This window comes from Deltaproteobacteria bacterium (assembly GCA_018668695.1).
Taxonomy (GTDB): Bacteria; Myxococcota; XYA12-FULL-58-9; order XYA12-FULL-58-9; family JABJBS01; genus JABJBS01.
This window is the reverse complement of record JABJBS010000302.1, coordinates 1-45926: the sequence shown is the minus strand read 5'-3', so window position 1 is coordinate 45926 and position 45926 is coordinate 1. Positions and strand designations below refer to the sequence as shown.

Sequence of the window (45926 nt, the reverse complement as noted above, 5' to 3'; positions counted from 1 at the left end):
TCGGCTTGCCATCCGTACAATCCAGTGAGGAAGCATGCCGCCTGGATCAGCATCAATCTCATAGGTCACAAAGGTCACCTTTTCGGAAACGGCTTGCAGGGTGAATTTACCGATGAGTCGCGGCATACGCACAAGGCCGCTAACTTTTGGCATATCCGGATGCTCGATTGACTTCATATCGATGGTTACGGTTTTGGTTGCTTTATCAAAGCTGGCTTCACTTTCAACAACGACGTCTCGGTCGCTGACCGGCCAAGGGGCATTCGTCACATTGTAGACGATGAATTTTCGGTCGCCGATGGCCTTGATGAGTTTAGAGTCTTTACACGAGTGCATCCACTCTTTGCCTTTGTTGATGTCTCGAAGCACACCTAATATCTCGTAGAGGTTTTCGTTAACGTTGCCCTCACCTTTAAAGACAGGAAGGGAGCGACCTTTGACCTCCTTCATCATGACCTTGATACCGTCTTCTTCAGTAATGACTTCCCATTGGGCGCCCATGAGAAAGAAGGCGATGGAGATGAGTGCCAGAGGTAGGTAGGTAGTTTTACGAATGTTCACGCTTGCTCCGTTGGTATTGCCAAACCATGTGAAAGGCCTCGGCCAATGGCTCTTAAGTAGCCAAGAGTTATCCTAGAGAGGCTGGTTTGCCAATACCAGAACGGGCGCTTTAATAATCGTAAAGACTTCTAAACGAATCGTGCCATACTTAGAACTTAGCCTTGTTTCTAGTTTCTGGGGCTTCTCTATCTTGCTGTAATTGTAAGCTTTAAGTCTCGTTGGATAGCTGGAGCGGATGGCCGCCTACAGGGTGATTCAACCGTGAGGACAAACAATCTTATGCCGACTTTGGTTGGGTCAAAAGGCATCAGCTTCTTCCTTTGTTTCGGTAGCAGGTTGTGATTTCCTAAACTTGAGTTTCAATCTCTCACTGTAATTCTGAATCGAAATCCAAGTGAGGGGTCAGTGCTTAGTAGCGTGATAGTTACGGGAGAGATACCAACGTGGTGGATACATTGTTTCGTTGTCTGAACCGATATTCCAAAATCTGGTTTATTTTTATTATGATTTTATCAGCGGTTGGTTGCTCTGGAAACGCGGCAGAGACCGATCGCGACGACGATGGTATTCCCGATGCCATCGATAGCTGCCCAGATTACCCCAATCCGGCTCAGGACGATTCGGATGGCGATGGCCTAGGCGACCGCTGCGATACATGCCCATTCGAAGCCGATGCAGATTCGGATTTTGACGGTGTGTGCTTATCGGCAGATAATTGCCCCGACTACGCAAACCCCGGCCAGGAAGACCGTGACGGCGATGGAGTTGGTGACGCCTGCGACGACTGTGCACTTGATCCCAACAACGACATAGATGGTGACGGTTATTGCTCTGGCGATGACAATTGTAGTGAAATCTCAAATTCGGACCAAAGTGACATTGATGGCGATGGGCAGGGCGATCTCTGTGACCTTGATAGGGACTGGGATGACGTGGTCGATTTCTTATGTGGCGAGTCATGCGACTGGTCCGATGACGGTGTTTGTGATGATGGTGGCCCGGGCTCTGAAGGCTCTCCGTGTGATTTTGGAACCGACTGCCTAGACTGTGGGGGAAGGCTGCAAGATAACTGCCTCGATACCCCAAACCCGTTTCAAGAAGATGAGGATAATGACGATATAGGTGATGCTTGCGACGATTGTCTCGGTGATCCACTTAATGACTCTGACTCGGATGGGATTTGTTCAACTGAGGATAATTGCCCTGAAACAAATAATCCTGAGCAAGTTGATACAGTGGGCGACGGAATCGGTGATGCGTGCCGAAATATTGTGGATACCGACGGTGATGGATTTGTGAACACAGAGGATTCATGCCCTTACGAGGTGAATTCCGGCTATCAAGTTGTTCCGCTCATCTACGAGACCGTGAACTCTGAGCTCTCCGACCTGCCGATTTCTGGCGAGGATGAAACCTCGGATGCAATTCCACTTGGCTTTGAGTTCCGTTTTTTTGGTGCAACCTACGATGAGGTTTACGTCAACGCGAATGGATTGCTTTTTTTCGGAGAATCTCCGGGCAATGGTCACAATCGAGCTCAACTTATTCCGACTGCCGGCAGTATCGACAATTTCATTGCTGGTTACTGGACCGATCTGAACCCGGGAGACGAGAGTACCTTAAGATCAGGAACTCAAGGTGAAGCCGGAGAGCAAACCTTCACCGTCCAATTCAGTCAGCAAGAGCATTATCACGGAGTGGGAGACTACGGGAAAGTATCGTTCTCAGTGGTGTTACATGAAGCTACGGGGGCCATTGATGTTTTATGTGAGCGATGTGTTGTGCATGAGGACGATGACAAAGTGTCGCAAGGCATCGAAGGCCCGGGTGGTCTAGCGGGTGTAGTTGGGGCGGACCGGAATATGACGAGCTTGGTGTTGCTAGAAGATGCCGTCCGTTTTTTGCCGGGCCCTCAAGCTGACTTAGATAATGATGGGGTCGGGGATGTTTGTGACGACGACATCGATGGTGATGATAATTTAAATCTGGCCGATAACTGCCCTCAGGTCATGAACTCGGACCAAGTTGATACCGATGGCGATGGTGTGGGGGATGCATGTAACGATGCATTTGACCGAGATGGCGACCAATGGAGCGATGATGAAGACAACTGTCCGAGTACTCCCAATCCAGCACAGCTTGACGAGGATGGTGATGGCTTTGGTGATCTGTGTGTGAAGCTTAATATAAGAGGAACTGTCTCCTATGAGGATATGCCATACGGACCGGGCGGCTTTACTGGTGAAGTTGAGATTGTTGCGGCATCGCACCTCGCGATTGAGCTGGTCCGAACCACGGACGATACGGTCATCGCTTCGGGGGTTGTGGATTCTTTAGGATTCTACTCAATAGATTTAGAGAGACCAGCAGGAGCACATTATTTAAGAGCCCTTGCGGTTAGTCCAGCGGCCAGCCGAGCAGTGGTTGTTCGTGATAGAAGCGCCGAGAGGGTCGTGTACAGCGTTAGAGGCGAAGATTTTATACCCGATAGCATGTCGACTATTAACGTTGACTTGATTGCTAGCTCAGGCACCGCAGCCGGTGGTGCATTTAATATTCTCCACTCAGCCATGCGAGCCTTTGACCTCATTCGTCGCCACACCGACGAACTGGCTCCTCAGCTCGTTTATCGGTGGCAGCCTCTTAGGCAATTTGATTGCGGTTCTTGTTATTCCGGGAACGTTATCTCGCTTGGCGGGCAGGCATCTGACCCGGACGAGTATGACGATGACATTATTCTTCATGAATTCGGGCACTACTTTAGCGATAGATTTAGCAGGGATTCGTCGCCGGGCGGTAGTCACAATGGTGATAAAACCGAACCGACTTTAGCCTACGGTGAGGGTTTCGCCACATTTTTTAGCTCCATGGTGAAGCAAGAGCCTACTTACATCGACAACTACGATGACAGTCATAAATACAAGAACATCGAAACAGCAAATGAGGACGTTGAGGAGTACTACGGGACCGAGGCGCAGGCGCTGGATGGTGACGTTAGCGAATACTTAGTCGCGGCGCTTCTCTGGGATAGCTTCGACAGTGAGAGCCTGGAGGAGCCACATGACACTCTCGAGATTGGAGAATCTGGCGTGATGGCCCTATTGGGCGATTGGATGCGGGACCCAAATGTCGCCGACATTGGATACGAAGGTGTTGACCTCGCTGATTGGATGAATGCGCTCGCATGCTTTGCGCCTGAGTCAAATGATGCGTTAATGAGTCTCGCTCAAGAACGCGTCTACCCTTGGTCAACTGAGGAAACCGATTGCACGCAGAAGGCTCTTGGCTATCAACAAATATCGATTACAAGAATTGGGAACGTGCTTCGGCTTTTGCCCGGTTCAAAGCATGGCCTTCCGAACAAGGTAGAGGTCAAGCTTGTTGTTGGGGGTAATCGTTACCGCTGGGTAGAGCGCTGCGGCAAGGAGTACTGTGATGTTCGTATTCCCAAAGGGCCTGGTGGGTCGTTGGATGACGCGACGCTATCTATAAGCGATGTGCATGGTCTGGCGCGAGGCTCTTGGGCCGGCGAGGGTGCTCTTAGAGCTGCGCTGGGCGGCATGGCCGGTCTACGGTCGCGTTACGGGAATGTTCGAGAGTATCGTTCTGGGAAGTAGCTGCCCCGAACGAATGAAACGCTAGGCTAAAACCCATTCACCATCAACACAGATATAGGTTTCGTCACCTCGGTCAACGGTATCACCTTCTTCGCAGCGGTTCTCAGTTCCCGAAGGCGCTGTTTCACTATCGGCCTCGGCGCATCTTGCCCGGCAGTCTTCCTCACTTCCGCTGGCCTCGACACAACCTGTAAAACAGTCACGCTCGCCTCGCTCGGCACAGGCTTCTCGGCAGGTCACATCATCTCCGCCTCTCGCTATACAACCGTCGTAGCAGGAATCCGCTGAGTCTCCGCTGCATACTTCACGGCAGTCTGTTTCGTCTCCGCCTCGTTCGATGCAGCCCTCATAACAGGAATCACCGCCGATGCGCGCGCAGGCCTCGGCACACGTGGCCTCGTCTCCACCTCGTTCTATACATGCAGTAAAGCATGCATCAGTGGCTTCGACGGCTGAGCTGGTTGAGTCATTGCCTGTTGTACTGGTGCCGACGTCTTCCTTATCGGCGCATGAAATCAGTGTGAGTGTAAAGCATGCGGCTAAAGCAAGGGAGGCATGTAGCCCTTGGTGTCGAAACTGAGAACGTGTCATCGTGAGATCCTTATGTGCGCGGGGAACATTTAATTAAAATGCTAACGGTGTCGTTATGCGCTGTCTAGCTCTTACGTGACGTGAGAAAGGTTTTCGGCCACAATCCGATAGCTTAACGATGTCAGGTCCGCTTATGCCCAGTCTTCCGCCGCGCAATGCACCAAAGGAACAAGCACAGGAACGGCCATGAGGGTGGTGATGCGGCGCAGCCCCCTTGAGCCGACAGGGGTGAGTCACAGATCATCATTTCGGGGCGAGGCGAGTGATTGCGTTGCTCATGGAAGTCCTGGAGTCTTCGGCCAAGTCCGGTAACTCTCGCAATGTCGTCGGGGGTGAAGTCTTCCACTGTGCCAACAGCAACCCAAAGCTTGCCTGTTAAGCCTTCTGGGTGCCACGCTACGACGTAGCCTTCGCCCTCGGCAGGTAGCTCTAGCAAATTGTCGTTGAGGATCCACGAACGGGTGCTCGTAAATGGTTCAAGGAATTCCTCTGGTTCCTGGACCCAGCTCGTTTCGAGAATTTTTGCTCCCATACCTTCTGGAACTTCGAATGGGACGTCTTCCATTTCTAGCCCTGGAGCCACCACTGCAAGGACGGGTCGATAATCGGACATGCGTTCGAGATAAGGGACGCCTACTTGATGGTAGAGGAGGTCGCCGGCCTTATTATCAAAACGTAGCCAGACGGCTTGCGAGTCGCATGTGACTTCGTGGTAGAGAACGATAGACACATCAATATCTTCGATTTGGTAAGCGCTTTCTGGACCACTGAATTGGCCGTCACTGAAAAAAGGTTTGTGGGCGTTTGAAGTTGCGCTTAGCCCAAAAGCGAAGATGAATAAAAACAGTCGAATAACCATGATAACCCCATCTCTACGAAGGGTACCCGGTGCGCCAGAAGCAACCCCATAAATTGCCTTAAGAGGAACATTATATTTACCAGGATGAGGCGCCGCCGCAGGTATCAGGAGTTATGTGAGGCGCTACCACCGGGCTTCGTGGTCCTCAACAACTCCGGGCATCTTGTGAATCGTGTAGGCTTTACCGTTTGCGTCTTTAACTGTGCCGGAGAAGTGTCCAAATGGTTGCTGGAAGGTGGATAATAAAAGGCCCAGGTCTATTTCCTTCGCTCGTTTGCCGAGTGGAGTGAAAACAAGATCAACGTGACCCTTATCGGTTTTTATCGTCCATGGTTTCATCGGGTCGTTTTTGTCGAATACGAAACGGGCATTGCCAAGCTGAATAAGTTCTCCGTTAATCCATAAACCGTTCTCGTTGATGGTATTGTCATGGATGGGATCTACGAGGTTGAGACCTACCATTGTACCGTCGGAGGCTTTGCCAGCCATAGAGGCCCAGTTCCAAATCGTGTGGTACGCGGGGAATCCAAACGTATAGTCGACTGCCGCAAAGTCAGTTGATGGATTGAAGGTAAACTTTCGGTCGCCCACCTGAGCCATGCCCGACACAGGGAGGCCGGCCGCTTTATGGGTGAAACTGAAGGTTTCGGAGGGAGTGGGTCGTACAACCTGGAGTGGTACGACCTCTTCAAAGTCGTCTTGAATACGCACCGACAACTTAAAGGGTTTTCCGTCTTTCTCAAGCTCGAGATAGACATGACGATACCCCGCGTAGATGTCATTTACGATTCTTAATTGCTGGTCGCCGCTCTCAAACGTGGAGTAGCCAAGGTCGACGTTCCGGTCTACGCGAATCCCGGCCGCCAGTGGCGGTTCTACTTCTGTTTGCCAAAGTTCCTGCGTGTCACAGTCGTATACGTATGCGAACATCGTTCCTATATATCCAACATCAACAATCGCGAGACCGATAATAGTTTTCTCGGTATAGATACCAATGTATTGCCAGCTCTTCTCACGAATGCCCTGAATCGCGTTGAGAAATATACCTTGGTCATAATCGCGTGGGTCGGTTGCACCTATTTGACCCGTCCAAACACCAAAGTTCGGAGATTCATCGGCAAGCACAAGCGGCACAGAGCCGGGAGGAGGGGTTAGTCCACCAACACGCCCACACGAACAAAGGACCATACCAATAAGAAGGGCGGAAAGCCGAAGCATTGTGGGCGTCATCTTGATTCCTCATCAAAGTGTAATCTAAGAATAGTGTGTTTGCGTCTCGCCACTCAAGCATCCTAATTTTCGTATGTCACTTTCTTCAACGTTTGTTTTCGTTCTGTCCACCTTTGTATACATACCTGTGGCTGCATGTTCGCTTTGAGCCGCATAAAAGTGTTTGATTTCATAGGCATGAACTGCTTCGCGATTGGCATACAGTTTGCTTTTCTTGATTCATAGCCCAAACGGAAATAGGCGGAGGTAAAGTGTGAATTGTCCATTGTTTAGGAATGCTGTGGTGCTTTTATGTGTCTTGGGGACGGCAGGTTCATGGTTCGGGTGTGCGGCTGAAACCAACTCGCAAGATTCAGGAACTGAAAATGCCCAAGGGTCAAGCTCTGAGGAGAGTGACGCATCGGCGATAGCAGTATCAAGCAACCTTGTCGTCGATGACTCCCATCGAATGTGTGCTGAGGCGGCGGATTGCCGTGCGGTCTATATTGACTGTACTAACTGCGAGGGCGGTTGCGAAGGAGTGAATAGTCAATTTGAGACAGCCTATGAAGAGGCTCTAAATTGTGATGGGTTCAGTGGACCTCAATGCGATTATGATTGCCATCCTTCGTTTGGTTTGACGCAAATTCTTTGCGAAGAAGGTCTGTGCGTTGTCCGGGAACTTTGAGGAACCGTTATTTAAATAAAGGCTAATCTTGGCCCGGTGTATAGGTAACCCGGATTTCTGCGTAATCACTAACAAGGTAACTTTCCTTTGACTCTTTGCCAGACGTGGGCCGGACCATAAAGTTAAGGGTGGTGTTGGTCTCTGCCGAAAGTCGCCGTACATCGTTGGCGTCATTAGATGACCATTGCACATAGCCCGGGATCGTGGAGGGTTCTGAGTTCGTGGCCACGAGTCGCCAACCAAGCGTGGTATCCCAGGCGAACAAACTTGCGCCGTTTGTCGTTTCTGAAGCTGGCAACCAGCCGGTAGAGGTAGCGCCTGCGCGCCATATAGCCTTAATGCCCTGAATGGCTGTGTCGTCGGGTAAGAGAATCTGCTCCGTGGAAACGGCTAAAGTATGTGTGGCTTCTCCGGGAACCAGGACCCAGTGATCGTCAAATGATGCTTCGAACTGTGCGCCGCCAAAGACATTCATCGTATTGTTGTGTGAATCCCATGCCATAGCACCGTTGCCACGTGGGCCTCCCGATTTAAGGGGCTTAACCCGCTCCCAATCGTTTCCAATAGGGTCATATTCCCAAGTTTGATTGATGACTTCGTTTTCTTCAATGTTTCCACCATACATTAAGACACGTCCTCTTTTGGGATTATAGGCCATGTATTGAGCAAACACCGCAGTGGGGCTGTTGGCCGGCGTCAGCTGGGTCCATGTTTGCGTTTGAAGGTCAAAAGTCCAGGTCTCAGCATTGACTGAGTAGCTCGCTGATTCTCCCTCACCATCTCCACCCCCGCCAGGAGGTCCGTCGCCACCGGAAGGATCGACATATACACCGCCGACGAGGAGGAATTTATCAAGGTCAGGCATATAAACCATTTTGGCAAACGACCTTGCGCTTGGAGGTGCACCGACACTGCCGGTTATGTCGGTCCATTGCGCTTCAGCTACATCGTAAAACCATGTGTCGTTGGGGTAATCGTCAGCTAGGTAACGGTCGCCGATTTGGCCACCATAGAGGACCACCTTGTTTTGTGCGGTTGAATAGGCCATAGCATGACCTATTCTAGCCGTTGGGCCTTGACCATCCTCCAGTACTTCTTTCCATCTTTCGGACGCGATTTCAGCTGGGTTATAAGCCCAGGTGCTTCCCTGGTAGCCTTGACCAAAAGGCCCGCCATTTTCTGAGCCTGCCTCTGGAGGTACAGTGGTACGTCCACCGAAAAGGATAACGCGATTGTCGAGAGGGTCGGCCCTTTGTGTGTAGACCATTTGATGATCTGCAATTGGGCCGGGGCCTCCCGAAGGCAAATCAACCTCTGTCCATCGCAGGTTTTCCCCAGCGAATGTCCATGTTTCATTAAGCATGACAAGTTCAGGTGAATCCGGATCTGGCACGCCGTCTACAAGAGGAATATCCCAAGTGTAGCCGCCGAAGAGAAACAAATCATTGGTGTTGGTTATTTCAACCATCGCGTTTCCACGTCTATCGGATGGTGGAACATTGGCGGTCGTGGCCCGTTGGACCCAGCGATTCGTGGCTGCTTTATAGTCGGTGGTTTCACCAAGTACCGTAGCTAGAGACTGACCACCATAAGTGATAATTTCTTTGGAGGAGGGAACGTAGACCATCCCGAATGAACATTTACCAGTGGGACTGCCCTCGGCTGCGACCTGTTGCCAAGTATTAGACGCTGGATTGAACTCCCATTGCTGATCCCTCACAATCGAGCTTGGGCCCGTGGCGGTCATCGATCCAAAACCTGTGCGACCACCAAATAGAACCAACCGTTCGCGCTCAGAGTTATAAACCATACCGAAACTGCCGACCGCCCCGGGAGTATTTGTTTGAGAAACTTCTTCCCGGTTTGTGGTTTGGGGGTCAAAAATCCACAAGTCATCTTGGAAGGTGATAGTTGTAGTACCGTCGCCGGCCTTTGTCTCACCTCCAAAAAGAAACATTTTTTTCGTACTAGGATTGATGCGCATGGTACCCGCATGGCGAGGCGAAGGAGCGGTGTCGGTCGTTAGCTGTGTCCAGTCTTGCGTCGATGTGTCGTATGCCCAGGTGTCATTGAGCGAGATGTTGTCGCTCTGGTCCTCTTTTGTCGTAACGCCGCCAAAGAGAATGACTCTGCCCGAGGACTCATCAAATTCTGCGAAGCTCAATGCCCGTGCGGAGGGTGCCGTTGTAGGTATAATCTTGGTCCAGGTCGACTTAGAGAGGGTGTACTCCCAAGTGTCCGCGTAGAAGGCTTCTACGTCATTCACATTCGAGTTTGTAGTTCCTCCAAAAAAGACCAAGACTTCTCGAATACTATCGTAAACAAGCATGGCACCGGATCGCCCAGTGGGAGCTAGAGGGCTCTGCTGACTGGACCACCTCTTCGTATCGACGTCGTATTCCCAGAACTGATTATCCTGGAGATTTGAGTTTTCACCTGAAAACAAAATCACCTTGTGACGCCCTTGGTCGTAAACCAGGCCCGGTGCCATGAGGTTACTCGGGAGCTCGGTCCCGGGTCTAAGCGTTAGGTCTTGCCACGTTTGATACCCCGCGGTTTGAAGGGTGTCATCACCTACTGTGCCAAGGCCGTGGCTTTCGTCGATGTCGTCTGCGTAGCCCTGTGCCCGAGATGCTAAGCCTGCTGACACCTGCTGGCCCGTTGCTGGGTGTACTGAGCCATTAAGGCTCGTGCGCCCACTAAGCGAAACGACCCACTCGGTCGTTAGGGCTTGACGGCTCGAGATATTCCCCGCGGTATCAACAGCTTCAACCCAAACCTCCGGACTGTCTGTCGACAGATTCACTGAAGATACTGATCCGCTGTCGTCGTAGGCCAGGAAGTCGATACTGCCTAGGAGTGTGCCTTGATTGGCACCAGTACCCGTTGAGTCCTGGTTATAAAATCGCAAGAGTCGTGCGGTGATGCATAGGCCGCTTTGATAGTTACACATCGACGTTCCGCCGCAGTCATCATTCTCGGAACATGAAGCTGTGCCATCAGCCGGGCCGGTGCCATTGCCTTCCCCCATATCAAAGTAGGCAATGGGTAGCGTGCTCGCAGGAGCGGCGGAAAGGTCATCTAAGCTACTATCCACGATGTATTGCGAACTCACATAGCCATCACCATCTCTCAGACTCGCCTGCAATGCGCCATTCGGCATGCGTAGGTGCTTAAGGTTTGAGGTGCTAATAATCGTACTAAGTGTTGGGGCGGTATTGTCTATGAGAATCTCTTCCGACAACGATTCACCAGTATTCCCAATTTGAGTGAGGGTATATGCAGCCGCATCGGCGGGGAGACTCATCATGTAGTCCGGGCCGTCGCCGTTCGCTGGTGGTTTAATCCACATGAGGTCGCTGAGTGATGCTTGGGCTTGGCAGACTCCATCTGCAGGGCTTGGAGCTAAATGATTGAAGGCGACCTCATACTGAAACGAGTTACCGTCTTCTGTACTCTCTCCCAATGAGTAGGTGTTGGCACCACAAGTTAGCTGGATGTTCGAGAGCCTCGTCAACTGGTCCGTGCTAAACGTAAGGTTGGCCTTTGAGCCATTCGATAAGGCCGTGACTCGGCTAACGGGAGCATTGGTTGGCGGCTCGTATGATATGATGGGAGCGATGAAAGTGGGACTGTCGAAGTCGAAAAGGAAATCTCCGAGGGATCTGTAGGTTGTATTGCCGGCATCGTCTACCGCCTTAACAACGATTTCTTTGTGACCGGAAGTTTCGTTTCCACTCATCTGGTAAAGGCAACGGTAGACTACAGTGCTCGGGTTGGGGACGATTTCGCAGTTACTGCCGAATGGGCGTGAGCCTATGGTGACGGTTGGATTAGAACCAAGCGATTCGGTGACCCCGAAGACAACGGCAATCGAAGCTCCAGTTTGCTTATCGTTCAAATTTACAAAGTAACGTGTGATCGCGTCGTCTTCCCATGTGCCAACTTGGTACTTGGGTGAGCATGTGTCGGTATGTGCGCAGAGGTCGGGCGCAACTTGATCAATGGTGAAGATGTCATTAATGGTTTGGCTAAATTCGTTTCCGCTTAAGTCATGGCCTGTGGCCTGTGCTTGGTGTCGCCGATTCGCCAGGGTGCCGCCGCCTACGATGATTCTATATCGAGCCATCAAGCCGTCATCTGTTGGGGTTAGGTTGGTCGTGATGGACGCTTCAGTGGACGCTGCCCACTCCTCTCCGGTTTTGATCTGGAGTTCGTAGGCTAGGTCTTGTATCGGTTCCGAGAATATCGCCGTCAGCATCCCGGTACCGTTTCCTGGGATAAGCTCGGGTGACACACTGCTGTAAGATATTGTTGGTGGTGTGAAGTCAAAGAGTACACAGCTTTCCGGGTTGTCTATATCGCCGGTGATTGTGGTGATGTTACCTGCCGGATCTGTGGCGTTGACTTTGAGGCGCTGATAACCGTCTTCTTCTAGCCCGGTGAGCGTATATGTACAGGTGATGATGGTTCCACCGTCTGGTGAAGTTTCTGTGTTACCGCAGTCGGCTTGGCTTAGCTCGTAGTCCCCGATAAACGCTGAGAGCGTATTAAGCGGCTCTGTAGAGTTAATCTTAAACGTGACTTCGGATGCTACACCAGAAACCGCGTCACGGTCTCCTCGATTGACTGTTTTGAATCTTTCGAACTCGTTTGTATGGCTTGTCATTCTGCCGGTACTGAGTTCACTTATTTCAAGCTGAGCAGCGGTTTGGTCAAAGCGAAGCGCCACGTCAACCTCAGTTGTAGAGAAAGTTCGTGCGTTACCCGCGAAATCCTCAGCATAGACTTCGAGCGCGTAGCTGGAGGCGTAAAGGCTGTCAGGGGTACCGTCAACGAATGGGGTGGTAATGGTACAAACAAAGGAACTTCCTAGAACTAAATCGGCTAGGTTGGTCGCACCCAGCGCAGTTGCCGATGTAGAAGAATTTATTTCGCATGACTCGGTCGAGCCGTTCAGCAAATCTGTTGTTCCGTCGTCGCTTTGATAGAATAGATTGATGTTTTCTCGGACCAACTCATCAAAGTTAAGAATGACGGTGGCCGTCCCTCCATTTCTGACTATCTCGGGGCTTGTCGTTAGGAAAGCCAGGGAAGGAGCCGTCTGGTCGACGAACACGGTAGCAATGGTGTAAACTTTTTCGTTTCCGGCTAAGTCGCGAACAGTAGCCTGTATATCGGCTAGGCCATCTCCAAGGTCAGCGGTTACATCATATGTCGCCTCCCATCTATTATTCCCGTCGAGCACTAAGGAGACGATTGGGACGCCGCCAATGGTGACCTCGGGCTTGGGTAAGGTGTCGGCAGTCTGGTCGCTTAATTCAATGATTGCCGTGATTGAATGTTGATAGATAACATGGTCATACGGTTGTCCGTTGATGGTTACTTTGTCGGGAGCAGTGATTGAGGCGCCGGCCACTTGGGTCGTCGTAATATCACCCACGAGTTCTGCAGAAGGGTAGCTGCTATCAATCTGAATAGACTCACCTACGATTGTGCTGCTGGCATTACCGGCTTGGTCGGTAGCTTGGAGCAGCACACTGTAGGTTCCCTCTATAGAACCAGATGTGGAGCCGTCCGGCAGGGCGGTGCTTGTTTCTACGGTGTGCTTCCAAACGTATAGGTTTCCAGATGATGCGGCTACGTCTTGAATCAGTTCAAGTGTGTCGATGCCATTGCTGTGTGTGGCGGTGATAGTTGTGCCCGTAACTGCTTCACTAAACACAGCTTGGTATACGATGTTGCTGCCTATCTTGGCCGGTGCCGGTTGAACACTCGTCTGAGCGGTTGGCAAGGTAGAGTCAATCATGACCCAGTTATTATTGGTCCAGTACTTTCGGTTACCGGCGACGTCGGTGGCTGTAAACTGAAGCAGTGCTTCTCCGTCAGGTAATTCACCGTTCGATACCGTATGACTAAACACAAAAGTGTCGTCGTTTGAGCTGACCAGTGTCATCGAAATGCCTGCGAGCGAAGCGGTGACTTCAGCAACACCGGAGCTGTCTGTATCTGTTGCGTCGAAAGTTACGGTGACGAGGTCTCCATTTTTGGCAAGGACGGCTTGTTCCTCCTCGCTGGTAATTGGGCCGGGTCGAAGCGTGTTATTGCTTTCTACCTGAATGTTACTGAAGGCTGGCATCTTGGTGTCCAGCTCAATGGCGCTCGTGGTCACGGTGGCCGTGTTACCTGATAGATCCGAAAGCGACGCGGTCACGGTATAAGACTGTTCGAGGTCGCGAAGTTGTTCGTCGGTTAGTCCTGAATCCGTAGTCGGAGTTTGATAGGTCCAGGTGAAGAGATTGCTGTCCTGGCTTGGTTGACCCAGGTCCAACAATGGTGAGGTCGTTAGGGTGGGGATACCCAGGTTGGTCTCGGCCAAACGCAGCGTGTAATAAACGGTCCTTCCCAGGGGTGCAGGGGAAGGGGATGACGAACTACTAATCACAATAGGGCTCGTCGTATCGATGCAGACTGTGCCGAACTCCTGAAATACAGAGTTGCCGGCGGCATCGGTGACGGTGATGTCGAAGGTTTTCGAGCCATCTGTAAACTTTTCGGCGCTCACTGTTAACGAACATGTGTACCGGTCGCCGTTTGCAGAGCACTCCATCGACTGGTCTCCGATGGTCACTTTGGGTGTGTCGAAGATTCCACTGCTATCCGTATCAGTGGCGTCGAATTCAAGCGTAACGGTATCACCGTCGGCTGCAACTGCGGCTGTTGCGGAGTTAGTGCTGCCGCAGTCACTTACATCCCCAGGGTCGTTGTTTGAATTCAGCTCAAGGTTGCTGATGATTGGTCTCGTACTATCAAGTTGAAAAGACACCAAGGTATTCTCTGAACCATTGGAGTCATAGACGAGTACCGTTTGGTTTCCCGCCTGATCTGTCATGGTGAGGCTGGGTTGATACGTGCCTTCGAGAGCGTTGAAGAGCAGACTGGCTTCGCCGGCTGCCTCGGTTCCGTCGAGTGTGAAAGTGTATACGTTACCCGTTTGTGTCGGGGTCGGAAAAATAAGTGAATCGCCACTCAATTCATGATTGGCTGAAAGGCTAATCTCCGCTGCCGGTTCAGTAACGAATACTTGGTATGTGATGGTCGAGGTTTGGTTGGCATATTCAGGGTAAACCGTAGCAGCGGTTAGAGCAGGAGATGTCGTATCTACGCAAACAGATGCCGACGTGTCTGAGGCAATATTACCCGCGCTGTCGGTCAGGATTATCTCAAAGGTGTTTAAACCATCGGATAAAAAGTCACTTGTTAGAGTGCTCGGGCAGGTATAGTCGTGACCTAATAGAGTACAACCGATGATTTGGTTTCCGAGGGTGACCACTGGGCTCTCAGCGATTCCGCCGCTTTCGAGATCTGTACCGGTAAATGTAAGAGTTACTTGGTCTCCTGAGGCAGCACCGACTCTCAACCCTGAGAGGTCTTCGCCACATGTGGATCCCAAACCTGAATTTGTGGTCTCGACAGCTACATCCGAAATCACGGGCGCAGTGCTGTCTAGTTCAATCGGAACAAGAGTGTTGTCGAGGCTATCTGGGTTGAAGGCATGGACGACACTATTGCCAGCGAGATCGATGATGGTAAGGCTGGGGTGATAAACGCCTTCAGTAGCCAATTGAAGAGGGGTTAGATTGCCTGCGCTTTCATCTTCGCTGTTGAGAATAAAAGTGTGGACACTGCTGGATGTTTGTTCTTCGACTAAAAAGAGAAGTGATGACCCATCAGATTCATGTGCGGCGGTTAATGTGACGTCTAAAACTTCTTCGGTCAGGAAAACCTGGTAGCGTAACTCTGATTCTCTATTTGCCTTTTCGGGGTAGACGTTGCTCGTAACAATATTAGCCGCGGTGGTGTCGACACATACGCTTCCATAGTCTTGCGAGACTACGTTGCCTGCGGTGTCTGAAACCACGATATTAAAATCACTCAGTCCGTCGGGGAAGGTCTCGCTTGTGATGGTTGCATCGCATGTGTAAACGCTGCCAGAGGCATTGCAGTTGATGGTTTCGTTACCTAGTTTTACGACAACTTCCGCAATGCCGCCCTGCACAGTGTCGGTCGCTTCGAAGGAAAGTGAAATTTCATCACCTTGTGCCGCCCCAACACGGGTACCTGTTTCGTCGACGCCGCATCGGGTATTCACGGCTTCGTTGGTGGAAGTCAGTGACCAATTTGAGACAGTTGGGTTGGTGCTATCAAGAGTGAAGGAGGCAAGGCTGTTTGAGTCGATACTTGGGTCATAAACAAATGTATTGGTGTTTCCTGCCAAATCCTCAAGCATGAGTGTCGGGTAGTACACACCTTCAAGTTCAGTGCTCAGTGCTTGCTGTGGCTCAAATGTGTAGACATTGCCCGTGCTGGTCGGTGTGTTGAACTCGATGACAGCGTTTTCGCCAGCTGAGGCATGGGTGGCGGTAAGCGTGATGCTGCTAACGGCTTCGGTTAGAAACACTTGGTAGGTGAGAGATGAGGCTTGGTTGGCTGCCGGTGGGTAGGCGCTGCTCTCGATAACGTTGGGCGGCACAACGTCGAACGTGAGCGCGTTGTCGGTTAGGTTTGTAATACCAACGTTGCTAGCCTCATCGACGAGTCGAACTGATACAATATAAATACCATCAACGAGAGTATCGGTGCCCGAGTCTTCTGCACCAAACTCCGGCGTATACCGATAAAGATAGGAGAGGTCTTCGGTGGGTTCCTGTATCATCGGGACTGTACCAATATAGACTTCGGGCTCACCAACGATTGTTTCCGAAGCGGTGAAGCTCAGCTCGATGGTGTCGCCAAGTTTAACATTTCTCTTATCTTCGCTTCCGTTGACGAGAAGGCTTGGGCTGCTTATCTCAGGATCTTGGGCATCAACACTGAACTCCGCCAGAGGCTCGCCAATGGCCTCGGTTGATAGAATATTGCCAACTTTATCGACGAGGTTGGCGTGAATGACATAGTCGCCGCTGGTAAGGGAGCCCTGTCCGCCGGGTGTGATGGTCTCCCAGATACCGCCGTCTTCTCCGTTGGATACATCTATAAGTTGGAAAAGAGGCTCTTCGATAAGCACGCCATCACGCCTAACGATAAACTCTAGGCTGCTGGTGTCGTTTGTTGAGTCGTCGCTCTTTGTTAGGCCCGTCAGTGGTTCATCGACCGATAATCGAAACAGGCCCCGGACGTTTGCTTTGATGGAACTCGGATCAACTTCGGTGCCGGACGGAATCACTTTTGGCGCCTCCGTGTCGAGCAGGACGCTGTCTGAAATAGCTGCGGAGGAATAGCCGAAGCTATCCTCGAACATCACATAGACGGTTTGGGAGCAGACGCTGTTGGCGCTGGCGCAACCTTGGAGGCTCCAAGGTAACTGGTAAGAACGAGTGGTCTGAGCTTCAGAGCTTGGCTCGTCGCTTTCAAAATCAATTTGAGATGTATTGTTAGTAGAAAAAGCTGGGTCGTTTGAGACAATCAATTTGCTCGCCTTCGTGGTGGTCACGTAAAGCATCACGTCGGTCGTACCCACTGCCTCGGGATTAACTTCGTTGTTGTCTCCAATAGTCATCGATGAGGCTGAATTGTTTGAAGGTGTTCCGGTCGGGTCGCCGGTGGTATTGGTGGTTTCTGCGTCAGGAGTTGCATTCAACCCAAATGGGACTTCGACCACAATGCTGTCACCAGCATTGAAATCGAATTGGTCTGAAACACCGTAGTATAACGTACGACCACTGCTCGATTCCGTGGACCTGATTTCTGCTACAACGACGCGGTTACGGCCAAATTCGATGGAGGAGAACGCGAGTGTCGCGCCAGGCTCCAGTAAAACTGGCGAGGCAACAGATAGGACTGCGCCGCTTTCTTGAATGTCTGTTCGCTCCTCAACGCGTCCGGAGAGCCACAGAGTTCCCTCGGGCCACTGGTCATCCGGGAAGGTGAACTGAATGGCGAATGAACTGCCCGCATTTTGTGCTTCACAGCCACTTAGAAAAACGACTGACGCAAGGGTGAGTATCAGAATAGTGTATTTGAAGATGCAAGAATGCATAGATTCATCTCCGTCATTTTGAAATCGATTCATCATCACTGACCCGCTTTGATGGTTGCAGATCCTGAGCCCACAGTAGGGGTAGCCTTCATGGTGATAGCCAGCGTGGTGGCTACACCGGCGGCGACGGCACCAACGCTCGTCCATACCCACCATTGCTTGTACCACTTCTCTGGTTTGGCTTTCAGTTCTATCCACATCGCCGTGTTGTCCATTGGGTTGACGTAAACATCACCGTTCCAAGCAAAGTAACCCTCTTTGAGAACTCTTAGGTTGTAACGCCCTGGCTCTAGGTCGGTAATGGGCGGCATGGGTAGGATGCCTTGGTCCTTGCCGTCTAAGAATACCGCAGCAGCAGGTTCGGAGGAACTCACACCAAGGCTTCCAGGCTCTTTCGATTCGATACCCAACAGCTTGCGTCCGGCGGTCCGAATGGCGGGGATGAGTGTGGCTTCAGTCCCGACAAAATTTTCGCTGATACGATTGTCTACCTTTGCTGTTGTGGGAGATATTAAACGCAGAGAGATGATGAAATTGTCGGCAAGCTTGCCCACTTGGCCAACAACGAGTTTATCAACGCCCAGTGCACCACCAATTTCGGCTAAGCAGGAGGTGTCGCTTTCACAGCCCAACACTTGTTTTTGGCCTTCTAGATTAAGCATGGCCGCGATGTCTTCTTTTCCGATCACGCTCGCGCCCTGAATGCGTTTCAGTTCCACCGATAGAACTTGCGTGAGGTTGCGTGCAGCATCTTCAGAGAGACCAGCGGTGCTTAGGTCAAATACTGCAAAGCTAACGGCTTTGCCTTCAGCGATTCGGTAAGTGATTTTATTGCCAGCGCCTTCCCAACCAAAGAGTTCTTCAACAAGTTGCTTGGTAACGGCGAGGATGTCGTCTGCTTCCACAATGACAGCTCGGCTTACTCGGTTCTCGACGGAAGCCTTTTTGCTATCGACAAGGGTAAGCGTAAGAGTAACCGCATCGCCAACCTGTCCGATTGTGCCGTTTACGACGAGTTCTGTATTGGCCCAGGAAGAGATCTCGGCCATGCAGGCCGTATCGGCGTCACAGCCCGTGCTTTGTTTGATGGCTTCTGTGTCGGCGATGTTGGTGAGTTCATCTGTGGTGACGGCTTCAATTCCAGCTCGGCCCGACATGGTTTCAGCGATGGCTGTGGTGACCTGCTTTGCCAGTGATGGGTCTATACCCACCGCGGCCACATCCATAATGAGAATTCTTTTCTGCTCGGTAGGTTCTGCTTTCTTGCTCAATAAAGGAGTTGGAGGAGTTGGGGCCGTGGCGGCTTTAGGAGCGGGCGGCGTAGGCTTGGCTACCGGAACGCTGCTAGCGGGTTGGGCGATACCGAGGTCTTTCTCTTGGACTTTGTTTACAAGGCGACGGGGCAACTTCTTGGCTGTCGATAGAATGACCGCCACGCTAACACCCTCTGACTGTATGGAGTAGGTGTGGGAGCCAGCTGGAATTTCTAGACCTATCTCACCGCCGTAGCTGAAGCCCTTGGGCGCTACCCGGCGGCCAACCATCGCCAGTGAATAAGCTGACTGGAATTGGTTGTCGCGCAGAATGACCACGCGTTGTGGTTTGGATTTTGGTGTCTCTTTTGAGGCGCGTATTTTAGCGATGATGTACGTGGGGCCGGTGACCGTGAACGATACAGGGGCGGTCTTCTGAGTAAGGTGCGCTGTGGTTCCCGCAGTCCCGCCTGGAATGCTCTTCGCGCTTTCCACAGTCATCATGGGAGAAGCCGTGATCACGGCTAAACATAAGGAAAATACAATATTCATAGCGCCCCCGCTTATCAAACATCTAACAAGATATAGGGCATTAACAGTCCCGGCAGCGCTCTGTACAGGGCTAATTATTGGATCACTCAAACTTACAACCGGCCGTTTGAACGCGGATTTTAAGAATTTTTCAAACGGTTTTCAAACCAACCCGATTCGTTTGATGTTCCACTTGGTTGAGAACGGTGAAAACGCATGTTATTCCAACACAGAACTTCCGAACCGGAACGTACAGGAGTGTAAGGTGTTGAAAAGAATCGTAACTTCTATTGCTTTTTTAGTAATGTTAACAGTTGCTTATGGTTGCAACTCGAAGCAGGACGCAACGAAGTCAGCGGAACAAAGCCCGGTGGCGGCTAAGGCTGCAGAAGCGCAGAGTTCAGGCGGCCAATCCGTTGAAGTGGTTTTTGATCCGAGAAACCCACCTCCAGGTTATGTAAACTGCCACCGTAATCATTGTCACCGAGTGGGTGGCGGTGTTTCATCGTACCAGCAGGTTATGGATGAGATTGGTGCTACTAAAATCGTTGGTGTACCCAAGCAGGCGCCGATGCCCTCAGCGCCCGCCGACGTTGCCGCACCACCAGCAGACAGCCAAAAGACGGCTTCAGGATTAGTGACGAAGGTCATCAAGGCTGGAGACGGGAAAGCGAAACCCACTGCTGAAAGCGTAGTCACAGTGCATTACACCGGCTGGCTTACTAACGGTAAAGCTTTTGATAGCAGTGTCGCTCGGGGACAGCCGGCAAAGTTTCCGGTCAATCGGGTTATCCCAGGTTGGACTGAAGGTGTGCAGCTTATGACCGTTGGAGAAGAACGACGTTTCTGGATACCTGAAGAACTCGCCTATAAAGGTCGCCCAGGAGCACCATCTGGAATGCTCGTGTTCGACGTCGAGCTTTTGTCCATCGACTAGGTCTTTAGCGTGCGAGCCGGCCTATCTTATTAAGGCCCGGCCGAGCTGCGATGACGAGAAGCGCCGAGACCATAAGCAATGCCAATATGCTGCTGAGTACCCGGGATGCCAAATCGGCTACGGGTTCTTCCTCATAAATGAATTTGGGTAGAACCTTGAGATCTTTGAGTTCGAGGTTGCTGTCTGCTTGAATCCGAGTTGTGAAGAAATCTCGAAATTCCTTATGAAATTGGTCTGCCTGCGATTCGAACCGGTCGTGGCGTACTGAGCCAGCCCCGGCAATATCTTCCAGTGACATCTGAATGAGAATAGCTGGCGATAAAAACCGCAAAGCATCAAGGATTTCCTGACGCGCACGAAGCTCTTCATTGAGTTCTTTAAGAACGGGTTCAGACCGTTTTGCGAGCTCTTCCTGAACACTGATGACTTTCTTTGCAGCTTCGCCAGCCTTTGGGTCAACGTCGTGGCGACCTTCGATGGTATTTAGCTCTTTCTCTACATCCTGAGCCGCTTCGCGGGCTTCGTGGAGTAATTCAATTCGAGATGGTGGCGGATAAAAACTATTGACGCCGACATTGATGAGGCCCGGAACAACCACCACGAGAATCAACCAGAGGCCAACGAGAACCAGCGCATTTTTCGCTGAACCGCCGCCTCTAGAATTCACTGCAATCGCTGCTGCAAACCAAAAAGCAGCCCAAGAGACCAAGAGTCCTGCGTAGAAGAGAATGTGAAGCCCTGCGTCAACGCCCGTTAGTTCAGCGCCTCCAACGATAAGGCCTATCAATGCAAAGAGAAGGGTAATGCCACATAGTGCAATGAGCCGAGCCGAGGCCTTGCCGAGAATTAATGCACTTTGAGAGACAGGCTGTGACAAAAGCATGGCTAACGTGCCGCGTTCTCGCTCGCCGCTTAATAACTCGTAGGAGAGTGCGATCACCACGAGCGGGAAGAGAACGACAAAGAGAAATGCAGGGTCGAAAGCGCCGGTTTGGAGGCGGGTAGGACCGGCCATCGGTGTTTCTGTTTCACGTTCCCGAATAAGGTTCATGCCACTGGTTACGCGAACAGCTTGAGGGTGGAGGTCACGTTGCCCGAGTGCGATGGGGGCCAGCGGAGAGGGAGGCAGAAGCGCAAGGCGTGCCGCGCCTTCTTGTCCCATCCAGACCGTGTTGCGGGGATCTTTGGAGCTAAGCCGTTTATTGCTCGCTGCCAAGCGTGCAAGTTCTTCTTGATGATTCTTTAGCCGGGTTGTTTCCTCGGCCTCTGAACGCTCCAGTCCGGTAGCTAGGTTACTTGCATGATGGCCACCGGCCAGTGCTGCAAGCGTGAGGAATGCCGCAAAGATAAGTAATACGGCTAAGGCGGAACGGTCTCGTTTCAAGATTTTCCATTCCAAATTCAGAACTGTTTTCCAGGTATTCATACGACCCTCACACGCTGTGCGGAGCGAAGTGCCAGAACGAGGGCACCGGTAAGCCATGCTAGCAAAATGAAGACGCTTGTTGCATGGGTGCGAAGAGCAAAGAGCATCGATGGCGTCTCGTAGGTAAAAGGCGGAACTTTTTTCCAAAGGTCTGGTCCTGCTCGATATTCCCAGCCTTCATCGCCTGCATTCTCGGCGAAGTCTTTGTTTAGCTGTGCAACCAACTTTTTTCGCCAGGTTTCGGCATGGTCCGTAAAGTGACGGTGGTGGGCGAAGTCGGTGCCCGCCAGCCCTGCAGAGAGCGTTCTCATAGCAACAAATGGAGAGAGCATTCCGGCCAGCCCTACAGCTTGTTCTTGGGCGTTAATATTATCATCCAAGGATTCCATGTGATGGTCGTAGATCATGTCTTCCCAGCGCGCTTCGGCTTGAAGCTCAAGCCCACTGATTTGAGAACCCATCACCAGCATACCGGTGTTGGAAAGTTTTTGTTCTGCCATCAAGTCGGAAATGATGGCTTCGATGGCGGTCTCACGTTCCATCTTTCCATCAACCCCTTTTTCAAGGCTTTCGGAAACGTTGCGAGCAAGCTCGGCTTGGCTTGGTAATGGCTGGACCGCGCCAGCAAATTCGGTAGCAGCTCTCGGCATGACAAGGCAAAACAACCCCCAGATGCCAATCATGGCCACCAAGGCGGCTCGTGAGGAAGGCGCAGCGGCTGAGGCATAAAGTGTGAGGCCTCCGAAAATTGAGAAATAGGTTCCGTAGCCTAGGGCAAGGAGACCTAACCGTAACACGGTAGACCCATCTCCGGCTCCAAGCATCCATAAACACCCCACTAGGATAGCTCCCGCGGGAATGAGTAATGCGGAAATGACCGTGCCTAAGGCAATGGATTTGCCCCAGAATAAAGTCTTGCGATTTACACCCGTGCTGAGGAGCTGCCGAAGTGTTCCACTCTCACGCTCGCGACTCCAAAGCCCGTGACCCAGTGCAATGATCAGCAAAGGAACAAGTTGCAGAAGTACGGTAGCAACAGAGAAATTGCCCATGCGCTGAAGGCTTGCGCTGTCTTGTGCCGCTGAGTGTGCTGCGAGGTTTCGTTTATGCGCTTCGATTTTGACTGAACGCCCGAGGTAAGCAGAAACCCCGGGATCCATAGCGGTGACGACGCTGGTGGGCGCGAAGACGTGCGTACCATAATGCGCCGCGACGTGAGGGTTTTTATCCCCTTGGTCTTCCCATTGCTTCGCCGCTCGTTCCCGCGCATGCTCGCGTGCTTCCTGCGCTTTAATCGTTTGTTGGGCACCAAACGCTAAGGCAGCCATGGCCAAAATAATGACAAGACCTCCTAGAAGGCGAAGCCGTCCGTCGCGAATGATTTCTTTAATTTCTTTGTGGGCAACCCAGCGAACCAAAGACATCAGGCTCGTCTCCTAGTCATGCATGTGCTCAAGGTAAATACGCTCGAGGTCATTATGAGATACATCCTGTGCCGCAAATTGTGAAACGAGTTCGCCTTGTTTCATAATGCCAATACGGGTGGCTATCTCTCGTGAACGAAATAAATCGTGAGTGGCCATGAGTACTGCGACGCCGTCGTCTCGTAATGAACAAACCAGCTCGGAGAATTCATTCGAGGCTTTGGGGTCGAGCCCTGAGGTAGGTTCGTCGAGCAGAAGCAATTCGGCTTTACGGGCAATGGCCATGGCGATACCAACCTTTTGGCGCATCCCCTTGGAATAGGTGCCTACGGGGCGGTCCACGAAGTCTGTTGGTAGCCCTGCTCGTTTGAGAGTAGCCCGAAGGTATTCCTCGTTTGTGTCGGAGGCGCCGGCGAGTGTTGTGAAATATTCAAGGTTTTCGATGCCGCTCAAGTTTTTGTAGAGCATGACGTTTTCAGGAATATAAGCCAAAAACTTCTTAGTCTCTAAGGGATACTGTGAGACTTCAAGGCCTTTGATTTTTGCACTGCCAGAAGTGGGTTCAATGAATCCTAGAAAAAGCTGTATCGTGGTCGTTTTACCGGCCCCGTTTGCTCCGAGAAGGCAAAAGACTTCACCTTTGTCGACGGCTAGATCGAGCCCGCGGAGAGCAGGGTGGTCGCCGTAATTTTTAACGAGGCTGGTTGCCTGAAGAAACATAGAAGACTCTTTCGTTGGGGACCGTCTCTGGCATTACACCAGGCAAAGACGTGTCGTCAATCGTAGGTTAATCTAGTCGTCAAGGTTCCCGGACGAGCGTGCAGCCTGGTCTACTTACTAAGCAGTTGGGACCAGAGCGGGCGGGAGGCCCACATCGTGAAAAACATCACTGCGGGTCCCCGCTTATTCTTACTCCACAAGAACTTAAACTGAGCCTGCATGAAGGGCGCGCTTAGAAATGAATCGGCGACGCCGATCGATTCCTTGGCGTTTACCGTCTTGAGTGCGTCTAATTCACCTGGGCCTCTGAATTTTCTAGTGGCGCCGTTCGCTATCCATTCTTCAGCGATGCGCTGGGCTTCGCTCATGAGATTTTCATGGTCAGCTGTATACTGCACCAAGCCGGCAGCTTTAGCCTCGGCAGCGGTTGGTTTCCAGCCGTCTTCGCCAAGCATTCGGTCCGCGTTACGAGCACCCATCAGTGTTTCAAAGTGGACGCTTGAGCAGCCTTCGGGGCTTACACCGAGCGCCGCGAAAGGCGTTGAGAACGTAGCTTTGTTGGAGGCGATGATTCCGTCGGCCAAAGTTGCCGAGGTAACAGCAGCTCCAATAGCAGGACCGTTGGCTGCGACGAGGAAGGGTTTTGGGAAATCTAAGAACGCTTCAAACAGCGCCTGATTATGTTCAACGATACTGTCGTGGAGGGCTTGAGGGTGGCCCAGCTTCATGGAGCCGCCCAAGTTCACACCAGCGCAGTAGTAGGGATCTGTCCCCGTGAGCACGAGTGCTTTCGTGTTGTCATCTGCTGCTGCTTCTTTAAAAGCCGCCTTGAGCTCATCCATCATATCCATGCTCCACCCATTCAGTCGTTTGGGGCGGTTCATAGTAAGTGTCGTTACTCCATTGAGTGTGGAACGCAGGATGTAACGTTGAGCGGAAGAGTTGGTTTTGGCTTCGGGCATGGTCGGCTCCCTTTTGAACAAAGTCGTTAACGCGCAGAGTCATATCCGGGTTGAATAAGCTCTGCAAGAGGCTCCGCGTGGGCTCTCAATGATTGTCGTCAGGGATATTGCCAGTAATCCTATAATACAGAGCAAAAATAGCATGGAGCATGAATAGACCCGTGAAGGTGGTGGTGAAGAGTCGAAGAGCGATGATGGCTGTTGAAAGTGTGGCCGTGTCGGCGGTGAGCAGGTGCCCAGTCCAGCCGAGAATGGAGCAGACCAAGGTCGTGACCATGCACGATTGACACCTTCCGAGCTTGGCTCTTATCAAATTCTTATTGCAGCTTTTACATGACATCTTGGGCACCATCCCGCGTGGTCACGGTGTAGGTCAACTCTTTGAGGGCGTTACTTCACTTCGATAGTACGCGGGGAATAATGCTCGGGTCACAAAGGAAGTAAACGTGTCAGGGCTGTGCATATTTCGGAAAAATTGCCTGAGCACCTAAGAAGGTTCGAATTATAAACCAACATACATAATAATTCTCAGATGCACACATATGCGCACCTTTGAGCACACTAAGTATCTGTTATTAGACGCCTTTTTTGATTGATGGATGTGTTCTTATGTATTAGCGTATGGGTCAGGGTACGCGTCTTACCTGTCTGAATACTGCTGAATTTGCCCAAACAAAGCAGTATTTGAGGCAACAAACGCTGAATCTACATAGTGCCATGCTCCTCAGGCACAGGTGGATTCATAAGAGGTAACGATGCTCAGTTCTTTGGTTTTAACGCTCTTTCTCGCGTCCTCGCCAAATTATTATCACAGCACGGTCGGTGAGGTTGAACTCGTCTCTGTCCGGGATACCGTCGTCTTGCGCAGTCTTGACGGAGAGCCCGAGGGCGCGGTCCTACGCATGCTTCGAAACGTAAACGCCGAGCGCATCTATCGGAACGATTACCTCATCAAGCGCGAAGCTATCGCGGATGCACAGTGGCTCGTTAAAATGACAACACTGCACAAGATGGCTCAGCTCACCGTATTTCGGAGACCCGGGTTCGACGATATTTACGTATCGGATGGCAGGGTGAATGCCGGTTTTGATCCTCAACGTCCTCTCGCGACCATAGAAACGACTGTCCAGGCCCTCGGAGGCGCTTCAGTTAAGGCAACTCACCCAACCTTGGGTTGGTACGATGTGCAAGTTAAAGACCCGGCCCAAGTGCTTGAAGTGGCGAACCGTTTGGTGGAGTCAGGGCAGGTGCGTTTTGCGCATCCTGATTTTATCTACAAAAAATCGCGCATGTTTAATCCGAACGATGAACTTGAAGGATACCAGTGGCACCTTGACCAGATCTCGGTGCAAGGCGCCTGGAACTCGGAGCAGGGTAACGCTGGTATTCGAATCGCAATTATTGATTCCGGTGTGGATCTCGACCATCCGGATCTCTACGGAAAGCTCGTAGAACCCTACGATGCATTGGACCAAGATTATAACCCAAATCCCGATGGCAACGATGCGCATGGTACAGCGTGTGCGGGCTTGGCAGCGGCTCAGACCGACAATGGTGAGGGTATAGCAGGCGTTTGTCCCAACTGCTCCATCATTCCCATTCGTATTATGGGCGAGCAAGGTTGGGGCCGTTATGGCGCCGATGTTGATGCATTTGTATGGGCAGTTGATAAAGGCGCTCATGTTCTTTCAAATAGCTGGGGCGCAGGGCAGGCCACTGAAGTTCAACCCAATATGGAAGAGGCAATCCAATATGCTGCTCAAAATGGACGTGGTGGTTTGGGTGCGATTGTTATGTTTGCTGCCGGTAATGAGTACCGGGAGAACTACAGTTATGAACTGGCCAGCCATCCGTTGGTGCTGGGAGTAGGAGCAACGGGTAGCAATGGTAGCAAAGAAGATTATTCAAATTTCGGTTGGGAACTCGACTTCGTCGCGCCAGCCGGTTCGGTAACGACGGATATTGGTGGATACAACGGATACAGCAACAATGATTATAGCTATAGTTTTGGCGGTACAAGTGCAGCGTGCCCGGTTGCCGCTGGCGTCGTTGGCCTTGTGCTTGGCTTAAACCCAGGTCTTAGCCGTGCCGACGTGTTTCAGATTATGAATGGGTCAGCAGATAAAGTTGGTAATGTGTCATATTCGGACGGCTTCAGCCCTTACTATGGGAATGGCCGAATCAATGCGTACACCGCTATCCAGTTAGCAGCGGGAACCAACCCTTGCGTTCCATCCCCTGAAGATTGCGGGAATGGTACCGATGATGATTGCGACGGACAGGTTGATGAAAACGACTCCGACTGCGCGCCGGATGCCGGCCTAGTTGGAGCACCTTGTTTGGCCGATAATGAATGTCCAAGTAATGGTTTTTGTATCACACAGTCTCAATATGATTACCCTGGCGGGTATTGCACAACTTACTGCAGCGCATCCTGCCCTTCGGGAGATATCTGTGTCGACGTTGGTGGTGACACATCCATTTGTTATGATGGATGTTCGCAAACCAGTGATTGTCGTGACGGCTACGACTGCCTTGATTTGGAAGCAGGACAAACTGGATGCGTGCCGTCTTGCACGGTTTCTGGGTGTGCAGAAGGATATGTCTGCGACGAATATTCGGGCGATTGCGTGAATGGTAATGCTGGACCGGCCGGAGCGGCTTGTTTAAATAATTCAGATTGCGCCGATGGTAATTCCTGTTACGACGAAAATACATACGACCTACATGGCGGATTTTGCGGTGATGTTTGTGACTCGGACCCATGCGGCGAGAACGACAGCTGCATTGATATGGGCAGCGTCAATCTGTGCTTAGATGATTGTCTTTACAACGCTGATTGCCGCGAGGGCTATTCCTGTTATCCCATCGATGAAAATGATGGAGTCTGTTGGCAGTCTTGTGAGTATGCGGGCTGCCCGGAAGGGGAGAGCTGCAATGAGTATGGGCTCTGTGGAGAACAGCAACCACCCATTGTAGGTGAGCCCCCGGTAGATGAGAATAGCTCCGAGAGCGATCCTAACCAGTCTAATCCGTCTGATAATGAGAGCGGCGAAATTGATGATACTCAGTCGGCTGGCAACGACGGTGAGGCCAGCTCAGAAATGGGTGATGATGGAGTAATCGGCACAGGAGATGAAGGTATGGCGGCTGAAGGTGAAGGGTGCTCTTCTACTCAGTCTCAGCCTTGGATGTTACTGCTATTGTCTGGGCTCTGGTTAAGAAGACGAATGCCGAAAATGGGTCTGGCGCCAGTTCGGCACTAGCGCTTTTTTCTCGCTTTTTTGGTCTTCTTCTTATTCTTGGGTGGGCGAGTCGGTCCAGCTCTTGTTGGGCCTTCCGCGCCATCTGCTCCCGCTTGAAATCGAGGACCGTTCGACTCAGGGCGAGTGAGTTCTCTACGAAGCTTCTCCATGTCGTCGGCCAGAGGCACATCGAATCGCATTTTTAACTGGGTGCTTGGATGGTCGAACCCGAGGACAGCAGCATGAAGAGCAACTCTGGGTAGTCTTCTTGAAGATCCGGCATTACCGTAGAGCTTATCACCGAGGACTGGGTGCCCTGCTTCTGCTAAATGAATTCTAACCTGGTGGGTACGCCCTGTTTCCAGTGTGGCTTCCACGAGGGTTGCTCCTCGCAGGCGCTGAATAATCTTGAAGTGGGTGACTGCACGTTTTCCGTCTTCGCTATCACCGGTTCCTCGTTTACCGTCGCCGCGGTTTCGGACCAGATTGCTTTCAACAGTCCAGCTGTTTCTTCCTGGGCGGCCTTGCACAATGGCAAGATAACGTCTTTCAATATCATGAACTTCAAAAAGCTCTTTGATGCGGTACTGGCTGTCTTCGTCCAGTGCAACCATCATCACACCAGATGTTTCTTGGTCAAGTCGGTGCACCGCATAGGAGTCGTCACAGACTTTGCCGATAAAGCTAACCACATCTGTTTTGTTCTTCTGATTGTTGGCTTTCACGCTTAGCCAGCCACTGGGTTTGTTGACCACCGCTATATTGTAATCACGATGCAGTATGACGATGTCACGGCCGGGCGTTAATTTGCGTGCATCAGGAATATATTGAACTTCGTCAGGATAAACCATTCGTCCAGCGTCGGCGGTAGGAACGCCACGAACCAACACTTTGCCGGTGGCTCCAGCCTGCTTGATTTCAGCATTGCTAAGACCTAAATCCTTGAGGACTTGTCGCAAAACAACTTGAGGATCCGGCTCACTTTGAATGGCGTCTTCCATTATCTTGCCTGGATACCAGCGCGCTCTTGGCGAGCTTCATCAGCCAGGTACTCTTCAAACCCTTTGTGCAGATCATGGAAGTGTGTGCCGTCGAGTTCAACCACTCGGGTTGCCAGCGTGTTTACGAATTCCACATCATGGGATGTAAAGAGTAGGGTGCCCTGAAATTGTGTCAGGGCATTGTTGAGTGCCGTGATTGATTCAAGGTCGAGGTGGTTGGTGGGGCTGTCAAGCAGCACAACGTTAGGGTCACGGAGCATGATTCGCGCTAACATGCAGCGCATCTTTTCTCCGCCCGATAATACATTTGCACACTTGAGAACGTCTTCACCGCTAAAGAGCATTCGGCCAAGAAAGCTTCGAACAAAGTTTTCTTCCTTTTGCTCTGAAAATTGGCGAATCCAATTTACCAAGTTGTCGTCGGTATTAAAGAAGGTGTCATGGTCTTTCGGCAGGTAACCGCGGTTCGTAGAATGGCCCCATCGAAGTTCACCGGAGTCAGCTTGCGCTTCGCCCGCCAAGATATCCATCAAGGCGGTGACTGCATGATCTGGTCCAACAAATGCGACTCGCTCACCCTTGCCGATATTCAAATGAAGGTCTTTGAATAACACTTCACCATCTACGGTCTTGGTAAGATGCTCTACAAAGAGAACCTCTTTGCCAAGATCGCGTTCAGGTTTGAATACGATGTAGGGGTACTTCCTTGATGACGGTTTGATGTCGTCGAGTGAGATTTTATCCAGCAACGCTTTTCTGCTTGTAGCTTGTTTGGACTTCGAGGCGTTGGCGCTAAAGCGCGCGATGAAAGATTTTAGTTCCTTCATCTTGTCTTCTTTTTTCTTGTTTGAGTCTTGGCGCTGAGTAAGGGCCATCTGACTTGTCTGATACCAGAATGCATAGTTTCCGGTGAAAAGTGTGACTTTCTGAAAATCGATATCGGCAATGTGCGTACAAACTTTATCAAGAAAGTGTCTGTCGTGAGAAACCACAACCACCGTGTTCTTGAAATTTAGTAGGAAGTCTTCAAGCCACAGGATGGAGTCCACGTCGAGGTGGTTTGTAGGCTCATCGAGTAGCAGTACGTCAGGGTCACCGAATAAAGCCTGTGCCAACAAAACACGAACTTTTTCGCTGTCTTCCAGGTCTTGAACAAGTAACTCTTGCTGCGCAGTTGTGATTCCTAGGTTTGCTAGGAGCTGCCCAGCCATCGCTTCTGCTTCCCACCCGTTCATGTCAGCAAACTCAGACTCGAGTTCGGCTGCCTTCATGCCGTCGTCATCATTGAAGTCAGGCTTCGCGTAAATCGCGTCCTTTTCTTGCATCACGTTCCATAAGCGGCTGTGGCCTTGGATCACGGTATCCAGAACTTTGACTTCATTGTACTCAAAATGGTTCTGCCTGAGCATGCTCAAACGTAGACCTTTGGGAATGGAAACACTTCCGCCGCTTGATTCTTGCTCGCCAGATAGACATCTTAAAAAGGTCGATTTACCGGCACCGTTGGCACCGATAAGCCCATATGAGTTACCAGGCGTGAACTTGATATTTACGTTTTCAAAGAGGGTTCTACCGGCGAACGAAAGTGTTAAGCCATCGGTCTGAATCATTTGTCTATCCTCGTCCTGTTTAGAACTTATTAAGTTTCATGAACCAAAGCGCTGGTCTCAGCTGCTTGGTCTAGTTCTTCTGTTGCCAACCGAAGCTGATTGCCCTGGTTTGTTGCGTTTTTTCGGAGGACGGTTGCCACCTGCAGCCGGCTTGTTGCCCGGTCTAGGATTTCTGGCCGGCTTTGCCTTTTGAGCCCGTGGTTCACCATCTCGGTTGGCAGGTGCCTTTGCTTTTGGCTTAAGGCGCTTCGGCGCATCAGCTGATGTTTCAGAGTTTGCCCGTGCAGGTTTGCCGTTTGTGTTCGAGCGTGGCCGGTCCGAATTGTTTTCGTCGGGCTTTCTCTTTCGTGCTGGCTTTGAAGATTGCCCACGACCTGATGCATTACTACGCTGGTCTCGCGAATTACCGCGGTTGTGGCTTCGTCTGCCTGAATTGCTCGGCTTGGTGGCTCGATTACGTGGATCGGGGTCGTCGCAATGAATGAACTCTTCAAGAATGTTTTGAGGTATGTCCTGGTCGATACGACGCTCGATGGCGCGAAGCATCGAACGGTCTTCTGATGTGATGAAGGTGCAGGCTTTGCCTGTGCATTCTGCTCGCCCGGTTCTACCGATTCTATGCGTGTAGGCTTCTGGCGTGTCTGGCACATCGTAGTTGATTACGTGAGACACTTTCGAGACATCGATACCTCTGGCGGCGATATCGGTCGCAACGAGGATATCAAGCTTGCCTGATTTAAATCCGCGCATGACCCTTTCTCTCGCATTTTGCGACATGTTTCCTTGGAGTGCTGCGGCATTGAAGTTGGCGCGGTCCAGTTTGTCTGCAAGCGCCTTGGCACCTCTTTTAGTTCGAGTGAAAATGATCGCTCGGCTTACATCGTCCGTCCGTAGGATATGCTCAGTGAGGCGAACTTTGCGCCGGTGGTGCACGGGGTAGACAACTTGTTCGATGAGATCGATTGGCTTCTTATTTTCAAGTTCTACAACTGTTGGGTCGTCAAGCATTTCATCTGCGAGGTGACGAATTTCCTTAGGCATGGTGGCCGAGAAAAGCAGGTTCTGGCGCTTTCGCGGAAGATGTTTCAATATTTTTCGAATGGAGACCAAGAAGCCCATGTCGAACATATGGTCGGCTTCATCGAGGACGAGTGTTTGGACATGGCCGAGCTTTACGAAGCCTTGGCCGATGAGATCCAGCAAGCGACCAGGGCAAGCGACAATGATGTCGGGTCGCTGACGCAGACCGGCTACTTGTGGGCGTTGTCCAACGCCGCCGTAGATAGTGATCCCCTTGATACGTGTACACGATGCGAGTGTTCGGATTTCGTCAGCGATTTGCGCTGCAAGTTCCCGTGTTGGCGCAAGAATCAGGGCTGTTGGGCCTTCGCATGGGTCTCGAGCAATCCGCTCGAGAATTGGAATAGCAAAGCCGGCTGTTTTCCCTGTGCCGGTTTGGGCAAGACCGAGGATATCGTCGCCAGCAAGTGCCGCGGGCAGCGTTTTTGCTTGGATTGGGCGTGGTTCAGTAAACCCAGCATTTTGAATTCCGCGCATGATGTTAGGATGAAGGTCGAATTTTGCGAACCCGTTGACGGGCTGCTCTTGAGATTGAGACATAGGAAGGCTCCGGTTATAGCGCCGTAGGGCCTTGTTAAGCCCTTTGACGTCCAAACCCATACAACAGCGATAGGAAAGATAAATTTGGTGTTTCGACGCGCGCCTCACATGATGGAGGTCCTGCTGTGCGTCGGGGCAGGCTTTCGATAAGCGGGCCCGAGTGTGCCCCTACTAGTGGATGGGAAACCGTCTGACAAGATGGTTTTTTGATTTATTTACATGGTTTCGGGTTTGGCTGGTCGTTTTTGGGTTGCGATAACTCTACTTAATCGTCTGTTATGAATGCGTTTTTATCGAATTAGGCCGAACCGATAGTGCCTTTGTCGGTAGTAGGTTGGCCACGCGTGGTGAGGGTACGCTCAACCATTGTGTTGAACAAAGCATCGAGAGCCAAGTATGTTTCTTCGCCTTCAAGGATGCGGAGGGCTCGCGAAATGGCCTCGAACGTTCCAAGGCCACCTGGCTTAGGCTCATTTCGCAAGCGATACCGGGTGGGTCCCATATCGGGGAGGGTTACCCGGCTGAGACCTTTTAGGACGGGCTCGCGCTGCGTAGACTTTGCGGCTTGGCGCCAACTGCCGTCTGGAACCACCAGGGTCACGGGTCTTGGATCTTGTTTAACCAGTTCAGGTGTTAAGATTTCTGCGTCATCACTTGGGTAAAGTAAAAGGGTGCGGCGCTCGTGAGTCACTATTCCTTCGGAGGAAAATGGCTGGTCCTGCCGGCCACGTAACCTAATTTCTGAATTCGGCGCAGCGAGGGAAAAAAGGGGCGCAGTCGCGGTTGGTTTACTCCATTCGCGGTGATGCATTACGACGATAACACGGGTCTCTAAGTCGAGCTTTGGAATGAGAGCACAGAGGCAGTCGGCAACGTGCATACGGCAAGCAGGGCAGCGGTCGCTGCGTTTAGAACGGGTACCCATGGGTGACTCACGCGTTTATCAATGTATCGGTGCGCTTCATACGGTCGGTCGGCCAACAAGCTCTAAGGGCGGTGGTATTCCGCAACGGCTTCAACTGGGTGGAGCGTTTCGTAAATTCTAGCGAATGTAACTTTCACGCGCTCATCTTCAATCGAGTCAACTGCTGCATTGTATAGCCATTGAGCGATACGTTCGCTGGTGGGACTAAACGGAAACACGGTGACTTTCATGCCACCGGGGAACCGATTCTCCGCACCGCCAAGCCGTGTAACCACGCGCTCGCAGGTGTCTGCGGTATTGTGAAGGGGAATCCGACTTTGCAGCAATAATTTACCCACTGGCTCCAGTGAACCACCGATGTCGTTCCAAGTCTCTTCGCCTATGGCGAGGCTATGGTCGAGCAGATCGTGACAAGGCTTGAGGATTTCACGCTTCAATACCGCGAAATCGACGACAAACCCCTCTTTGTCGAGCTCAGCCGCATGAAGGCCAACCTCAAACTTCCAAGTGTGTCCGTGGATATTGATACAGTGTCCCTTGTGCCCACGGATATGGTGGGCAAAGTCGACGTCAATGCTTTTATATATTCTAAACATGTCCAGAACCGCTTAGTCGCGGTTGACCTGAAAAAGCAACCAGAAAACAGGGTAAAACGAAATTCTTCCGTATTAATCGGCCGTCAGCGCATCAAGATCAGCCACATGGACCAACAAAGAGCTGATATCGTCGTCGCTTGAGTCACGCTCACGCTTGTAAGTGGCCACCCAAGCGGTTCGGCCGCTGATGTCGATGGCCGGGAAGCTTCCAAATGCTCCGTTGCTCAGTAGCGTGGTGTACGACCAGCCATCTGCTGTTTGGAATGCCAAAACGAGGTCGTTGGCAGTTTGGTCGCCGTAGGCTATGTAAAATGCTCCGGTGTCATCAAATGATACATCGGCACCCATACCTACAAGATGCAAGCTACTCGTTCGGAATCCGTCATCAACTTGAGCGTGGGTCGCCTCGGGGTCGAAGAGGGATGTGCCGCTCATTGCCCACAGTGTTTCGCCGCCGAGGGCTTGATAGGCGATGCCTACGCTGGCGCCATCGTTGCTTACACCAAGGCTCGAGTGAAGGCCCACGTCGTCTCCTTCAACACACGCTACAGGACCCGTTGTAAAGCCGGCGTCAGCAGAGCTGCCCGTTGTAAATTCGCCTTGAGCACCTCGTAGGTGTTTTCGGATGCTGTCGTAATAAGTGATGACCGGTTTGTCGTCTTGGATAGCGATTGAGGTGAAGAGACCAACACCTTCTAGCACGCCGGATATGCCGGAGTAGGGAGTTGCGAATAGGCATGCGGACGTTTCATCGGCAAGCACTACGCAAGTGAATCCTGTCTCACAGCTGGTTTCACATGCTGTACTCGCTTCAAGGCAAACACTGGTGTTCGAGTCATCACGGACGCAAGCGTCACCCTCTGGGCAGTTGCCGCCACAAGGTGCTGAGAAACCAGCAGGAAGAACTTGCGCGCATGCTGGTTCCATGGCGCCGCCCGCATCAACGCAGCTTTCACCGCACTCGCATGCCTCGCACGCTTCAGACACAAGGTTGCAGGTTGCTAAACCATTTTGAGATACACAGACTTCGTTTTCTAAGCACATTCCATTGCATGAGGTAACTTCTTCAACCGGATGAATCTCAAAATCGTCACCTGAGCTTGGCGTGGCGGTTGTAGAACGAGCATACATCGGTCCCGTAACTTCAACGGTGGATCCGTCTGCAGCCGTTACCGACCGGCGGTGTGCATAATAGCTAATGTGAATCATGCCGCTGCCATCAACGACGATAGAAGTATAGCGCCCAACATCGCCCATAGAATCATCGACGGTAAATGTTTCAAAAGCTCCAGAAGAGCCATGAGCAAGCTTTAAGCTTTGATTGGCAACGTCGTAGTAAGAGATATAGCTGACTCCATTGACGGTTGCGATTGCCGTGTGCTGACCTACGTCTTCACCTGGGTCTGCGATACCATCTCGTGGACCTGCGGGGTCGGCGACAACGGTGCCGCTGGTCGGTACGCCGTCGATGTATTCGATAGACTCAAGGGCACCTGACAAATTGCCGTGTGTTGCAAAAATAAGGTCGCCGTAGGTTGTGTCGTAAGCTGATACGACTGCTCCTGATTCTGAAGCTGAGATATCCGCGAAGCGCCCCCAGGCACCCGGATTGAGTGGTGGTAACGTTTCGCATCGGCAGGAAACTTCACAGCACTGGTCGAAGAGCATGCTATCTGGATCTGCATAAACAAGAATGGCGGAGCTTCCGCAGTCTTGAGAGCAGCTGGTCTCGGTCGCGCTAAGGGTAGGGGTACTTTCACAACGGTTGGTGTCGATGTTGCAGACCTGGCCATCGGAACAGCCACCTTCGCAGGGAGCAGCGTTAACGCAGCGCTCGTTAAATGCCACGCCACCACTTGGACAGGCACCTGTTGAATCAACGGACGGCCACCCGCAAGAGAATGTTGTCTCACTGGCGGAGTGTTGGATGTAAGGGCGGTCTAGGCAGCGTTGCCCACCTTCGCAATCGGCATCGGAACCACATTCTGTGATACGCGAGGCTGCTGTTTGACAAGAACCACCGGGATCGCAGAACTGGCCGGGGCAACAATTTGGAGCCAACTCTCCGGCGTCACAACGAGCCTCAACGCACATCCCTTTGACGAAACGCTGGCCATCTGAACAAGGAGAATCTCCAAGGGCCGGACGTGTACCAGACTCCATGCAGGACCAGTCGGGTTTTGGCGCCAGGACATCTTCTTTAGAGCAGCCAGAACCAAGGACCCAAGCTAGGATGATACCACTGAGGGTGATGAGCATGGTCTGTCTAATAAGTGTCATTTGCATTGAATTCATTGCCTCACATCATTTATTTATCGCGGTCATCGCCGCATCGATTCGTCATTGAAGCTTACCAGCGTAGGTTTCTGTGTCCAGCCAGCTTTTTGAAACAGCTTGTATTCCATGCCCTTATACCAACTTTTGATGATCAAGCATGATGCAGCGCGTTAGCTGTTTTGAGTGTTGAGATGAATCGGTTTGACGTAGTCCCGCATGTGGTGCATAGTCACACAAAGACCTCCCGACGAGCTGGGACACTGCGGGTCCATGAAACGGATCGGTTGAGGTAAGGCACATGGTGCCATTTGAAAGCTAAACTTAAGTTTTTATTGGGGAAAGCGCTAAAACACCGCAAACACGGCGCATGGTAAGGTTTTAAATGCCAGAGACAGTTACGGAGGCAGACGCACAAGATCTGCCCAAAGAAGAGGTGGTTGCCCAAGCAGAGGCGATCGAAGAAGTTAAAGAAAATTCGGAGGTTACTGAAGTTGAAGCGGCTGAAGCTGTGACGACTGATGATGACTCTGCTCCTGAGGCTCAAGCAGCTACTGAGGACTCCGAAGCTCAAACAACAGACGAAGAGGCGCCGGTGGCTCGCAATGGCTTGATCTTCTCGGAACGTCCTTTCAGTGACTTTCCGATCGGGGACAAGCTAAAAGAAGCGCTCGCAGAGATGAAATACGAATATCCAACGGATGTTCAAGAAGAAGTCATCGATGCTGCGTTGAAGGGAAGCGACCTCGTTGTACAAGCTAAGACCGGTAGCGGAAAGACTCTCGGGTTTGGTTTACCGATCTTAGAGCGATTCGAGCCAGGTTGTGGTGAGCCTTGTAAGCCAAAGGTCTTGGTTCTGACACCTACGCGTGAGCTTGCTCACCAAGTAGCTCAGGAATTTCGACGGGTCGGCGAGGCGAACGGCAATAAGATTTTTGCGGTTTACGGTGGCGTTCCGTTATCGAGACAAGTTGGTGCGTTGAAATCAGGAATTGATATCCTGATTGCTACACCGGGTCGTCTGCTTGATCATATTCGGCGTAAGAATGTTTCGCTAGAAGGTATTCAGACGGCTGTTTTGGATGAAGCTGATGAGATGCTCTCGATGGGCTTTTGGGATGATGTAACGTCACTCCTAGAGCAGTGCCCTGAAGGACGCCAAGTCATGCTATTTTCAGCGACTCTGCCGTACCAAATTGCGAAAGCGGCTGCACATTATCTAAAAGACCCTGTGCGAGTCGATGTTTCCGGAGACGTGCTCACAGTAGACGGTATCGATAATACCATCTTCCACGTGTTGCCCGACCTCCCGAAGCCACGTCAATTGCTTTATCTGCTGGAAGAAGAACGACCAAGCAGTGCAATTGTTTTCTGTAACACCCGAAATGAGACAGAGGTTATTGCAAAGTACCTATGTCAAAATGGGTTTGTAGCAGAAGCGTTGAGCGGAAGTTTTCGTCAGCGTGAACGTGAACGTGTTATGGGACGGATCAAGAGCGGAGCACTTCGCTACATGGTCGCTACCGATATTGCTGCTCGCGGCATTGATATTGAGCACCTATCGCATGTTTACAACTATTCACTACCGGAATTCTCGGAAGTTTACTTGCATCGCGTAGGCCGTACTGGTCGCGCAGGTCGCAGTGGCAAGGCCGTTAGCCTTGTTGATGGTAAAGGCTTGGGTACCTACACGGTATTAGAGCGAAAATTTAATGTTAAATTTACCGAAATTGAACTTCCAAACGAAGAAATTGTCCTCCGGAAGAGGAGTGAGAGAATTATGAAAGATTTACTCGATAAGGCATCAGTCGCAGAGACTAGCCAGCACCGTCCAGCAGCTGAAGATATCATCAAGAATGAGGATTCCGCTGAAATTGTAGCATTCCTACTCAAGTCATACTTCGGCCAGCAAGCCGCTGATGCAACGAAGAGTGGCAATGGGCCGCGTCCGCAAAAGCGTGACCGCAATCCTGATGAGAATCGGGAAGCACGTGGCGAAAATGGTGGAGATGACGATGATGGCAGAAGCCGTCGTCGCCGTCGTCGTCGCGGTGGCCGTGAAGATGGTGGTGAGCGTAACGACCGTAATGACCGCAACGACCGTGGTGGTCGCGGCGGCCGAGATCGTAAGCCACGTGGCGAGCGTAACGAGCAAGCAGCATCCGGTGGTGGTGAAACTGCTACTGCACCCGCAGAGGATGGTATGCGCCACCTCAAAGTGAACATCGGTTTTGACGACGGCTTTAAGGGTCGTGGTGCCATTGCGAAGAAGATTACTTCACTCGCAGGACTCAACGATGGAATCGTTAGCGAGATTGAATCTAAGCGCAATCACGCCGTTCTCAAAACGACACCTGAGGTTGCAGATCTCTTGGTAGAGCGTGTTGACGGTGCTCAAATTGGTAAAAAGATTCTTTCTGTATCTATTGCTTAATCTAACTTAACGCTAAGGAGACACCCGTATGACGCGGCGTCGTTCCAAGGCCGAAGTTGAGATGGAAAACCTACTGGGGACGCTTGAGCCGTCCTCAGAGCGTTTTCGTGTGCTCGCTGCGGCTCGTGATTTTAAAGCTTCCTGGGTAATCTTGGGTGAGATTCTCACAACAGTTCGTGATTCAAACGCATACAAGGAGTGGGGCTACGTAAACTTCGAAGCGTATGCTCGCCGAGAGTTACGATTACGGTCCGATACGGCCAGCAAGCTTACACGAAGCTACTCCTTTCTAAAGGAGCACGAGCCGGAAGCATTGCAGACCCGACAGCAGAAAGATTTACCTCCATTGGATGTGGTCGATCTACTGACGCGAGCAAGAGACCGAGCGAAAGTATCGGACGAGGATGTCCAGGCGATTCGCGAAGAAGTGTTTGAGGACGGCGCTAACCCAACTCGGCACGCTGTTGTGAAACGTTTTCGTGAGATTGATCCTGATGCGTTTCGCGGAAAGCCACGTGCTCCGAAAGAGGTAGGTGGAAGCGAAGATTTACGTAAAGCGCTGCTTCTCGGCGAGCGCTTTGAAACCTTGGTCACGCAGCATCCGGCTTTGTCGGATAACGCCAAAAAGGTTTTGAGCCAGGTTGTCGATGAAGTTCGCCAAGCTTTTGAGGCCACTAAAAAGGCCGAGGAAGAAGCGTCGGAATTAGAGCCGGTTGCAGTAAGCGCTTAAGCTCTCTCTCTCTCTCTCGGTTTACCCTAAATTGCTTGGCCTGCTTGGCTTCAAACGATTACTCACGGTAGCATCTAGCATGAAGACCTTCATTGCTTTTTGTCTCACATGTTTTTGTTTCACGGCACCTGCTTTTGCCGATTTCGGTGATATCGCGGTCGGTGGAAACCTTGGAGTTGGGTATACTGAAGTTGACAACGGAAGTGGTCCGCCTCCCGAGGGGATCGATACTTGGATCTTTGCGAACCCGCAGTTTGCGTTTAGGCTCGGGTTATTAGACTGGCTTCATTTAGATATCGCCCTTGGTACATTTATTTCTGATATCTCTTTCAACCCGAATATCTCATTAGGCTTCACCGGTGCCATCGACGTCTGGACAATCGTACCTGAGTTCACTGTAGGTGGCTTTGCCGTTATGGGTGATGGTGGGCAAGGTATCGGTGGCGGTCTACGAACTGCGTTGGCCCTAAGGTACCATCTCGACCCCAGTTGGTCGGTCGCTATGGGTGGTGAGCTAAATCTGGGGTTACCATCTTGGTTTCAGGGCACAGCCTCCTTTTTATACGTGGTCGACTAACCTACCTCTCCCTACCTTTAGAGCTTTATGTGGTTTGTTTTAGTTCAGATTCTTTGCCGATCCGACGATGTCGGTTAGACTTATAGTAAGACTGGTCTACGGACCGACGGTCTATGTTTGCCGAACCGAAACCTGAACTGGAGCAAAGACTGGCGTGGAGTCTTTGGTGGGGGGGGACTTTGTATGAGCGATGCAGGGAGCTTAATTGTAAGTAGTGACCTGGAAGGATTCTTCCGGGAGCAGGTGACCGACGCCCGCAACGAACTCGGAATCCAGATGGAGGAAGTCGTTGAGTTTTATCTCGTTAATTTACTCTGCGATTACTCAAATCCGACAGAACAACAAGGTCTCGGTGGTGAGCCCCTCGCGCTAACCTACAAGCGCGCTTTGGAGGCGGGCGCCGTTGAACGCATCTCGATTTTAAAAGAACTTGGTGATGGTGCTCTCTATACGGCGGGTTTCTTCGTCGAATCCATTGAGAGTTCAGTGGTCGACGTCGATTATTACATCACTATGGGAGGACACGCGTATTCAAGCCTTGGCAACTTGGTCTCGGGTTACGCGCGTGGCAACACATTCAGTGAAATCTATCGCGAGTTGGCGCAAGCATTTCCTGCCTTGGTCAATATCTTGAACGTCGTGTCTGAAGGCTCACGGGAGTCGAAGAGTGAGGATGCAGAGCTTCTTAAGCTGTATGAACGTTGGGTTGTTACCAAAGATCCAAGGCTTTACCAGCAACTCCTCGAAAAAGGCTTATTAACTGCTTTTGATACGACAGGTGAGTATGAGCAATAAAATCCATATACTTTCCTATCTACAGGCTTCCTTCGAAGATCTGTATGCACTCGATACATGCCCAGACGTTCGCGATTTTCTTGTGGACGAGGAGATACGCGACGAGATTCCGGGGCATGTAAAAGGCTTGCCCGAGCAGTTCTTCATTTCTCAAAATGATGAGGGAATGGAATTGGCGCTTTATATCGAGCCGAGTATCATCGATTCACTTGCCCACGATGACCCCCGTCAATCTCTTCACATTGGAAATCTCGAAAACTTTTGGATTGCGGCCGAGGGTGTAAGCCACTTCATTTTCCTGATTTGGCGGGCCCAACGAGGCCGGCCAGTGAGTCATTTGGAATTAGAACTCCAGGCTGAAGTGGACAAATTTGTTCGTGGATGGACACTCTTAGTCGAGCAGGGTGCTGCAATGGATGAATCGGCGGCCGCACTGAATAGGGCATTGTTTCGACGTTATGCTTTGCGTGATGACGTTCCTGAAGAACAGGCGGATACTTATCACCGTGCTTCAAAGGCGGCTGAACGGTTTTGTACGCAACTCGGTCGGGACTTTAGTAGACGCCACAATTTAGACGCAATGAGACACCGCGTACGTGACTTTTATAGACTGGGACTGTCGGAAAAGATGAGAGCTGCTTAGACGTTTTTCATGTCTTGGCTAAGCACATCGATGAGGTCGGAGTCAGAGTAGACGTGACCTGCAGCAATTTCGCGTAACGAAAGAACCGCTGCTTTATTTTTTGTATGCTCGACTGTTGGCTTGGCGCCCTTGAGCAACTGGCGAGAGCGCTGAGCTGCAAGAATCACCAATGCAAATCGATTATCAATATGATCTAAACAGTCTTCTACCGTAACACGTGCCATCTTAAAATCTCCTCAAAGCGAACGCAGCGATTAACATAGCCTAATTGGCGACGTCAACCCAGATATTTCATTGTTGAGCCGCCTATTTAGACCAGATCTTACCGATTTCGATATCTACCTCCATAGGCACCTCTTTAAGCAGGGTCTGGCCAGCGTGAAGCATTTCTTGTTGAACCACTCGCGCCACCTCTTCCGTATCGCCCTCGTTGCATTCCACCACGATTTCATCATGGACCGCATTAACGATATAAGCATCTGGAATTAAACGAGTTTTCTTCCATACTAAGGCGAGCGCTAACTTTGTTATATCGGCACTGGTCCCTTGAATAGGCATATTCTTGGCAATCCGCTCCGCCTGCGCTCTGGCGCTTGAATCTGTAGGATCGAAGTCTAAGTAAAGTCGCCGGCCGCTTAGTGTTTCCGAATAACCTCGCTCCAAAGACAGGTAAGCTTGGTTTTCCAAGAAGTCCTTTATTTTTGGGAAGGTACGGAAGTATTGATTGAGTAATTCTCGAGACTGTTGCGGGTTCACCTGAAGCGTTTTCGCAAGTCCACCGGCTCCCATGCCGTAGACGAGCCCAAAGTTTACGGCCTTTGCGCGGTGCCTTAAGTCTGAGTTTTGGGTTTTGCTGACTGGCTTATTAAACAGGCTGGTCGCAACCGTTGAGTGAAGATCATCGCCTCGAGCAAAAGCCTCTCGAAAGACGGGGTCTCCGCTCATTTCGGCCAGGATTCGAAGCTCGCACGTGGCATAATCTGCAACCACCATCATCCGGCCGGTATCGCTGTGGAAGCAATCTCGGTGTTCAGAATCCTTTGGAATGGCTTGTAGGTTTGGAGAGTGGCAGGCCATTCGGCCGGTGCTTGCACCGATTTGGGCAAAACTTGGATGGATTCGGTTGTGCTCCGTGGCGTATTTGAGAAACGAATTTCCATAGGTCGAGACCACTTTGCTCAGCTCACTGTGGCGTGTGAGCCAAGGGCCCAGGGGTGGTGGCAGCTGTCTCAATGTGTCGCGTCGTGTGTTGGGGACCTGAATACCCATGGCATTGAGGGCTTGCTTAAGCTCGGCATGACTTTCTAGATTAATGGATGCCTTCCCAAAAAGGTCTTTGGGCGCATTTTTGGTCATGAAATTTTGCAGGTGACGGCTGATTTCGTCTAATTTAGCCTGAGCATCTTGCGTTAGTGAGCGCCATTTAGCGGTGTCTAATGGCATGCCCATTTCTTCCATCTCAGCGATGGGGGCGACTGCCTGAGCTTCAATCTTCGAGACCGTTCGTAGCTTTTCTTCGTTGATGCTCTCGATTTGGCATTGAAGCAGCTGTGCTATCCCTTGAGTGCGTAGCCGAATGGCATCAAATCCTTCATCCGCTTCGGGCATCGATTTCGTAAGGTATTTTTGAGCGATTGCGTCCAATTCAAGGGGTTCGCGTCTCCCGCCAGCAATGAGTTGCTCCACAAGCATGGCGCAGGCCCAACGTTCAGGCCCGGTTTTGAAGGTACGTAGGAGGGCACGGTGAGTTAGCTTGGCCTGATAGGCACCAAAGAGTGGTTGGCTGGCCAGCAATTCTCCAAGTTCTGGTGTCTGGCGGGCATCGATCAACGCTGTATCTTGGCTGTGACCGATACATAATATTGTAATGGGTTTACCGGCCAGTGCATCGGGATCGACCTCGATGCAGGCGAAGGGATCCGCTGAATCGAGTATACGCTTTGCGGCGTCCATTGCCGGTTGTCCGCGAAGTAGTGACATGAACCCTTCCAATTATGGTTGCAGTGTACCGCAAGGTGACGTTAGATGCCCAACGATGCAAGAACAAGCCCATATCCTGGTTGTGGACGACGAGCGAGGAATTCTGGATTCACTCCAGAAGATATTTGAGCGCGAAAACTACCGTGTGACCACGACAGATAGCGGTGTAGAGGCATTGGAACACGTTCGTTCAACGAAGCGGGTCGACCTTGTCTTGTCGGACATTATGATGCCCAAAATGAGTGGTATAGAGCTGCTCCGAGCTATCAAAGCGATCAGTCCTTCTACTGAGATGGTTATGATGACGGCCTTTGGAACCGTCGATAACGCGGTAGAATGTATGCGTGAAGGAGCTTACGACTTCATCAGTAAGCCTCTTAAGCGAGCCATTGTAGTAAAATCTGTTCAAAGAGCGCTGGAGAGGCGCGCCTTGGTGGCTGAGAACAAAGTTCTGAGAGATTCGATAGATGTCGCGTCGCTGGGCCCGGTAGTTGGTCAATCCAATGCTATTCAAGCGACCCTTGATATGGCTGGTCAAGCTGCTCCTTCTCGGGCCACTATCTTGGTTACGGGTGAGAGCGGCACGGGTAAAGAATTGCTAGCGCGCCATATTCATCAGGTGAGTGATCGCGCCGATAAGCCATTTGTTGCAGTCAATTGTGCTGCTTTGCCTGAGGCTTTACTCGAGAGTGAACTGTTCGGACATGAAAAAGGGGCATTTACGGGGGCCACGGAACGTCGCGAAGGTCGTTTCGAACGAGCCAATGGCGGTACGCTCTTTTTGGACGAGATTGGTGAAACGTCATCTGCTGTTCAAGTTCGACTTTTACGGGCCCTTCAAGAGGGCGAGATTGAGCGTCTGGGTGGTCAGTCTGTGATTCCCGTTGATGTTCGGGTCGTTGCGGCAACCAATCGCCAGCTTAAAGAGGCGGTTGAAATCGGGGATTTTCGAGAAGACCTCTTTTACCGTTTAAACGTAATCGAAATTGAGGTCCCAGCGCTAAGATTACGGCAGGGTGATGTACCCGTTTTGGCACAATATTTTCTCACGAAATTTTCGGTGAAAAATGATAAACCGATGCGTGGGTTCGCCGAAGCTGCCATGCGAGCGCTGGATGCTTATCCTTGGCCGGGTAACGTGCGAGAACTTGAGAATTCCATCGAGCGGGCGGTCGTTCTGAGTAGGGCAGATGTCATCGGTATTGATGACTTACCCGCAAGTATTCGGGAGTCGAGCACGGCTCAAAGCACGTCCGAAAGTGAAGGATTCTTGATTCCATACGGAACCCCCTTGGATGAAGTCGAGCGTCGTATTATACGCGGCACACTTGAGCGAACGGGCGGTGACAAAAAGTTGGCAGCCAGGTTATTGGGCATTGCCAGCCGGACCATCTATCGAAAGCTCGACGAGTAAAAATCGAACCATAAATTCTTACAGCGGACGACTCTGAGTCGTCTTTGAAGGTGCCTATGTCTCAAAAAGCTACTGTTCGCGTTCAAACAGGACCCATTATTGCTTCCGAACTGAATTTGCCGTTACCAGGTGTTTCAGCGGTACTTAAGCTCTTGGCGGATGGCAATACCATTCCGTTTATCGCGCGATACCGTAAAGAGGTTACGGGTGGCCTGGACGAGGTTGCTGTAGAAGCTATCCAAGAGCGCAATCAGTACATTGTAGACTTGGAAGACCGGCGTTCAACCGTTTTAGCTTCCATCAAGGAGCAGGGTAAGCTGTCAGATGCCTTGGAAAAACGTATCTTAGCTTGTGATACCAAGAGCAAGCTTGAAGACATCTACTTGCCGTTTAAGCCAAAGCGTCGAACAAGAGCCACCATTGCTCGTGAGCGAGGGTTGGAACCATTGGCTGATCTCATTCTTCAGCAACCGATAGAAGGCACGCCAGAGCAGGCGGCGGCACTTTTTATCAACCTGGAGAAGGAAGTTGCGGATATCGAAGCTGCCCTTAAAGGGGCCCGGGATATTGTGGCTGAAGCTGTTTCCGAACGTTCGGAGTCTCGGCAACTGGTTCGTGATGCCTTGATGAATCAAGGTGTTTTAACTTCGGTCGTTACGAGTGAATTCAAGGAAAAGCGAAGTCGATTCGAGCAGTACTATACTTTCAGTGAGCCTGTGTCCGATATTCCATCTCACCGCTTTTTGGCGATTCGTCGTGGAGAGCGAGAGGGCGCACTGCGCGTTACAGTTGAACTTGACTCAGAGCCTCTCAAGAGCCGTCTTTTGGGAATAATGGAGTGGGCCAAAGGTTCCACATTTTCAGCCCAGCTGATTCAGGCCGTAGACGATGCCTATAACCGTCTCCTAGCGCCTACGCTCGAAACAGACATCCGAGCCGAAGTTAAAATGAAGTCTGACCGTGCTGCGGTAGAAATCTTTGCTTCGAATATGCGTGACCTGCTTTTGGCAGCACCCTTTGGTGCACGGGGCGTGATCGGGATTGACCCTGGCCTTCGAACAGGAAGCAAGTGTGTCGCCTTAGATGGCACGGGACGTTTTATAGAAACAACCACGCTCTTTATCTCACGTGGACAACGGGATGCGCTGGAAGCTGAAACTATCTTGGCGGGCCTTATCGAAAAGCATAAGCCTCGTGCCATTGCAGTTGGTAACGGAACCGGTGGCCGCGAAACTGAGACTTTCGTTAAGAAGGTTCTACGGGAT

At 51.3% G+C, this 45926-nt stretch carries 30 protein-coding genes and 2 pseudogenes; 13 read left to right on the top strand and 19 right to left on the bottom strand.

Annotation, left to right across the window (positions count from 1 at the left end; genetic code table 11):
• Nucleotides 1–561, bottom strand: a 561-nt coding sequence (locus HOK28_16245; protein MBT6434649.1) for a hypothetical protein, incomplete at its 3' end; no start/stop codon positions are given.
• Nucleotides 562–1064: 503 nt separating this feature from the next.
• On the opposite strand from HOK28_16245, the pseudogene HOK28_16240 reads away from it, so the two are divergent.
• From HOK28_16240 to HOK28_16230, 3 genes and pseudogenes are all read left to right on the top strand, one after another.
• Nucleotides 1065–1214 (top strand): annotated as a pseudogene (locus HOK28_16240) (hypothetical protein).
• Between the two features lie 156 nt (nucleotides 1215–1370).
• A pseudogene (locus HOK28_16235) lies at nucleotides 1371–1823 on the top strand (hypothetical protein).
• 600 nt (nucleotides 1824–2423) lie between these two features.
• Complete coding sequence (locus tag HOK28_16230; GenBank protein MBT6434648.1) at nucleotides 2424–4178, top strand: hypothetical protein; 1755 nt, start codon at nucleotides 2424–2426, stop codon at nucleotides 4176–4178.
• A 21-nt stretch (nucleotides 4179–4199) separates the two neighbouring features.
• Here HOK28_16230 and HOK28_16225 read toward each other — a convergent pair whose 3' ends face one another.
• The 3 genes from HOK28_16225 to HOK28_16215 all read right to left on the bottom strand — a co-directional run bounded on the left by HOK28_16225 (nucleotide 4200) and on the right by HOK28_16215 (nucleotide 6858).
• Entirely contained in the window at nucleotides 4200–4769 is a 570-nt protein-coding gene (locus HOK28_16225) for a hypothetical protein (GenBank protein ID MBT6434647.1), read from the bottom strand.
• Between the two features lie 121 nt (nucleotides 4770–4890).
• Entirely contained in the window at nucleotides 4891–5628 is a 738-nt protein-coding gene (locus tag HOK28_16220) for a hypothetical protein (protein MBT6434646.1), read from the bottom strand.
• 123 nt (nucleotides 5629–5751) lie between these two features.
• Nucleotides 5752–6858 (bottom strand): DUF2804 domain-containing protein, encoded by a 1107-nt coding sequence (locus tag HOK28_16215; protein ID MBT6434645.1) that lies wholly within the window; start codon nucleotides 6856–6858, stop codon nucleotides 5752–5754.
• Between the two features lie 253 nt (nucleotides 6859–7111).
• Between HOK28_16215 and HOK28_16210 the strand changes: the two genes are divergently transcribed.
• Complete coding sequence (locus tag HOK28_16210) at nucleotides 7112–7525, top strand: hypothetical protein (protein ID MBT6434644.1); 414 nt, start codon at nucleotides 7112–7114, stop codon at nucleotides 7523–7525.
• Nucleotides 7526–7547: 22 nt separating this feature from the next.
• Here HOK28_16210 and HOK28_16205 read toward each other — a convergent pair whose 3' ends face one another.
• Nucleotides 7548–17600 carry a hypothetical protein gene (locus HOK28_16205; GenBank protein MBT6434643.1) on the bottom strand — a complete coding sequence of 3351 codons (10053 nt, stop codon included), beginning with the start codon at nucleotides 17598–17600 and terminating at the stop codon, nucleotides 7548–7550.
• On the bottom strand, nucleotides 17600–19369 hold the full coding sequence (locus HOK28_16200) for a PEGA domain-containing protein (GenBank protein ID MBT6434642.1): 1770 nt from the start codon (nucleotides 19367–19369) through the stop codon (nucleotides 17600–17602). The genes HOK28_16205 and HOK28_16200 overlap by 1 nt, the downstream gene beginning before the upstream one ends.
• Before the next feature lie 283 nt (nucleotides 19370–19652).
• Between HOK28_16200 and HOK28_16195 the strand changes: the two genes are divergently transcribed.
• On the top strand, nucleotides 19653–20285 hold the full coding sequence (locus tag HOK28_16195) for an FKBP-type peptidyl-prolyl cis-trans isomerase (GenBank protein ID MBT6434641.1): 633 nt from the start codon (nucleotides 19653–19655) through the stop codon (nucleotides 20283–20285).
• A 4-nt stretch (nucleotides 20286–20289) separates the two neighbouring features.
• Here the strand turns inward: HOK28_16195 and HOK28_16190 are convergent, their stop codons facing one another.
• The 5 genes from HOK28_16190 to HOK28_16170 all read right to left on the bottom strand — a co-directional run bounded on the left by HOK28_16190 (nucleotide 20290) and on the right by HOK28_16170 (nucleotide 25157).
• On the bottom strand, nucleotides 20290–21711 hold the full coding sequence (locus tag HOK28_16190; protein ID MBT6434640.1) for an ABC transporter permease subunit: 1422 nt from the start codon (nucleotides 21709–21711) through the stop codon (nucleotides 20290–20292).
• A complete protein-coding gene (locus HOK28_16185; GenBank protein ID MBT6434639.1) occupies nucleotides 21708–23135 on the bottom strand; it encodes an ABC transporter permease subunit in 1428 nt (475 codons plus the stop codon). The genes HOK28_16190 and HOK28_16185 overlap by 4 nt, the downstream gene beginning before the upstream one ends.
• A gap of 12 nt (nucleotides 23136–23147) precedes the next feature.
• Nucleotides 23148–23855 carry an ABC transporter ATP-binding protein gene (locus HOK28_16180; GenBank protein MBT6434638.1) on the bottom strand — a complete coding sequence of 236 codons (708 nt, stop codon included), beginning with the start codon at nucleotides 23853–23855 and terminating at the stop codon, nucleotides 23148–23150.
• 110 nt (nucleotides 23856–23965) lie between these two features.
• Nucleotides 23966–24817: an enoyl-CoA hydratase/isomerase family protein gene (locus HOK28_16175; GenBank protein MBT6434637.1), complete on the bottom strand. Its 852-nt coding sequence runs from the start codon at nucleotides 24815–24817 to the stop codon at nucleotides 23966–23968.
• 85 nt (nucleotides 24818–24902) lie between these two features.
• Nucleotides 24903–25157, bottom strand: coding sequence for a DUF3624 family protein (locus HOK28_16170; GenBank protein ID MBT6434636.1), 255 nt, complete (start codon nucleotides 25155–25157; stop codon nucleotides 24903–24905).
• 415 nt (nucleotides 25158–25572) lie between these two features.
• On the opposite strand from HOK28_16170, the gene HOK28_16165 reads away from it, so the two are divergent.
• Nucleotides 25573–28083 carry a S8 family serine peptidase gene (locus HOK28_16165; protein MBT6434635.1) on the top strand — a complete coding sequence of 837 codons (2511 nt, stop codon included), beginning with the start codon at nucleotides 25573–25575 and terminating at the stop codon, nucleotides 28081–28083.
• On the opposite strand, the gene HOK28_16160 is transcribed toward HOK28_16165, so the two are convergent.
• The 6 genes from HOK28_16160 to HOK28_16135 all read right to left on the bottom strand — a co-directional run bounded on the left by HOK28_16160 (nucleotide 28080) and on the right by HOK28_16135 (nucleotide 36094).
• Nucleotides 28080–29063 (bottom strand): RluA family pseudouridine synthase, encoded by a 984-nt coding sequence (locus HOK28_16160; protein MBT6434634.1) that lies wholly within the window; start codon nucleotides 29061–29063, stop codon nucleotides 28080–28082. The two genes, HOK28_16165 and HOK28_16160, sit on opposite strands and share 4 nt — an antisense overlap.
• Nucleotides 29063–30673, bottom strand: coding sequence for an ATP-binding cassette domain-containing protein (locus HOK28_16155; GenBank protein MBT6434633.1), 1611 nt, complete (start codon nucleotides 30671–30673; stop codon nucleotides 29063–29065). Before HOK28_16155 ends, HOK28_16160 begins: the two co-directional genes overlap by 1 nt.
• A 57-nt stretch (nucleotides 30674–30730) precedes the next feature.
• Nucleotides 30731–32293, bottom strand: a complete 1563-nt coding sequence (locus tag HOK28_16150; GenBank protein ID MBT6434632.1) for a DEAD/DEAH box helicase — start codon at nucleotides 32291–32293, stop codon at nucleotides 30731–30733.
• A gap of 298 nt (nucleotides 32294–32591) precedes the next feature.
• Entirely contained in the window at nucleotides 32592–33218 is a 627-nt protein-coding gene (locus tag HOK28_16145; protein MBT6434631.1) for a DTW domain-containing protein, read from the bottom strand.
• A 62-nt stretch (nucleotides 33219–33280) separates the two neighbouring features.
• Nucleotides 33281–33814, bottom strand: a complete 534-nt coding sequence (locus HOK28_16140; protein ID MBT6434630.1) for a 6-carboxytetrahydropterin synthase — start codon at nucleotides 33812–33814, stop codon at nucleotides 33281–33283.
• Nucleotides 33815–33886: 72 nt separating this feature from the next.
• Nucleotides 33887–36094 carry a hypothetical protein gene (locus tag HOK28_16135; protein MBT6434629.1) on the bottom strand — a complete coding sequence of 736 codons (2208 nt, stop codon included), beginning with the start codon at nucleotides 36092–36094 and terminating at the stop codon, nucleotides 33887–33889.
• 379 nt (nucleotides 36095–36473) lie between these two features.
• Here HOK28_16135 and HOK28_16130 point away from each other — a divergent pair, with 379 nt between their 5' ends.
• The 5 genes from HOK28_16130 (at nucleotide 36474) to HOK28_16110 (ending at nucleotide 41267) form a co-directional block, all read left to right on the top strand.
• Nucleotides 36474–38522 (top strand): DEAD/DEAH box helicase, encoded by a 2049-nt coding sequence (locus tag HOK28_16130; protein ID MBT6434628.1) that lies wholly within the window; start codon nucleotides 36474–36476, stop codon nucleotides 38520–38522.
• Between the two features lie 28 nt (nucleotides 38523–38550).
• A complete protein-coding gene (locus HOK28_16125) occupies nucleotides 38551–39252 on the top strand; it encodes a hypothetical protein (protein MBT6434627.1) in 702 nt (233 codons plus the stop codon).
• 79 nt (nucleotides 39253–39331) lie between these two features.
• On the top strand, nucleotides 39332–39829 hold the full coding sequence (locus tag HOK28_16120) for a hypothetical protein (protein ID MBT6434626.1): 498 nt from the start codon (nucleotides 39332–39334) through the stop codon (nucleotides 39827–39829).
• Nucleotides 39830–40012: 183 nt separating this feature from the next.
• On the top strand, nucleotides 40013–40624 hold the full coding sequence (locus tag HOK28_16115; protein ID MBT6434625.1) for a hypothetical protein: 612 nt from the start codon (nucleotides 40013–40015) through the stop codon (nucleotides 40622–40624).
• On the top strand, nucleotides 40614–41267 hold the full coding sequence (locus HOK28_16110) for a hypothetical protein (protein MBT6434624.1): 654 nt from the start codon (nucleotides 40614–40616) through the stop codon (nucleotides 41265–41267). The genes HOK28_16115 and HOK28_16110 overlap by 11 nt, the downstream gene beginning before the upstream one ends.
• On the opposite strand, the gene HOK28_16105 is transcribed toward HOK28_16110, so the two are convergent.
• Together HOK28_16105 and HOK28_16100 are read right to left on the bottom strand one after the other, a co-directional pair.
• Nucleotides 41264–41491, bottom strand: coding sequence for a DNA-directed RNA polymerase subunit omega (locus HOK28_16105; protein ID MBT6434623.1), 228 nt, complete (start codon nucleotides 41489–41491; stop codon nucleotides 41264–41266). The genes HOK28_16110 and HOK28_16105 overlap by 4 nt on opposite strands.
• An 82-nt stretch (nucleotides 41492–41573) precedes the next feature.
• On the bottom strand, nucleotides 41574–43247 hold the full coding sequence (locus HOK28_16100) for a hypothetical protein (GenBank protein MBT6434622.1): 1674 nt from the start codon (nucleotides 43245–43247) through the stop codon (nucleotides 41574–41576).
• A gap of 55 nt (nucleotides 43248–43302) precedes the next feature.
• Here HOK28_16100 and HOK28_16095 point away from each other — a divergent pair, with 55 nt between their 5' ends.
• Nucleotides 43303–44661, top strand: a complete 1359-nt coding sequence (locus HOK28_16095; protein MBT6434621.1) for a sigma-54-dependent Fis family transcriptional regulator — start codon at nucleotides 43303–43305, stop codon at nucleotides 44659–44661.
• A 56-nt stretch (nucleotides 44662–44717) separates the two neighbouring features.
• The coding region (locus tag HOK28_16090) for an RNA-binding transcriptional accessory protein (GenBank protein MBT6434620.1) at nucleotides 44718–45926 on the top strand (1209 nt) is incomplete at its 3' end.

Excerpts from the sequence above, each read along its gene's own strand:
- HOK28_16230 (MBT6434648.1), top strand. The coding sequence starts at position 2,424 with ATGACGAGCTTGGTGTTGCTAGAAGATGCCGTCCGTTTTTTGCCGGGC.
- HOK28_16225 (MBT6434647.1), bottom strand. The coding sequence starts at position 4,769 with ATGACACGTTCTCAGTTTCGACACCAAGGGCTACATGCCTCCCTTGCT.
- HOK28_16220 (MBT6434646.1), bottom strand. The coding sequence starts at position 5,628 with ATGGTTATTCGACTGTTTTTATTCATCTTCGCTTTTGGGCTAAGCGCA.
- HOK28_16215 (MBT6434645.1), bottom strand. The coding sequence starts at position 6,858 with ATGACGCCCACAATGCTTCGGCTTTCCGCCCTTCTTATTGGTATGGTC.
- HOK28_16205 (MBT6434643.1), bottom strand. The coding sequence starts at position 17,600 with ATGATGAATCGATTTCAAAATGACGGAGATGAATCTATGCATTCTTGC.
- HOK28_16200 (MBT6434642.1), bottom strand. The coding sequence starts at position 19,369 with ATGAATATTGTATTTTCCTTATGTTTAGCCGTGATCACGGCTTCTCCC.
- HOK28_16195 (MBT6434641.1), top strand. The coding sequence starts at position 19,653 with ATGTTAACAGTTGCTTATGGTTGCAACTCGAAGCAGGACGCAACGAAG.
- HOK28_16190 (MBT6434640.1), bottom strand. The coding sequence starts at position 21,711 with ATGAATACCTGGAAAACAGTTCTGAATTTGGAATGGAAAATCTTGAAA.
- HOK28_16185 (MBT6434639.1), bottom strand. The coding sequence starts at position 23,135 with ATGTCTTTGGTTCGCTGGGTTGCCCACAAAGAAATTAAAGAAATCATT.
- HOK28_16180 (MBT6434638.1), bottom strand. The coding sequence starts at position 23,855 with ATGTTTCTTCAGGCAACCAGCCTCGTTAAAAATTACGGCGACCACCCT.
- HOK28_16175 (MBT6434637.1), bottom strand. The coding sequence starts at position 24,817 with ATGCCCGAAGCCAAAACCAACTCTTCCGCTCAACGTTACATCCTGCGT.
- HOK28_16170 (MBT6434636.1), bottom strand. The coding sequence starts at position 25,157 with ATGTCATGTAAAAGCTGCAATAAGAATTTGATAAGAGCCAAGCTCGGA.
- HOK28_16165 (MBT6434635.1), top strand. The coding sequence starts at position 25,573 with ATGCTCAGTTCTTTGGTTTTAACGCTCTTTCTCGCGTCCTCGCCAAAT.
- HOK28_16160 (MBT6434634.1), bottom strand. The coding sequence starts at position 29,063 with ATGGAAGACGCCATTCAAAGTGAGCCGGATCCTCAAGTTGTTTTGCGA.
- HOK28_16155 (MBT6434633.1), bottom strand. The coding sequence starts at position 30,673 with ATGATTCAGACCGATGGCTTAACACTTTCGTTCGCCGGTAGAACCCTC.
- HOK28_16150 (MBT6434632.1), bottom strand. The coding sequence starts at position 32,293 with ATGTCTCAATCTCAAGAGCAGCCCGTCAACGGGTTCGCAAAATTCGAC.
- HOK28_16145 (MBT6434631.1), bottom strand. The coding sequence starts at position 33,218 with ATGGGTACCCGTTCTAAACGCAGCGACCGCTGCCCTGCTTGCCGTATG.
- HOK28_16140 (MBT6434630.1), bottom strand. The coding sequence starts at position 33,814 with ATGTTTAGAATATATAAAAGCATTGACGTCGACTTTGCCCACCATATC.
- HOK28_16135 (MBT6434629.1), bottom strand. The coding sequence starts at position 36,094 with ATGACACTTATTAGACAGACCATGCTCATCACCCTCAGTGGTATCATC.
- HOK28_16130 (MBT6434628.1), top strand. The coding sequence starts at position 36,474 with ATGCCAGAGACAGTTACGGAGGCAGACGCACAAGATCTGCCCAAAGAA.
- HOK28_16125 (MBT6434627.1), top strand. The coding sequence starts at position 38,551 with ATGACGCGGCGTCGTTCCAAGGCCGAAGTTGAGATGGAAAACCTACTG.
- HOK28_16120 (MBT6434626.1), top strand. The coding sequence starts at position 39,332 with ATGAAGACCTTCATTGCTTTTTGTCTCACATGTTTTTGTTTCACGGCA.
- HOK28_16115 (MBT6434625.1), top strand. The coding sequence starts at position 40,013 with ATGAGCGATGCAGGGAGCTTAATTGTAAGTAGTGACCTGGAAGGATTC.
- HOK28_16110 (MBT6434624.1), top strand. The coding sequence starts at position 40,614 with ATGAGCAATAAAATCCATATACTTTCCTATCTACAGGCTTCCTTCGAA.
- HOK28_16105 (MBT6434623.1), bottom strand. The coding sequence starts at position 41,491 with ATGGCACGTGTTACGGTAGAAGACTGTTTAGATCATATTGATAATCGA.
- HOK28_16100 (MBT6434622.1), bottom strand. The coding sequence starts at position 43,247 with ATGTCACTACTTCGCGGACAACCGGCAATGGACGCCGCAAAGCGTATA.
- HOK28_16095 (MBT6434621.1), top strand. The coding sequence starts at position 43,303 with ATGCAAGAACAAGCCCATATCCTGGTTGTGGACGACGAGCGAGGAATT.